This is a genomic window from Achromobacter insolitus (assembly GCF_002209555.1).
Classification (GTDB): domain Bacteria; phylum Pseudomonadota; class Gammaproteobacteria; order Burkholderiales; family Burkholderiaceae_B; genus Achromobacter; species Achromobacter insolitus.
Map to the genome: position 1 here is coordinate 1 of NZ_NJIF01000016.1, position 55538 is coordinate 55538.

A 55538-nucleotide genomic window follows, 5' to 3' on the forward strand; every position below is an offset into this window, starting at 1 on the left:
GACGGCTTCTACGAGCAGAAGCTCGTGTCCGACCAGATCCTGGCCACCACCGGCCAGCGCTTCCTCGACACGTACAGCGACAACGACAGCCAGTACAAGGCCCTGCTTGCCGCTGGCGCGCAGTTCGCCCGCGGCCACGGCATCCAGCTCGGCGTCGCGCTGACCGAGGCGCAACAGCGCCAGCTCACCACCGATCTGGTCTGGCTGGTCGAACAGACCGTCACGCTGCCAGACGGCACGACAGAGTCCGTGCTGGTCCCGCAGGTCTACCTGCTGGTGCGCGAAGGCGACCTGCAGGGCGACGGCACCCTCATGGCCGGACGCAACGTCAAGCTGGAGGCCGAAGGCGACATCGTCAACAGCGGCACCATCGGCACCATCGGCGCGCGCGCAGCCACCGTCATGACCGCGGGCAACATCGTTAACCAGCGCGGCGGCCTGATCCAGGGCGCTACGGTCGACCTCGCCGCGCGCGAGGACCTGACCAACCTGGTATCGCTGATCAAGGGCGACGCCGTCACCCTGAAGGCGGGGAGCGATATCGCGCTGACGTCCACCGCGGCGTCCGAGAACTTTGGCAGCACCTGGGGCTCGCACGTGAGCGGCGTGTCCCGCGTCGACGCCGGTAACCTCAACCTGCATGCCGGGCGCGACATCGCCCTGATCGCGGCGCAAGTCTCGGTCAAGGACGACGCGCGTCTGCAGGCCGGCCGCGACATCGCGTTGGAAACCCTGACTGAAAGCCATGGTGAATCCCTGGTCCTGAACGCCAGGAATCGTCACCGCCTGAGCACCAGCTCTGAGGTCGGCTCGACCATCGCGGCGGGCGGCAACCTCACGCTGGTCGCGGGCCAGGACGTCAACGCGCGCGCGGCCGAAGTCACCGCCGGCAAGCAGCTGGCGGTGGGCGCGGGGCGCGACATCCACCTGGCCGCCGGTGCAGAAACCGGCTCGGCCTACGACGAGGTCCGCTACAAGACCAAGCGCTTCCTCTCGTCCAAGACCACGCACACCATCACCTCCAGCGACTGGGAACAGGCCAAGGCCTCGACCTTCACGGGCGATACGGCCGTGCTGATGGCCGGGCGCGACCTGAACGTGGCGGGGTCGAATGTCGGCGCGCAGAAGGACCTGGTCCTGTCCGCCGAACGCGACGTGAACCTCCTGCCCGGCCAGAACACCGAGGACCGCTACGACTACAAGATGGTCAAGAAGTCCGGCTTCGGCGCAATGGGCGGCTTCAGTTATGGCACCCGCAAGCAGACCGACTGGATCGATGGCGAGAAAGTCTTCAACACCGCCAGCACCGTCGGCAGCGTCGAAGGCGATGCGCTCATCAAGGCCGGCAAAGCGCTGGATATTACCGGCAGCAATGTCCTCGCGCGCCAGGGCGACATCACGCTGATCGGCCAGGAGGTGAACATCGGCGCGGCGCTCGATACCACGCGGGAGAAGGAATTCCATGAGATCAAGCAGACGGGGCTGACGCTTACCGCCAGCAACCCCATCGTGAGTGCCGTGCAGACCGGCATACGCATGGCAGAAGCCGCGGGCAAGACGGACAACACCGTCATGAAGGGCCTGGCCGGGGCAACCGCCGGCGTCGCTGCCGTCAACGCCTACGACGCGGTGCGCGCCTCCGCCAAGGCGGCCGAGGCCGCCGAACTCGCCAAGGCCGGATCGAGCAGCAAGATCGATCAAGTGGGCGGCGTCAGCATCAAGCTCAGCCTGGGTACCAGCAAGAATTCCAGCACCACGGATCGCAGTTCGTCCAGCGCCCATGGTTCGACGATCACCGCGGGCAGGGACCTGACCATTGTTGCCCAAGGCGCGGGCAAGGACTCCGACATCGCCGTCACCGGTTCCACCTTGTCGGCCGGCGACAAGGTGGCGCTCAAGGCCGAAGGCGATGTCATCCTGCAGGCCGCGCGCAACGCCTTCGAGCAGCAGACCGACAGCAAGAGCAGCAGCGCCAGCATCGGCATCGGCTACTCCACGGGCGGCAAGCAGAATGGCTTCACGCTGGAGCTGGGCGCGTCGCTGGGCCGGGGCAAGGCCAACGGCAAGGACGAAAGCTGGACCAACAGCCTCATCACCGCGGGCAACGTGCTGGCCATCCAATCCGGCGGGGACACCACCCTCAAAGGTGCGACGGGCGAGGCGGAACGCATCATCGCATCCGTCGGCGGCAACCTGCTGCTGGAGAGTTTGCAGGACAGCAGCAAGTACGACTCCAAGAACCAGAGCGCAGGCTTCGGGCTGAGTCTATGCATCCCGCCGTACTGCCAGGGCGCCAGCAGCTTCTCGGCCAACGCCAGCGCCGGCAAGATGCAAAGCGACTTCAAGTCCGTCATGGAACAGACGGGCTTGCGGGCAGGCGACGGCGGCTTCCAGATCGACGTCAAGAACGAGACCAAGCTCGCCGGCAGCGTCATCGCCAGCAGCGACCGGGCCGTGGCGCAAGGGCTGAACACGCTCGACACCGGCACGCTGATCACCGAGGACATCAAGAACCGCGCCAAATACAGCGGCGGCCAGGTGTCCATCGGCGGGGGCTTCGGCTTCGGAGGCGGCAAGGGTGCAGACGCAGGCCTGGGCACGACCAAAGGCGGCCAGGTGGCGGGCGGCGCCAGCAAGGAGCATGGCTCGTCCGTCGCCACTGGCAGCGGCGGCTTCGGCATGGGCACGCCCATCGTCGTGGGCGCCAAGGGCAGCAGCAGCTCGACCACACAAAGCGCCATCAGCGGCGGCACGGTCGTAATCCGCGACGAGGAGGCGCAGCAGGATCTGACGGGGATGACGGCGGCGGAAACGATCGTGGCGTTGAACCGGGATACCTCGGACACCTTGAATGCGCTGAAGCCGATTTTTGATAAGGAGAAGATCGAGGCGGGGTTTGAGATTGCGTCGGAGGCGCAACGGCAGGCGGGGCAGTTTTTAGAAAATCGGGCGAAGGAAGCGAAGGCGCTTTCTGATGAGCTGGCCACTGAGTTGAAGAAGCCAGGTGGCGGGGACCCTGCGCGTATCGCCCAGCTGACTGATGATCTGGGTGATGCGGCTAAGTGGGAACCTGGTGGTCAATACCGTTTGATCGCCACTGCGATCCTGGGCGGCGCGACTGGCAACGTTACTGGGGCTGTATCTGACGTCGCGAAAGCCGGCGCGGTCAACTATCTCCAGGGTTTAACCGCGAAACAAATCAAGCTGTACTCGGATGCGCTGGGTGACGGTGCAGACGCGCAAGCCGCGCGTGCTGCGTTGCACACACTGGTGGGCTGCGCAGCAGGATCGGCGCGCGGTGATGGGTGCGGGGCTTCGGCGCTAGGCGCCGGAGCTGCCTCGGTGGTCAACGTCTTGTTGGACGCCACCAGCGACAAGTCCGGCTCGGCCTTGTCGCCTGAAGCCAAGGAGGCGCGTAGCAATCTGGTGTCCTCGTTGTTGGCTGGCGTGGCGGGCGGCCTGGGCGCTGACGCGAGCGCCGTGGTCAACAGCGGCAGGTCGGAGACCGAGAACAACGCGGTCGGGACCTTACTCAAGCGCGGTGGCATGGCGGCGGTAGGCGCATGCTTCCGTTCGCCTGCCTGCGAAGAGAAGGTGATCGGGCCAATTGCGTTCGCAGCGATCACTGCGGTGACAGCGGACCTGATGGCTAAGACGCCCGGTTTGTCGGAGGACCAAGCGCTGTTACTAACGGTCGTTCAGTACATCGCGACCGGCGGCGAACCCCAGAGTATTCCAGGGAAACCAGGAGAGCCGGTGCCACCGGTAGGTGTGCCTCCGGGTGGTGGTGTGGGTACGGCGCCGGACACGCAGTTGCCTGGTAAGTCGGGGGATGTGCCTGAGATTGGTGGGGTGCCGGGGCAGGAGAACAAGGGGCCGTCGGGGGGGACAACCATTGTTACCCCGACGCCCAACGCTGCTGAGGCAACAGTAATATTCCAGCACGGGGCTGGCCAGCGAACTGGCCGACCCTATGTTTCATCAGGCGCAGAAGTAACACCGGAAATTGTTGAGGCAGCCTTACGGGGTGACCCGGCCTTCGGAGTGCAGGGAGCTGTTTCTTTGCCCGCTATCCAGCGCTATGTGGATCGTCTGCTAGCCGGGGAAACGCCGCCGCCTATTAGGATGGATGGGGATTTGATCGTCGATGGAAATCATCGGTACATCGCGGCACGAATATTGGGGCGCTACGTTGAAGTGACTCAATGGACGTCGCCGGGGTCATTGCAGAGTAAACGAAGTTCTATCTCGAATATATCAATCGATCTGGCGGATTGGGGAAACCATTGATTACTCTTAAATATCAAACAGGCGAATCATTTACAGTTCATTTGAATAGCTTGGTTGGAGCGAATTTTCGTGACGTAAACTTTCATCGGATAATTTTCGATGGAATGGATCTGCGAGGTGCTGATTTTTCTCGGGCAAACTTGAGGAACGTTGGTTTTGTTGAGGCGGAAATTTCTGATGTGAAAATGCAAAATGCTTTTCTTGTCAATTCCTACTTCATGGGTGCGAAAATGCACTTCGCCAAATTGACTGGTGCAACATTGGTTGGTGCGGACTTCACGGGAGCGGATTTGACAGGAGCCATATTTTTTAATGCCAACGCACAGTTTTCATGTTTTCAAAAAGCGAAACTAACCGGTGCTGATATGCGGGTTGAGAATGCTGAGCGAGCTCTGTGGGCAGGTTCAATCTATGACGAAAAGACACTATGGCCAATGGGCTTTGATCCTGAAAAATTTGGCGCCATAAGAAATTGAAAGATAAGCAGAAAAAGGTGTCAAAAATATAATTAAGGAAAATGTCCGACTGCCTTTTCCAGAGGCGGCGCAGCAGGATCTGACGGGAATGACGGCGGCGGAAACGATCGCGGCGTTGAACCGGGATACCTCGGACACCTTGAATGCGCTGAAGCCGATTTTTGATAAGGAGAAGATCGAGGCGGGGTTTGAGATTGCGTCGGAGTTCCAACGTCAGACGGGGCAGTTCCTGACGAATCGGGCCAAAGAGCGCGATACCCTCATTGCGCGCTCAAAGGACGCCAGTTTGTCGGCCTCCGAACGCGCTGAGGCTGCGGCTGCCGCAAAAAATTTGGATGATGAGTGGGGGCCGTCGGGTTCATATCGTCGGATCTTGGCAGCTATCTCTGCCGGTGCGAGTGGCAATGTCACCGGGACGGTAAGTTCCTTCGCTCAGTCAGCCGCTGTCAACTATTTGCAAGGCTTGGCTGCTTCGGAGGTAAAGCGGCTTGCCGACTCAATGGGCTCAAGCCCTGGAGCAGATGTTGCGAGAGCGGCGCTCCACAGCATCGTGGGGTGCGCCGGGGCTGTTGCGAGCAGTGGTAGTTGCTCAGCCGGTGCTCTAGGGGCGGGGGCGAGCTCTGTGCTTGCAAAGCTGATAGCAGTGGCAGCAGGCGATGACCTATCCACTGAGGAACGGGAAGCCCGAGGTGATTTGATTGCCAGCATTGTGGCCGGCATTTCGGAGATTGCCTCCGTAAATACTAGTGTTAGCACGATCGCTGCTGTTACGGAACTGACTTCAAGCAGCTAGCCGGCGTTGAGAGTATGCCAGTAGCTAAAATTGTCCCAGGAAAGGGAACGATATACACAGTTAAAACTGAAAGCGGGTCTAAGATAACGCTTAGGGATTTTTCCGCATCGTCCCAACAGACAGGTGCCAACTGGACTATAGATGTTATGGATAAGGCAATTAATGGTGGTCGAATAGTGGAGATTAAGTTTAAGTGATTGATTATATTTTTAAGGCCGTGCTGAAGAGTGCGTTTGGGCTTTCAATGGGTGCCATATGGCAACATATGACGATTGAATTGTCTGGTGTGCCTATCGATCATAAAGAGAGAGTTGATATTTTTTTTCTCTTGTAGAACGGCTGATGTCGAAAGGGCATTTGAAATTGGCACGTGATGGGGTTTACCTCGTAGGTAATGTCCAGGATCAGTTGAATGTTCTTAAGGCTGCGTGGCCAGATAGTCCTGGAGAGGACGATCTGGATGGGTTCGGTCTTTGGTTTTTGACCGAAGCTCCTGCCGGAGTGGTATGGATAGATTCTGAGGGGAAAGAGTACTGGGCATAGTTGTCAAATGGCAATGGGGCTGGATGTTAGGGGCGGAAGATGGATTCCCGATACGGGACTTCCGGTTGAGTGAGCACTTTGTCCCGCAATGCTCCAATGGCACGGGGAGCAGGTCATATTCGACACTCCATTCAGCCAGGAAACCCACTTGGCTCAGAAGAGTATTGTGCGAGCTTGGAACATGACCTGCAGCGGCAGTTGGTTGCCCGACGGCGCGGGCGGCCAATGAAAATTGCAGTCTGACACCTTTATTTGTGATCAATACACCACAAGGGAACTTTACTTTGCGAGACTTTTCCGCTTCATCGAGCCAACCCGCGGCATCCGACTCGGAATCTCCAACACATCATTTCATCCCCGGTAATTCGGTCCGATAAACACTGGACAACCAAATTCCGCATCTCCCCATTGCTACGATTCAAGATTCCCTCATTCCCCGGATCGAATACATAAGGCTCTCAAAAAAATGAAGCCGTCGGCCTGCATGTGCCAGCGATCCGTGCTCAGTGCACAGGGTATTTTTGTCGTTGCGGAGAGTCATGCGGTTTCTTGAAAAAATACCCTATGCACTGAAGCGCTTGCTGTTTCGCATTTCCCCGGCGCTTGCCAAGACGCTTGGGGTGGACTTCCGTCTGCGGGCCTTCAGCCGGATGTTCCTGGAGCAAGAGATATTCGGGTATATCAACCAGCAGTTCCGGCGCGGGGCCGGGACTCCGGCGGCAAGGTGCCTCTTCATTGGGCTGGATAAGCACAACTGGCATTACGACCGGTTGTTGGATCTGGACTTCTATTCAATGGATCTGAATCCGCGCAACGCGATCTACGGCCAAGCGAACCGGCACGTGGTGGGGTCGGCGACCGAATTGTCCGCCTACTATCCTCCCCGTAGTTTCGATGTGGTGGTGGCCAACGGGCTTATCGGTTTCGGGTTGGATACCGAGGAGGCGTTCGATCGATTGATGTTCGAATGCCATCGTGTCCTGACGGACGACGGTTTGCTGGTGCTGGGCTATAACGACAAACCGGATCGCTTGAGCTTCAGGGTTGAGCAGGCTGCGGGCTTTCAAGCCTTCAAGACATATGAGCCCGGCATACCGGGGATGACCGGCGCGCGCCACGTGGTGGCGGACAAGTTCCAGCATTGTTATGTCTTCTTGCGGCCCAGGCGCCTGGGATATGCGGTGGACGCCGTAGGCCTGGCACGCGCTGCTTGAGAAAATGGCTTACCTGGCGCTGTAGAAGCGCCCGGGCATGGCCGCCCTTGGATCGCCATGTACATGTGGGGCAAACCAGCGCTTCCATGCCGCCCCAGGCACTGTTTCTCACCCCTCCAGGCTGCCCAGGTCCGGCGGTCGGTTCTCGATAATGGCTTCCATGCTGAAGAACCCCGTCACCGTGGACAGTTCGAAATCGGTGATCAGCTTCTGGTAGAAGCGGTCGTAGCCGGCCATGCCGCGGCAGACTACCTTGATGAGGTAGTCCCAATCTCCGCCTATGCGGTAGAACTCCGTCACTTCTGGCAGGCGCTCCACATGCTGGCGAAAGCCGTCGGCCCAGGCCTTGGCATGGTGGCTGGTGCGGATCATGACGAACACGGTCAGGTCCAGTCCCAGTTCGACCAGATTGACCTCGGCCCGCGTGCCGCGAATGATGCCGCAGGCGTTCAGGCGCTGCAGCCTGCGCCAGCAGGCGTTCTGCGACAGGCCGACGCGATCGGCCAGCTCACGTTGCGACAGCGCGCCGTCCTTTTGCAGGCAGGAGATAATATTCAGATCAAATTTGTCTATTTTTTCCATTTCAAAGATCAAATGACCCAATTTTGAAGGTTTTTGGCAAAATTTAGGTGAGGTTTTAAATTTCCTTCCATCGTATGATATTCCGCTGTACCTAGGAATATCCCTGACATGATTACGACCACCCAATCCGGCCCCGCCAAGGCCACGCCGTTGCAGCAATTCCAAGAAAGCCTGAAGACGGAAAACGTCGTCGCGGCGTTGGCCGACGGCTTGATCGGCAAGGATGCGGTGGTCGAAGGTCCCTATGGGGTCAAGCCTCTGGTCTACGCGGATTACGTCGCCTCGGGCCGGGCGTTGATGCAGGTGGAGCGCTTCGTGCTGGAGCAGGTCCTGCCGTATTACGCCAACTCGCATACCGAGGCCTCTTACTGCGGTGGTTTCATTACCCGGCTGCGCCGCGAAGCGCGCGCGGCGATCGCGCGGTGCTGCGGGGCCGGCGATGAGCATGCGGTGATATTCGCGGGCTCGGGCGCGACGGCGGGAATCAACCGGCTGGTGCATCTGTTTGGCGTGCGCCAAGCACTTGCCGCAGGCAGAAAGGTCCGCGTGATCATCGGGCCCTATGAACATCATTCGAACATCCTGCCTTGGCGCGAATGCGGCGCGGAAATCGTCGAGTTGCCGGAAAGCCCGGAAGGCGGGCCGGAATTGGCGCAGCTGGACGTGGCGCTGCAAGCCGGCGCCGGGGCGCTGGTCATCTGCGCGTTGTCGGCGGCGTCGAATGTGACCGGCATTGTGGCGGACGTGGAAGGGGTAACCCGCCGGGTCAAGGCCGCGGGCGCGAAGATGCTGTGGGACTATGCGGGCGGGGCGCCATACCTTCCGATCCGGATGTCACCCGCCGCCGATGCGGACATCGACGCCATCGTGTTCTCGCCGCACAAATTCATCGGCGGGCCGGGCGCGTCCGGTGTGCTGATCGTCCGGCGCGATGCGGTGCTGGATGCCAAGCCTACCTGGCCCGGCGGCGGCACGGTCCGTTTCGTCTCGCCCGTGGGCCATGACTATAGCGGCAGCCTGGAAGCGCGCGAGGAAGCAGGCACGCCCAATGTGGTGGGCGATATTCGCGCGGCGCTGGTGTTGCTGGTAAAGGAAGCCCTGGGCGCCGACTTCATGCGCCAGCGCAACGAGCACTTCGTCAAGCGCGCGCTCGCCCGTTGGCAGGGCGTGCCGCAGCTGGAACTGCTGGGGTCGCTGACGGCTACCCGCTTGCCGATCTTCTCGTTCCGGGTGCGCAACGGCCGCGGCGGCTTTGTGCATCAGCAGTTGGTGACGCGCATGCTGAGCGACCGCTTCGGTATCCAGGCGCGTGGCGGCTGCGCCTGCGCGGGACCCTACGTGCATCGCCTGCTGGATATCGACGCTGAAGAATCGCAGCAGATGCGCCAGGCCATCCTGGACGGCCGCGAGATGGAAAAGCCGGGCTTCATCCGGCTGAACTTCAGCGTGCTGCTGCCAGACGAGAAGGCCGACTTCATCCTGGATTCGGTGCAGGCGCTGGCCGCCGACGCGACCGAGTTCGAGCACCGCTACGGCTTCGATCCAAGCCGGGCCATCTTCTTCCCGCACAGCGCCGAGAAGCAGGCGGCCTGAGCCGCGCGCCCGCCGGCTGGCGGGCCATGCCACTTCATTTAATCCTTCATTTGCGGGCCGCAAGTCCTGATCCACGCGGCCTTTTCGTCCGTCAGCCTGTCGGACGCGTCGCTCAGGGTTCGCGCCATTCTTGCAGGAAACTCCACCCCCTTGCGGCGGCAGGCTTCGAAGTCGTCGACCAGCGAGAACCGCGCGTCCAGCAAGTCCAGGCGACCCTGGCACAGCTCGCGATTCAGCTGCAGATCGTTGGCCATTTCGCGCGTGCGTTGCGCGTCTTGGGCGCGATCGATGTTCTCCCACTTGGTCTGGACCTCGGCGACGCAGTCGCCGTCCGCCGCTTGCGCGCTGGCGCTGGCGCCGGTGGCAGAGATCAGCAAAGCGGCGAGGAGGCGGGGGGTAGGGAAGGCCATGCGGGAATACCTTGGTAGTGCGACGGAATGGGCTGCATCATAACTGCTGTCACGCTGGCTCCCCATTGTGCAGGCGCCCTAGGCGGCAGGCCCCGATAATCGCTCGGGGCAGATGCCGTGGTCACGGCAAGCGAATGGCCCCGGCCACTTTCTTTGCGCCTTCCGTCGTCAAATGCCCGATATCCCAGGTAGTGAAGCTCACGGGATCCTCGTTCGTCCTGACCAGACAGCCCTCGTCGTTGCACAGGGTGCCGTACGCGGATACGTAGGTGATGTTCTCTGTTGCGCCTATGTCTCGCAAGGCAGTATCGATGGCCTGAATCATCGGGCTCAATGGAGTCCTCAACCGGTCCGGAATTCCCTGCGAAAGCGATCCGTTTTTCCAGGTCTTGAGCACCAGGCTAGGCAAGTTTTCAGGCCATCGAGGCGCGGGGCCAAGCAGGATCACCTGCGCGCCAACGGCCTTCACGGATCGAATGGTACGAATCAAGGCCTCGCGTTCAGGTGACGGCGCAGCCCAGTCCTTGGCGTACTGATCCCAGACCGCAAACATGACGACAGTGGCGTTCGGGTGTTTTTTAATGAGGGAAAAAGTGAATTCGTTGCTGTCACGGCAGGTGTCGTACTGGTTGTCCAGCAACGGCGGACAGCTGTTACGGGTAGTCTGAGCGATCGAGTACCGGTCGCCGAAGGCCGTCGCGATACCCGGATACAGGCGCGCGGCGTAGGAGTCTCCCCATACGATCAACGACTTGGTGCCGTGCACCCCAAGGTTCTCAAAACACTCAGGGGCGAAGGCGGAGCCACTGTCCTTGGCGGTCAACCAGCATGCGGGATATCTGGCGTCGGCTTCGTATGCATAGCGGTAATTGGCCACTGCTTGCAGCGCATCTGGAAGCCGCGACGGAATGCCTTGGCTCGCGACCGCCTGGAACCCGGTCAGCGCCACCGCGACGAGCGATCCGCCCAGCAATGAAACCGCAATCCGGGGGCGGACCTGGGCGCGCAAGGGTTTCTCGATCCAATGGTAAGTCAAGGCGGCGAGGACCACGCTTGCCAGTGCCAGCGTGACCCTTGCCGCTGTCGGCAAGTTCGGGTCGAGCATCTTGCCAAACGAGAGCAAAGGCCAGTGCCACAAATACAGCGGATAGCTGATTAGTCCGATGTAAACAAAGACGCGATTGGCGAGCACATGTCGGCCCAAGCGACTGGTGTTCGCTGACGCCAGGAGCAAGAGCGTCCCCGTCACGGGGAGCAGCGCCCACCATCCTGGGAACGCTCTGTGGCTGTCCAGCAGCACAACCGGGCTTGCGATAAGAAGCAGCCCGAGGCCTGACGCCAGGTCGCTAAGCAAACCGGGAAGACGATGCCAAAACGCATCGGGACGGAGCATCCAGCAGGCTAGGGCTCCACCCAGCAACAGCTCCCAGAACCGCGTATGCGGAAGAAAAAAAGCTTCGACCGGATGCGCTTGGACGCGCAGGATATTCAGCAGGAACGAAACCGCTGCACAGGCCAGGATGGCCGGGAGAAGAACCCTGCGTTTGAAGGAGAACCACAGAATGAGTGGATAAATCAGGTAGAACTGTTCTTCGATGCCCAAGGACCAAAGATGCATCAGGGGTTTGAGTTCAGAGGCGGTATCGAAATAGCCCTCTTGACGCCAAAGTACGAAATTCTGGAGAAAGGTTGCGCCACCGACTATCTGAGTTCCCAGCTGGCTGAATTCCTGAGGCATAAGCAGGAGCCAGCCCGCGCCGTATGCGGCAACCAGCACCGTCACCAACGCAGGAAGCAGTCGACGAGTGCGGGACAGGTAGAAGTTCGCGATGCTGAAGGTTCCCTGATGGAGATTCCTCAGCAGGATCGATGAGATCAAGAATCCGGAAATGACGAAAAAGACGTCGACTCCGACGAACCCTCCCGGAAAGACTCCCGGCAGAGCGTGATAAATGACAACTGAGATTATCGCGACTGCTCTGAGGCCGTCTATGTCTGGCCGATAGGCTATCCCGTGATTAGGATGTCTCATTTCTGGGGTCCGGTGGTTGCGCCGGAATCATACGACACCTTGTCTGCTATACGGGCACGGGTACAGGCCGGAAAAGAACCGGGTGGGTGGGCCGTGGTCCGAATGGACGATGGCAGGGCTGCGGCACTGGTCGAAAACCCAGTTTACGGTTACTTGAAAGTCGCCTACTGTGCTTCACATATCAACGACTCACAAGCGCGACCCCGCGCGTTCACACAAGACGGTCGGCGATAGAAATTTCTGTTTTATCAACACCTTGCGTTGGAGATGAAAGAGAATGACTGACACGCTCATCAAGGTCGATCTGGCCCAATCCCCCTACGAGAACAAGCAGATCCACAATCGCTGGCATCCGGATATTCCGATGGCCGTGTGGGTCAAGCCAGGGGATGACTTCGTCCTGGAAACCTATGACTGGACCGGCGGCGCGATCAAGAACGACGATAGCGCCGATGACGTCCGCGACGTGGATCTATCCACGGTGCACTTTCTGTCGGGGCCGGTGGGCGTGGAAGGGGCCGAGCCCGGCGACCTGCTCGTCGTGGACCTGCTGGACATCGGCGCCAAGCCGGACAGCCTGTGGGGGTTCAACGGCTTCTTCAGTCGCAATAACGGCGGCGGATTCCTGACCGAACATTTCCCGCATGCGCAGAAATCCATCTGGGATTTCCATGGCATGTTCACCTCGTCGCGCCATATTCCCGGCGTGAATTTCGCGGGGCTTATCCACCCGGGCCTGATCGGCTGCCTGCCCGACAAGAAGCTGCTGGATACCTGGAATCGGCGCGAGCAGGCGCTGATCGACACCAACCCCAACCGCGTGCCGCCGCTGGCCAATCCGCCGGCGCCCAAGACGGCGCACATGGGCGCATTGCAGGGCGCGGACCGCGACAAGGCGGCAGGCGAGGGCGCACGCACGGTGCCACCGCGCGAACACGGCGGCAATTGCGACATCAAGGACCTGTCGCGCGGCGCCCGGGTGTTTTTCCCGGTCTACGTGAAAGGGGGCGGCCTGTCGGTGGGCGACCTGCATTTTTCACAAGGCGATGGCGAAATCACATTCTGCGGCGCCATCGAGATGGCGGGCTGGGTACACATGCGCGTATCGCTGATCAAGGGCGGCATGGAGAAGTACGCGATCAAGAATCCGATCTTCAAGCCCAGCCCGATCACGCCGGCGTACAAGGACTTCCTGATTTTCGAAGGCATTTCGGTGGATGAGTCCGGCAAACAGCACTACCTGGACGTGAATGTCGCGTACCGGCAGGCCTGCCTGAACGCCATCGAGTACCTGAAGAAGTTCGGCTATTCCGGCGCCCAGGCATATTCGCTGCTGGGTTGCGCGCCGGTGCAGGGGCATATCAGCGGGGTGGTGGACATCCCCAATTCCTGCGCCACCCTGTGGCTGCCGACGGAGATCTTCGACTTCGACATCCATCCGTCAGCGTCCGGCCCCGTCAAGCACATCCAGGGCGGCGTGGACATGCCCCTGTCGCGGGACCGCTAGGAGAAGCCGCCATGCCCATGTATGACTATGCCTGCGGAGACTGCGGCGAGTTCGCGGCGCTGGTGCCCCTGGCCCGGTGGCGCGATCCCGCCCCCTGCCCGCAATGCGGCGCGATGTGCGGCCGCATCGTGGGCGGGGCGCCGGCGATCTCGGCGCTGTCCTCCGCCATGAACCGGGCGCGCGCGGCCAATGAGCGCAGCGCCCATGAGCCGCGCAGCTCGCGTGCCGGCCACGGCATGAATTGCGGATGTTGTTCCGGCGGCAAGGCTGCGGGCAAAACCCGCACCACGCCGGACGGGGCGAAATCGTTCGCGGGCGCGAGGCCGTGGATGATCAGTCACTGACGGCACGCCTCGCCTGCGTGCAAAGGCCCTGCATGGCAGGGCCTTTTTTTGGCGAGGGTGAGCGGGCTCAGGCTTCCAGCGGCGCCACCGCGGCGCCCTGGATCTTATGGCGCGCCAAGGCTTCGGCGACGAAGCCCGACTTCTTCATGGCTTCGACGAACGCGGCCAGGTAAGCGCTGGCTTTGTCGCCGCGACTCTTGGGCACGCCCATGGCTTGGCGGATCAGCATGAAATGACCGTCCAGCAGGCGCAGGCCGCCCAGGCGTTGCGCGTCGGCTTGAAGCTGCTGCTTCACGCCCGCGGCGACTTCCATGTTTTCCTGCAGAAAGGTGTCCACAACGGCGGGCGAGGTCGGCGCGCGAAAAATCTCCGCTTGCTTGAGTTCGCGAGTGAGATACAGGTCGTACGCGCTGCCTTTGCCGACCACGACGCGTTGGCCCTGGCGGTCCACCTCGTCCATGCTGGCAATGGGTGAATCCTGGCGCACCAGGTACGCGCCTTCGATGACGACGTAGGGGGCGGTAAAGGCGATCTGCTCGCCGCGCAGCGGGTCAATGGCGAAGAAGCCCACGTCGGCCTCTTCGGCCGCGACGGCGTTGACGGATTCACCGGCCGACTTGAACACCACCAGTTCCAGCTCGACGTCCAGCCGCCGCGCCAATTCCGTGGCCAGGTCGACCGATACGCCGCCGGCCTGGCCGGTGACGGGATCGGCGTTGGCCAGGATGGGATTGCCCAGGTTGATGGATGCGCGCAGCGCGCCGGTGGGCGCGAAGGCGGAAAGCAGCTCGTGATCGGTCTTCATGGTGTCCTTGGCGGTGAAGGCGCGCGGGCGCGGTCGATGCGGCAAGCATAGCCGCAAGCGCGCGCCTTGCGTGATGCCTTATTGCGCGCGGCGCAGGATGTAGTGGGGCGCCAGCGGCCCGGTGGGGCGGGTGCCGTCGCGGTACAGCATGGTCACCTGGTTTTCGCCGACGAAATACCGCTGGCTGTCGCCGGACGCGTCGAGCCGGATGGTGCTGCCGTCGGATTCCCAGCTGAACGAGCCCGTGACGACCTCGGGCTGCGGCTGGCGGTCCAGATATTGGGTCTGTCTTTCGTAGCGGCCGTCCTGCATCAGGGTCAGGCGGGTGCGGATGCCCGGGCAGTCCGCGCAGGGCAGGGTGCCGTCGTAGCTGCCGGCCCAATCCAGTGAGTCGCGGGCGGTGTGGCTGTCGACGGGCACGGCGCCGCTGGATCCAGGCCGGGAGGGCGCGCAGCCAGCGAGCAGGGCTAGCGTCAGGGCGCAGGTCAGGGTGGTTTTCATCATGGCGAGCTCCTGGTTTGGCAAACGGGACACGATACGGATAGTAACGGGGGGGTGCTGAAACGGGATGTAAGGCGCCAGGCCCTGGAGCGGCCGGGCATGCGCTACGCTAGGTGTCTTTCCAGGCGCGCCTGCCTGGGCATTTCCCCTTGAACAGGACGATTCCGATGAAAGGCGAGCACCGTTACAACATCACCGTGGACTGGACGGGCAACACCGGTTCGGGCACATCCAGCTACGCAGCCTATTCCCGCGACCACGTGATCCGTGCGGCCGGCAAGCCCGATGTGCCAGGCTCGTCCGACCCGGCGTTCCGCGGCGATCCTGCCCGCTGGAACCCGGAAGACATGCTGGTGGCCTCGCTGTCGGCCTGCCACAAGCTCTGGTACCTGCACTTCTGCGCGGTCGAAGGCGTGACGGTGGAGGCCTACCGCGACGAGGCGGAAGGCGTCATGGTCGAGGACCGCGACCGCGGCGGCGCTTTTAGCGCCGTTACGTTGCGGCCGGAAGTGACGATCCGCGCTGGCGACGATGCGGCGTTGGCCGCAGAGCTGCATGAGCGCGCGCATCATTTCTGCTTTATCGCCAATTCGGTCAATTTTCCGGTGCGCTGCGAGCCGCGCATCGTGCACGCCGCCTGAGGCCGCCGCCATGCTGACTATCTGGGGGCGGCGCAGTTCGTTCAATGTGCAGAAGGTATTGTGGCTGGCGGGAGAGCTGGGCCTGGAGTACGAGCACGTGCCGGCCGGAGGGCAGTTCGGCCTGCTGGACACAACGGAGTTCCGGGCGATGAACCCGCACGGCAAGGTGCCTGTCCTGCGCGATGGCGAGACCGTGGTGTGGGAGTCCCACGCCATCCTGCGTTATCTGGCCGCGCGCGATGGCGCGGCGCGGTTCTGGGCGGACGATCCGGCCCAGCGGGCGGGCGCCGATGGCTGGATGGATTGGGCGCAGACGGCATTGCAGCCCGCGTTCCTGACGGGCGTGTTCTGGGGGTACTACCGCACGCCCGAGGCCCGGCACGACACGGCAGCCATCGAACGCGCCATCGCAGCCACCCATGCCGGCCTCGCGCAACTGGACCGCGCCCTGGCGGACCGGCCTTATCTGGGCGGAGACGCGCTGGGCCTGGCCGACATTCCGGCGGGCACCACGCTCTACCGATATTTCGAGCTGGATATTCCGCATCCTCCCATGACACATCTGCAAGCCTGGTACGAGCGGCTGCAGGAGCGTCCGGCCTATCGCGAACACGTCATGGTGCCGTTCGGGGAACTGCGCGGGCGGCTGGATTTCTAGCGCCGGACGGGCAGGTTTACAAATTTTCCCGCAAGCGATGTCACATCAGGCCGGGCTGTCTCGTCATAAGGAGTGAGGGCGCCGCATTTCGCGGCGCATGCCCATTTGCCGGAGACCTATCCATGAGCACCGCCCGCCTGAACGCCTATACCGCCTCGCCCAAGGCCATGAAGGCCATGATCGCCTTGAACGACTTCGTCGAGAATTGCGGGCTGGAACATAGCCTGCTTGAACTCGTGAAAATGCGCGCTTCGCAGATCAATGGCTGCGCCTATTGCCTGCACATGCATTCCACGGACGCCCGCAAGCAGGGGGAATCCGAAATGCGTCTGTATCTGCTGGACGCCTGGCGCGAATCCTCGCTGTATAGCGAACGCGAGCGCGCCGCCCTGGCGTGGACGGAAGCACTGACGCGGCTTTCGGAGACTCGCGCGCCGGATGCCGATTATGCCGAAATGGCCAGGCATTTCAGCGAGGAAGAGCAGGTTAACCTGACGGTTGCCATCAACATGATCAACAGCTGGAACCGCATCGCCGTCGGTTTCCGATCGCAGCACCCCAAGCACTGAGGTCCAGCCTCCATGAACGCATCCGCCATCCCTGATGCTGTTGCCGACTTCGAACCCCATCGCAGGCATTTGCAGGGCCTGGCCTATCGCATGCTGGGCTCGTGGGCGGAAGCCGAGGACATCGTGCAGGATGCCTGGCTCCGCTGGCGGGATGCAGATCGCAGCCTGGTCGAAACGCCCCGCGCCTTCCTGTCGCGCACGGTCACGCGCCTGTGCCTGGACTTGCTGAAGTCGGCGCGCGCGCGGCGCGAAGAGTACGTCGGGCCGTGGCTGCCCGAACCCTTGCCCGATGCCGGCAGCTATGAAGCGCCCGGGGCGGGCGAAATCGCGCATGACCTCTCGGTGGCGCTGATGCTGGCGCTGGAGCGGCTGTCGGCGCTGGAGCGCGCCGCCTTCCTGCTGCATGACGTATTCGACATGCCGTTTGCGGAGATTGCGGCCACGCTGGGCCGCAACGAAGCCGCCTGCCGCCAGTTGGCCGCCCGGGCTCGCAACCGCGTGCGGGAGGCGCGCCCGCGGTTCGCGGTGACAGAGCAGGAGGGCGCGCGCATCGCCGATGCCTTCTGGCAGGCCTCGCGAGCGGGGGATGTGGATGCGCTGCGCAGCCTGCTGGCAGCCGACGCGGTGCTGCATGCGGATGGCGGCGGCAAGAAGCTGGCCGTGTTCCGGCCCATTCTGGGCAGCGACAAGATCGCGCGATTCTTTGCCGGCTTGGCGAAGAAGCCAGGCGGCCGGTTCCTGGATGCCGTGGTGACGCAATTGAACGGCATGCCCGGGGTGTTGGCCACCGAGCTGGACGGTCTGCCCCGGTCCACCACGCTGGAGGTGCGCGACGGCAGGATCGCCGCCATCTACATCGTGCGCAACCCTGATAAGCTGCGTCATGTCGCGGCGCTGGTGCCGCAGCCTATCGCGCCCCAGGATGTTTCCGACCTTCACTGACCCGCCGCAGGACCTGCCCGATTTAGGGCTGGATGGCTTGCGGCTGCGCCCATTGCAGGAGGCGGACGCCGTTGGCTGGCACGCTTATCTGCGTGACGATGCCGTTACGCGGCATACCAGTTGGCAACTCGATGGACCGGACACGCTGCTGCGGCTGATCCGGGGTTATGGCCAGCCATCGGAATCGCATAGCATGCGCCTGGCCATCGCCATGGCGGACGGCAGCCTGGCGGGTACCGTGGGCCTGAACGAAATCTCGCTGGCCGCGCGCCGCGCGGAGATTGCCTACGACGTTGCGCCGAGCTATTGGCGGCGCGGCATCGCCACGCGCGCCTGCGCCGCCGTGACCGCATGGGCGCTGAGCACGCTTGGCTTTGCGCGCATCCAGGCTACCGTGCTGGATACGAACCAGGCTTCGGCCGCCGTGCTGGAGCGCTGCGGTTTTCAGCGCGAAGGGCTGTTGCGGCACTATCGCCTGGTGCGCGGCGAACCGCGCAATTTCTGGATGTACGCGCGCGTCGGTCTGGCGCATGACCGGCGCCCCACCGCTATAAGGAAACCATGACGTCCGCTTTGATCGTGATCGACGTGCAGCGTGCGCTGTTTGAAACGTCGCCTCCACCCGCCGATGCGCAAGCCGTGCTGACGCGCATCGACGATCTGTGCCGGCGCGCCCGCGAGGCCGGCGCTCCGGTGATCTACGTGCAGCATGAAAGCCCGGGCAGCGCGCTGGACCACGGCATGCCCGGCTGGCAACTGGATCCGCGGCTGCACCCGGCGGATGAGGATATCCGCGTGCGCAAGACCACGCCGGACTCTTTCCTGCGCACCGAGCTGGCGGAGGCGCTGACGCGAGCCGCAATCACGAACCTGGTCGTGTGCGGTTATGCCAGCGAATTCTGTGTGGATACGACGGTGCGCCGCGCGGCCGCGCTGGGTTATCCCGTCACGTTGGCGGCGGACGCCCACACTACGCAGGACAAGCCGCATGCGCCCGGCGCGCAGATCAGGGCGCATCACAATGCGACCTTGTCGTCCATTTCCAGCTTCGGCGTGAAGATCGCCGCCGTGCCAGCGGCGGAAATCGGCTTCGGCGCCTTGGCGGCGCGGTGATCCCCATGGATCCTGAAATGCTGTCTCTGCTGGTCACGCGCACCATGCCCTTTGGCAAGTACCAGGGACGCCTCATCGCCGACCTGCCCGGCCCCTACCTGGCGTGGTTCGCGCGCAAGGGTTTTCCGCCTGGTGAACTGGGGCGCTTGCTGGCCTTGATGCACGAACTGGATCACAACGGGCTGTCTTCGTTGCTGGCGCCGCTGCGCCAGTCCGCGTCGAAGAAATAGGTCGGCCGGCGGAGAAACGCCGGGAAACAACTGTGGCCGATTGTGTAGCGTCTTGGCACGCCGTGCAGGGGTGGCCAGGGATACGATAGGGCGGCGTGTCCAGGGCGCCGCAGTCCGCGCATCTGGAAGTCAGTCCATCCAAGAGAGGTTGTCATGAAGAAACTCCGTATTTCCGCATTCCTGCTTGCCGCCCTGTGCGCGGCCGGCGCCGCGCAAGCGCAGAACGCCGCGCCCGCCACGCAGGAATACCAGTATCCCAGCGTGCGCTCCAAGGACGGCAGCCTTTCGCCGCCTTCCACGCTGCGCATGACGGTCACGCCACAGCCGGGTTCGGGTCCCGCCGTCATTCGCGATACGCCCGAAAGCCAGGCCGAGTACGTGCGTTGCCGTGAAGTCTCGGACCGCGCGGCCGTCTCGAACGCGCAGATGCAGGCCGGCGTGGCGCAATGCTTGAAGGAACTGGAACAGCGCCGCCAGCAATAGGGCGCGCCGCCCGCGACCGCGGGCGGCTTTCCGTTCTGGTCAAACGGTAATAATATTCAATCTCATCAACAGCGCTGCCCGTCGCCACGGAGCCGCTACCTTGACCACCATCCAGCCCGAACCCGATTGGACCTTATCGGCCGCCACGCCTGCCATGTCGCTGGCGGGCGGCACGTTGCGCTTTGGCCGCGATGAGCGGGTGCAGGAGCGGCTGGAGCCGGGCTTGAAGCTGGTGCTCGTGCTGGATGGGGATCTGCGCTATAGCGTGCGCGGCGCTGCGCCCACTCGCGTCAGCGGGCCCGTGCTGCACCTGAGCGTGTGCCAGGACGCCATGGGTATGGAACACGAATTCGGCGCCCACCAGGCCTTGCGCTTCGTGTCTTTGCGCACCGGCCTGGATCATCTGCGTGACGCGTTTTCCATGGACCCGGCCCAGCTGGCGGGTTTGCTGGGGGCGCCGCGGACCCAGGCCGCATACGCCGAGGCCAATAGGCGGGCGGATCGCAGGCTGGAGGCGTTGGGCCAACAGATGCTGGCCTGCCCGGTGCAGGGCGCGCTCAAACGCATGTACCTGTCCGGCAAAGCCTTGGAACTGGCCGCGCTGGCGTTGGGCGCGCTGCAGCCCGCGCAGCCGGTCGCGCCCGCGCGCGGCCTGACGCGCGCCGATATCGAACGCCTGCATCTGGCGCGCGACCTGGTTGCGGCGAACCTGCAGGATCCGCCGTCCCTGCCCGAGCTGGCGCGGCGAGCCGGCGTAAACGTCAACAAGCTCACTAACGGGTTTCGCAAGCTGTTCGGCCAGAGCGTGTATGCCTTTGTGCGCGAACGCCGCATGGAGCAGGCACACGTCCTGCTGGCCGAAGGCGCCTATACGGTGTCCGAGGCGGCCTACGCCTGCGGCTATACCGATTCCCACTTCACCAAGGCTTTCGTGCGCCGCTACCGCGTGCTTCCCAGCAGCGTCACGCCACGCCGCTGACCCATCGAAACTTCCGCAATCGCCAGCAAGACTTCCGCAATCGCCAGCACGCATCCGCTGTCATTCCTAGAATTACTTGAGAATTATTCTCAATAAAGTTCTAAGAGGACAGGCAGTGCGAAAACAGGTGAAAACGGGGGCGGGCGCATCGCGCAGGAGCGCGGCATGCGCATTCCATTGGCCGCTGTGGCTGTTTGTGGCGGCGGGGCCGGTGCTGGCGCAAGAGACCGCGTCGTTGCCGGCGGTGACCGTCAGCGGCGAAGGCATGGCGGAAACGGCGGCAAGCGTGAGCAAGCTGCCGTTGACGCTGCGCGAGATTCCACAGTCGGTGACGGTGATCGGACAGGAGCGCATGCGCGAGCAGAATCTGCAAAGCCTGGACGAGGTAATGCAGCATGCCACCGGCATAACGGTGCAGCCGTATCAGCTACTGACCACCGCCTACTATGCGCGCGGGTTCAAGGTGGATTCGTTCGAGCAGGATGGGGTGCCGGTGCTCATGGGCAACATGGCCGCGTCGCCGCAGGATATGGCGGTGTACGAGCGCGTGGAGATCCTGCGCGGCGCCAACGGCCTGATGCACGGCGCGGGCAATCCCGCTGCCACGGTGAACCTGGTGCGCAAGCGGCCCCTGCGGGAACTGTCGTTCAACGGCTCGCTCAGCGCCGGCAGTTGGGACCGCTATCGGGCCGAAGCCGACCTGGGCGGACCGTTGAACGATAGCGGCAGCGCGCGGGGCCGCATCGTCAGCGCCGTCGAGGACCGTGGCTATTTCTACGATGTCGCGGACCAGAAATCGGCATTGTTCTATGGCATAGGCGAGGTGGACCTAGGTCCGGACACCGTGTTGTCCGCCGGCCTGCAGTACCAACGCATCCGTTCCACCACCAACATGGCCGGGGTTCCGCGCTACAAGGACGGCGGCGACATCGGCCTGAAGCGCTCGACCTACCTGGATGTGGCCTGGGACCGTTTCAACTGGGACACGACGCGCGTGTTCGCGGACCTGGAACATCGCTTCGGCCACGGCTGGAGCGCCAAGGTCAGCGCCAATTACCTGACGGCGGACAGCAACCTGAAATACGCCGGCGCCTACGGCGCGATCGACCGCCAGACCGGACTGGGGTCTTCGCTGATGGGCGCTGCCTACAAGTTCGACAACACCCAGGCCAGCGTGGACGCCTATGTCGGCGGCCCCGTGGAGCTGTTCGGCCGGCGCCATGAACTGTTGCTGGGCGGCAATGCCCAGCGCACCACGTCCGAACAGCGCAGCGCGAACCTCACGCCTTATCCGAACGTACCGGTGAACGTCTTTGACTGGGATCCGCACAGCGTGCCCGAGCCGGGCGTGGGTCCGTACACCTCGCCGGGCGAAACCCGGCTGAAACAACAGGGCATATACGGCATGGGCCGCTTCTCCCTGGCCGATCCATTGACACTGGTGCTGGGCGGGCGCATGAGCTGGTGGAACCAGAGCGCGCCCGGGGCACGGCAGCGCATCGATCCCGAATTCACGCCGTATGGCGGATTGATCGTGGACCTGGACCGCCAGTGGTCGCTGTATGGCAGCTATGCGCAGGTGTTCCAGCCCCAGGGCGAACTGACGCGCGACGGCAAGCCATTGGATCCCATCACCGGCACCAACTACGAGGCTGGCGTCAAGGGCGAACTCGCGGACGGCGCGCTGAACGTGTCATTGGCGGTGTTCCAGATCCAGCAGAAGAATCGCGCGCAGGAAGATCCGGCCTGGCCCTGCGTGGGCCGCAATTGCTACTACATCTCGGGCGGGGAAGTCCGCAGCCGCGGTATCGAGGCCGAAGCCTCCGGCAGCATCACCCCTTACTGGACGGTGGCGGCAGGCTACACCTTCAACACCAGCAAGTACCTGACGGATTCGGAGTCCGGCGGCCAGCCCTTTGCGCGCTTTACGCCCAAACACATCTTCAGGCTGTGGACGAACTATGCCTTGCCCGGGCTGGAACGGCGGCTGAGCGTCGGGGGCGGCTTGCAGGTGCAGTCAGGCTATTCCACGGTGTCCGGCCCCATCACGATGCGCCAGGGCGGCTACGCGCTGGTTGATGTGCGCATGGCCTACCGCGTGGACAAGCACGTGACCGCCGCGCTCAACGTCAACAACCTGTTCGACCGCGGCTATTACCAGAGCTTGTCAGGCACCGCCTGGAACAACCGCTACGGCGAGCCTCGCAACGTCATGCTGACTCTGCGCGCTGAATATTGAGTATTTCCGGCGGGCGCCATCGGCAGGCGTCCGCCGGCAACGAGAAGGAGAGATCAATGAGTGCACTCGATACGGAAACGGTGTTCGACTGGCTGGACCACTTCGTGGCGCTGCGGCGCGACGGTGCCATGCGCGATGTGGGCAGGTTGCGCAGGCTGGAGCCGGAGGACGGCTGGTTGCTCGGCATCAAGGCCGTGGCTACGGATGCCGATGTGCATGGCGACATATGGGAGCGTCATCCCGCCGGCGACGAAATGCTTTGCGTGCTGGAAGGCCGTGTGGTGGTCACCTTGATGGATGAGGAAGGCGCCGAGACCGACATGCTGCTGGATACCCGGCGCAGCGCCATCGTGCCGCGCGGCGTGTGGCATCGGCTGCACGTGGCCTGTCCCGGCAAGATCCTGTTCGTGACGCCGGGGCAGGGCAGCGAACATCGTCCCGCGGACGCGCCGCGGGCGAAGCCATCCCGCAACCCTATGTAGAAGGAAGTCTGACGTGAACCGTATTGCAGAAGGACGCCTGTTCGTGATGATAGGCGCCTTGTATTTCTCTCAGGGCATACCGCTGGGCGTGGCCATGGAAGCCTTGCCTGCGCTGCTGCGCCGAGACGGCGCGGACCTGCAGGCGCTGGCCTGGCTGCCGCTGGTCGGCCTGCCGTGGGTATTGAAATTCCTGTGGGCCCCCGTGGTGGACAACCGTTGGACCCGCGCCATGGGGCGGCGGCGCAGCTGGATCGTGCCGATGCAGTCCATCGTGCTGGCCTGCCTGGTGGGGCTGGCGTTCCTGGGCATCGATGCCGTGGCGGCGCCCTGGGTGGTGGTCCTGATGGCGCTGGCTTCCCTTGCCAGCGCCACGCAGGACATCGCCACGGATGGACTGACGGCGGAACGCTTCCAGGGGCAAGCCCTGGCGCGCGCCAATGCCGTTCAGGTGGGCGGCACGATGGTGGGTTTCTTCTTCGGCGGGCCGGGCTGCCTGATGCTGGCAGGGCATATGGGGCAGACCGGCGCGCTGTTGACGCTGGCTGCCGTGGTCGCGGTCAGCTTGCTGTTGGCAGCGACCTGGCGTGAAACGGCGTTGGCCGCGCCATTGACCAGGCAACGCGCCACGCTGGCTGCATTCGTGCGCCGCCCCGGCGGTTGGGCCCTGGCGGCGGCCGCGTTCCTGTCCGCCATGACGGCAGTGGCGGGCTACGGCTTGTCCAAGTTGTTCCTGGTGGACGAAGGCTGGGCCGTCGAGACGGTGGGGCGCATCGGCATGGCGGGCGGCGTGGTGACGGTATTGCTGGGTTGCGGCGGCGGCGCATGGCTGATCGGCCGGCTGGGCGCGCGGGCCGTCCTGGCGCTGGGCTTGGCCGCCTCCGGCGTGGCGGCGCTGGCCTGGATGGCGCAAGCCCAGGGCTGGATGGCGGCGCAGGCCGGCACGGCCTTGGGCGCGCAGGCGCTGGGCGCATTCGGCGCGGGGGCGGCTTCCGTGGCCCTGATGACGCTGGCCATGCGTTTCGCCAGCCGCGGCGAACAGGCCGGCACCGACATGACCGCCGTGCAGAGCGCGCGCGACCTGGGAGAGATCCTGACCTCGTCGCTTATGACCGGCCTGGCGGCCCAGGTCGGCTACTCAGGCGGCTTCGCCAGCGGCTTGCTGGTGGCGGCGGTGACGCTGGCGTTCACGGCCCGGACCCTGGGGCGGGCGAATTGACATGGCGATTCCGGCGGTTGCGGCTACACTTGTGCGCCGTTTTGCTTTCAGCCCCAGAATTCCCCATGATTTCCTCCGCATGCGGCGTCGATTTCGGCACGTCCAATTCCACCGTGGGCTGGAGCCGCCCCGATCAGCGCGCGCTCCTCGCCCTGGAAGACGGCAAGACCACCTTGCCTTCGGCCATTTTCTTCCATGACGAAGACGCCGAGGTCAGCTACGGCCGCGCCGCCATTTCCGATTACCTGGCGGGTTACGACGGGCGCTTGATGCGCTCCATGAAGAGCCTGCTGGGCAGCTCGCTGATCGACGGCTCGACCGAAGTGCAAGGCCGTTCGATTCCGTTCCGCGTCTTGCTGACGCGCTTCATCGCCGAACTCAAGCGCCGCGCCGAGACGGCTGCCGGGCGTGGCTTCACTCGCGCCGTGCTGGGCCGGCCAGTGTTCTTCGTGGACGACAACCCGGCCGCCGACCAGACGGCCCAGGACACCCTGGGCGAGATTGCGCGCAGCGTCGGTTTTACCGATATCGAATTCCAGTTCGAACCGCTGGCTGCCGCATTCGACTACGAATCGCAGATCGACCGCGAAGAACTGGTACTGGTCATCGACATCGGCGGCGGCACGTCCGACTTTTCTTTGATCCGCCTGGGGCCCGGCCGTGCCGCCAAGGCCGACCGCCGGGAAGACATCCTGGCCTATGGCGGTGTGCACATCGGTGGGGTGGACTTCGACAAGCAGCTCAGCCTGGCCCACGTGATGCCAATGCTGGGGCTGGGCAGCCAACTGCGCAGCGGCAAGGATGTGCCGTCCACGCAATATGGCAATCTGGCCTGCTGGCACACCATCAACCAGGCCTATAGCCGCAAGGCCGCCGAGCACTTCGCCTACATCCGCGCCGAAGCCGGGGACCGCGAGAAGATCGATTTGCTGCTCAACCTGGTCAAGCAGCGCGCCGGCCACTGGGTGGCGGTGCAGGTCGAAGAGGCCAAGATCGCACTGTCGGACGCGCCTGCCACGCGCATCGACCTGTCGCGCATCGCGCCGGAACTGGGCGTGGACGTGACGCGGGCGTCTTTCGATGCCTGCGTCGGGCGCCTGATCGAGAAGGTCGAAACCACGGTAGGCGCGCTGCTGCGCGATGCCGGCGTGTCGACTTCGGACGTGGACACCGTGTTCTTCACCGGCGGCTCCAGCCGCGTTCCACGCCTGCGCGAATCGGTGTCGGCGCTGGTGCCCGAGGCGCGCAGCGTGGAAGGCGATCTGTTCGGCAGCATCGGCGCCGGCCTGGCGCTGGACGCGCGCCGCAAGTTCGGCTGAGCTGTTCATGTGGCGATGGTAAGCTCCGTGTTGCCCGCGCACGCGCTCTGCTACGCGCGGCTAGCCAGGTTCTGGAATCCCACATGACCCGCAAGCCCGATTCCCATCTCGAAGAAAAACTCGTCGCCAGCGAGGCTCCTTACAACGGCGCCTTTCTCAAGATCCGCCGCGACACGGTCAGCCTGCCCAACGGCAATACGGCCACGCGCGAATACGTGGTGCATCCCGGCGCGGTGGTGGTGATCCCGTTGCTGGACGACGGCCGGGTGCTGCTGGAGCGGCAGTACCGCTATCCGATAGGGCGCGTCATGACGGAGTTCCCCGCCGGCAAGCTGGATCCGGGCGAGGATCCGCTGGCCTGCGGCAAGCGTGAACTGCTTGAGGAAACCGGCTACACCGCCAGCCAGTGGGCCCGGGCCGGTGCCTTGCACCTGGCCATTGCCTATTCCACGGAAATCATCCATATCTACTTTGCGCGCGGCTTGCGCGCCGGGCCGCGCCAGCTGGACCAGGACGAATTCCTGGACGTGATCAGCGCGGATCCCGCCGAGTTGGTCGAAGCCTGCGCCAAGGGCGACGTCACGGACGCCAAGACGCTGACCTGCGTGCTGTGGATGCAGAATGTGCTGTCCGGCGCCTGGAAGCTGGATTGGCAGGACAACGCGGCCTGAGGGCGCGTCCCGCTGGATCTGCTTCGCCATGTCCACATTTCCCGTCCTGGTGCAGCCTGCCGGTCTGCGTTTCGACGCGCCAACCGATACCTCGGTGCTGCTGGCGGCGCAGGCGGCTGGCATCAAGCTGCCCAGCTCGTGCCGCAACGGCACTTGCCGCGCCTGCATGTGCCTCTTGCTTGAAGGGGAGATCTCGTACCGTATCGAATGGCCGGGACTATCGCGCGACGAGAAAGAGGAGGGCTGGATCCTGCCGTGCGTGGCACGGGCGGAGTCGGCCCTGGAAATCCAGGCGCCGCTGGCTGCGCCGATAGAGGCCGCGGCCGCGCCGCCGCGCCCGCTTACCGGGGCGCGGCGCTAGCGCCGGCAAGCATTGCGGCGGCTGCCGTGGCGGCCGCCATTCCCAGCGCCATGCCGGCGGCCATGCCGCTGAAGGGCGCCGCGCCGGCGGCCAAGGCCGCTGCGACACCCCATTGCGCTCCCACCAGCATGCCCAGACCCATCGCCAGCGCGCAGGCCAGGCGCGCGCCTAGGGCGGGCGCGCCCGGCAGCGGCAACAGCGCGGCGATCAACATGGCTGCGCTGCTGGCGGGCATCAGGGCGGCATGGCGCCATGCCTGTTCCAGCAAACCGCCGGGCGCCGCGCACTGGCTGGCGAGCAGCGCCGACGGCGTGCGCAGCGTGTCCATCCACAAGCCCGCTGCCATGGCCGCCGTGCAGCCCAGCCACAGGATCGCGGCGTCGGCGGCCATGTGGACGGCGCGCGAGCGCCCGCGTTTAACCGCAGGCGTGGCAGGCGCGGGCCGGGGCGTCGTCGTAGCGGTCATGGTGGCGCACCCAGTCGCCCAGATTGAAGTGCGGGCCCTTCTCGTTGCGGCCCAGCGGCGCGAAGTCCAGATAGTTGTAGGCGCCGGCCAGTCTTTCCACGCCGCGCGCGAAACTTGAATAGGTATGGAAGATTTCGCCGTCGGGGTCGCGGAAAAATGCGCTGGCGCCGGAGTTTTCTTCCATGCTGCCGTCGGCCTTGGGCGTCGTGGCCTGCAGGTCGAAATTGAAATCGCTGCCTTCGGATGAATACCAGGGGAAGCTCCAGCCCATGCGCCGCTTGAAGGCGTCCAGCTTGGCCAAGGGCGCGCGCGATACGGCGACTACCGTCACGTCATGCTGGCGCAGGTGCATGGCTGCGCTGTCCATGTGGTCGGCCAGGAAGGAGCAGCCCACGCAGCCTTCTTCCCAGTCCGGGCCGAACATGAAGTGGTAGACGATGAGCTGGCTTCTGCCCTGGAACAGCTCCGCAAGTTCCAGGGAGCCGCCCGCGCCTTGGAAGCGGTATGGCTTGTCCACCTTGACCCACGGCAGAGCCAGGCGCTCGCGAGCCAGGGCATCGTGGGCCCGGGTCAGCTCTTTTTCTCGGCGCAGCAGCGCCTCGCGCGCGATTTCCCATTGCGCGCGGGATACGACGGGGTGATCGGTTTGCATTGTGTGCCTCCTCGGGGCGGGCCGGTGGGCCCGGATAGGGCGAACGGCGCGGATTCAGGCCGGATTCGCCAGATGGGACGCCAGCCGGTCCAGCGCGCCGGACCATCCATGCTGATGGCTGTCGCGGGTGGCCTGGTCGACGAACGGGGTCTGCAGAAAGGCGAGTTCGGTGCCGCCGTCGGCAGAGGTGAATTCAAGCGTGATCATGGAGACTTCCGCGGGGGTGTCGCGCCAGGCCCAGGTGAAGACCAGCCGGCGCAGCGGCTCGACTTCGCGGTAGTGGCCGCTGGCATGATGTTCCAACCCGTCTTCGGTGGAGAACCCTACCTGGTAGGTGCCGCCCACGCGTACGTCGGTTTCCGCCCGCAGCACCCGCCGGGTTTCGGCGGGACCAAACCAGCGCATCAGCGCCTGCGGGTCCGTCCAGGCGCGCCAGACGCGTTCGACGGGGGCGTCGAAGCGCCGCCTGAGCCGGAGTTCAATGGGGGCTGATTCTTCTCGGGTGCTTCGGTTTTCCATGGGTGGACCTCTTCCTCGTGGTACAGGTATCGCGCCAGCGAATCCAGCTGACCGTTCCAGAACTTCTCGTAGCGGGCCAGCCAGTCGGATGCCGCCCGCATCGGTTCGGGCGAGAGCGTGCAATTCACGACGCGGCCGTCCTTGGCGCGGGCGATCAAGCCGGCGTCCTCCAGCACGCGCAGGTGCTTCATGAATGCGGGTAGGGACATGGCGTGCGGCCGGGCCAGCTCGCCGACCGTGGCCGCGCCTTGTTCCAGGTCGGCCAGCACTTGGCGTCGCGTGCCGTCGGCCAGCGCCGCGAAGATGCCGTCGAGCCTGTCGTCTTTAAACTTAACCATAAGGTTAAGTATTAAGCCGAAGCAGCATGGTTGTCAAGCAACAAAGTTGTCGCGATCAGGCGTGCTGGTGCATGGCCGAGCGATGCTTGGTATCGCGCATGGTGGCGTACACCAGCAGCGACAGGAAGATGATGCCCGCGAGGTAGTAGTAGAACCACTCCTCATGCCCTTGCTGCTTGAAGAAGAGCGCAATGGCCGGCGCCGTGCCCCCGAAGATGGACACCGTCACGGCATAGGGCACGGCTACGCCGGTGGCGCGGATGTTGGTCGGGAACAACTCCGCCTTCACCACTGCGTTGATGGACGTATAGCCGGCCGTGAACACCCAGGCGCCGCAGATCAGCAGGAAGGCCATGAAGGGCGAGCGTGTGTGCGACAGCGTCATCAGGATGGGTACGGTGAGTGCCGCGCCGGCCACGCCGAAGAACACCAGGAGCGGCTTGCGTCCGATCCTGTCCGACAGCGCGCCGTAGACCGGCTGCAGAATCAGCGCGAAGATCAGCGACCCGGCGATGATGTAGGTGGTGACGATGTCGGAAAAGCCCGAGGTCTGCCGCACAAACGTCTGCATGTAGGTCGTGAAGGTGTAGAACGCCGCGGTGCCGCCCGCCGTCAGGCCCACCACGATGGCCACTTCACGCGGGTACTTCAGCAGGCCGCGCAGCGAGCTCGTCTGCGACTTGGGGGCTTTCTGGGCTTCCTTGTAGGAATCCGTTTCGGGCATGTCGCGCCGCATCAGGGCAGTGATCACGGCCAGCATGGCGCCGATCACGAAGGGAATGCGCCAGCCCCATTCCACCAGTTGCTCGTGGGTCAGGAAAACGTTTTGCAGCAATAGCAGCACCAGGATGGCGCTGAGCTGGCCGCCGATCAGGGTGACGTACTGGAAACTGGAATAGAAGCCGCGATGGTCCGGATCCGCGATTTCGGTCAGGTAAGTGGCACTGGCGCCGTACTCCCCGCCCAGGCTCAGGCCTTCGATCACGCGCGCCAGCGCCAGCAGGGCTGGCGCGGCCAGGCCTATGGTGGCATAGGTGGGCGTGACCGCGATGATCAGCGAACCCACGCACATCATGCCCACCGACACCATCAGCGACAGACGCCGCCCGTGACGGTCCGCCAGATGGCCAAACAGCCAGCCGCCCAGCGGGCGCACGATGAAGCCGGCCGCAAACAGCGTGGCCGCATTCAACTGCTGGACGACCGGATCGTGGGAGGGAAAGAAGGCGGGGGCGAAATACAGAGCGAACGCGGTATAGGCGTAGAAGTCATACCACTCCACCAGATTGCCCATGGAGCCGATGAAGATCGCCTTGATGCGGCGCTTTGCGTCGGGCATGTCGAGATACGCTTGCGTCATATCCTTCCTTCGAGTGCGTTTGTCGGGGGACGCCGGACACGCGATCGCGGACGGGCCGCGAACTGGAACACGCATGGCGATATGTTGCGCCTGCGCGGGCCGAAATGCACGCGCTATGGCACTGATTTTCTTCAGCTTTTTGTCAGGATTCTGCGCCGGGCGGCGCGCGCCGGCTTACTTGCCGCGGGGCTTGATGACGTCGCAGGCAGCGGCGCCGTCGGGGGCCTGGGCCTCGGCGCCCAGCAATGCCTGCACGCCGCAGGCCGAGCTGAACATGCCCTTGCTGTTGTGGCCGACGCCGGCGACCTCGAAAGCGCGCCGATGCAGCGGCACGGGCCTGGCGCCGCGCGCCGCCAGCACGTGCTCGTATTGCGCGTAGCCGGTGCCGCGGGCCAGCCGTGTCGCGCCCTGGGCTTCCGCCCCGCAGGTCTTGTCCAGCAGGCGGTCTTCCGGATTGTTGTCGGCGCCGCCCAGCAGATAGGTGACATCGCGCGCCGCATAGCGCACGAAGAGCTTGGACTCGTCGGTTTCGCGGGAGTACGCAGGAAGCTTGTCCGGGCCGTACTTGTACTGGTTGTACGTGGGGCAGATGCCGCGCTCGTAAGGCGCATAACCCTTGCCGTCGGCGCGGGGGCGTTCGTTGCTCAGGTAGAGATAGGACGAGGGGTTGGCGACTACGTAGCGCAGGGCCAGCCCGTCGCGCCGCAGCGCGCCGTCGATATTGTTCAGCACGGCATAGCGCTGTACCAGTTGGCCGCCGGCCGAGTGGCCGGCCAGCACGATGCCGGCCAGCGACGAGAGGCGCTTGCGGTCATCCAGGCTGCGCAGCAGGTCGTCCAGCACCTGGAACGAAGCGACCGGCGCGGGGCGTCCCGCGGCCTGCACGCTATCTTCGCCGTCTTCCCAGCTTGCCTTGCGCCAAGCCGCCATGCCGCCAAAACCGGAGTCGATCGAGCCGGAAAAGCGCGGGGCCAGGATCAGGGTATCGCGCGCCCGCTCGGGGTTGTGCGCCAGCAGTGCGGCGACGGATTCATAGTAGCGGTCGGCGTCGCGCTTGACGCCGTGGATGACGACCACGACCTGCTTGATGCCGCGCAGGTCGTCCTTTGCCAGGTCGCGATTGGCGTAGACCGGCATCTTGTAGCGGTGGCCAGGCTTGCCCAGCTCCACGGCCTGCCAGCGCAACGGCGCCGCGCGCTTGGGGGCGGGCGCGGTTTCGCTGTAATCGTAGGGATCAGGCAGGGGCGTCTGGCTGTGTGCCCCGAGCGGCGCCAGCGCCGCCACGGCGCACAGCGCGGCCAGACCGCGCAAGGGGCCTGGCCGCGCCAGAGGCAATGGGAGGATGGGCGCGCGGCGCATGGCGCGGCGGGCGTTCAGCAGCCCTCTTGGCCCAATAATTGCTTGAGCGCGGGCAGGTCCAGGATGCGGACCTCGCGCTGGTTGATCTTGATGAGGCCGTCGCGCGCAAAGCGCGAAAACAGCCGGCTGACCGTTTCCAGGGTCAGGCCGAGGTAGTTGCCGATTTCCTCGCGGCTCATGCGCAGCACGAATTCCGTGGAGGAATAGCCCAACGACGCGTAGCGTTGCGACAGGTTCAGCAGGAACGCGGCCAGGCGCTGTTCGGAACGCATGGAGCCCAGCGAGGCCAGCATCTGGTGCGAGCGGTTGATCTCGCGGCTCATCAGCCGGCGGAACTGCTGCTGCAGGGAAGGCAGGTGGGTAGCGATGCGGTCGATATCGGCCAGGCGGATGACGCAGACCTCGGAGTCTTCCAGCGCGACGGCGGTCGACACGTGCTTGCCGTCCAGCATGCCGTCCATGCCGACGATTTCGCCGGGCAGGTGAAAGCCGGTGACCTGGATCTGGCCGGTGGCGTCTTCCAACTGCGTCTTGAGGCTGCCGAATCGCACGCTGTAGACGGCGTCGAGCGGGTGGTTCAGGGAATAGAGCGGCTTGCCTTTTTCAAGGCGCACGCGTTCCCTCACCAGTTCGTCCAGCTTTTCCACCTCGGCGGCTGCCATGCCCACGGGCACGCACACATGTCCCAGCATGCATGTGGAGCAATGGGCGGCATCAGGGGCAACGGGGACCCGTTTTTGCATACGATGACCTCTATAGTGCCCATTGCGCGGACGCATGCCGGAATGGGTATAAAGCTTGAAGACAACCGTTATTGTAGTCCGTTGTTACTACGGGTGTCTTACCGGCCTTCCGGGCGGGGGTGGGCGAGCCGGTAACCGACCCAGTCGTCGGCCGCGATATCGACCGCCTTGCCGCGCAGGGCCGGGTCTATCGGATAGTACTGGCAGCGCAGTTCATGGGCCCCCGAGGGGGTTTCCAGGCGCGCGGCGACCTCGCACCGCACAAAGCAACAGGGCTTGCCGGGCGTGTACTCCTCGATCTCGTCCATCAGCGCCACCAGGGCTGGCTCCACCTGGAAGACATCGCCCCGCACGCGCCGGCCGTCGTTCACCGGAATCAGCCCCGGCCAGTCGCCGAAGTCCACCAGCCTGCCCGGAACGCTGGCCGGCCCCACGTAGCGCGCTGCCGGCAGGCCGCGCCGCGCGGCGGCTTGAGCCAGATCATTGATTTCGCCCGCGCGTAGCGTGCCGTAGATAAAAACGTATATGCTCATAAGTCAGATTGTTGCTGCACGTCGAGAAACCATGGCGCGGGCAGGGTGTTGAAATTCTCGCATCTGGCCGCATATTCAGGATATCGAGCCAGCCGGCACGTATCGGTCAGGCTCCCCAACAAGCCAAACGACCATTATGCGATTCGACAAACTGACAACCAAGTTCCAGCAAGCCCTGGCCGACGCTCAAAGTCTGGCCGCCCGCAACGATCACCCCTATATTGAGCCGATTCACGTGCTTTCCGCCTTGCTGTCGGATTCCGACAGCGGCGCGGGCAGCCTGCTGGCGCGCGCCGGCGTGGCCGTCAATCGGCTGCAACCGGCCATCGAGACCGCCCTGAAGGCCTTGCCTCAGGTGCAGGGGGACGACAACGTCCAGGTAGGCCGCGACCTGCAGGCGGTGCTGACGCGCACCGACAAGGAAGCGGCGCGCCGCGGTGACACCTATATCGCCAGCGAACTGTTCCTGCTGGCCCTGGCCGACGACAAGGGCGAGGCCGGCCGCATCCTGCGCGACGCGGGCCTGCAGAAAAAGGCCCTGGAAGCCGCGATCGACGCCGTGCGCGGCGGCGAAAGCGTTTCTGGCGCCGAAGGCGAGTCCAACCGCGAAGCCTTGTCCAAATACACCATGGACCTGACCGAGCGCGCCCGCCAGGGCAAGCTCGATCCGGTGATCGGCCGCGACGACGAAATCCGCCGCACGATCCAGATCCTGCAGCGCCGCACCAAAAACAACCCCGTGCTCATCGGCGAACCCGGCGTGGGCAAGACCGCCATCGTCGAAGGACTGGCTCAGCGCATCGTCAACGATGAAGTGCCCGAAACCCTGCGCGGCAAGCGCGTCTTGTCGCTGGACCTGGCGGCCTTGCTGGCCGGCGCCAAGTTCCGCGGCGAATTCGAAGAGCGCCTGAAGGCCGTGCTGAAAGAACTGGCGCAGGACGACGGCAGCAACATCGTCTTCATCGACGAGCTGCACACCATGGTGGGCGCGGGCAAGGCCGAAGGCGCGATGGATGCGGGCAATATGCTCAAGCCGGCGCTGGCGCGCGGCGAGCTGCATTGCATCGGCGCGACCACGCTGGACGAATACCGCAAGTACATCGAGAAGGACGCGGCGCTGGAGCGGCGCTTCCAGAAGGTGCTGGTCGACGAGCCTGACGTGGAATCCACCATCGCCATCCTGCGCGGCTTGCAGGAGCGCTATGAAATCCACCACGGCGTGGAGATCACCGACCCCGCCATCGTGGCCGCGGCCGAGCTCTCGCACCGCTACATCACCGACCGCTTCCTGCCGGACAAGGCCATCGACCTGATCGACGAAGCAGGCGCGCGCATCCGCATGGAGATCGATTCCAAGCCGGAAGTGATGGATAAGCTCGACCGCCGCATCATCCAGCTCAAGATCGAGCGCGAGGCCGTCAAGAAGGAAACCGACGACGCTTCCAAGCGCCGCCTGGGCGCGATCGAGGACGAGCTCGAAAAGCTGCAGCGCGAATACAACGACTTCGAGGAAATCTGGAAGGCCGAGAAGGCGGCCGTGCAAGGCACGCAGGCCATCAAGGAAGAGATCGACAGCGTGCGCGCCGAAATGGCCGAGCTGCAGCGCAAGGGCCAGTTCGACAAGCTGGCGGAATTGCAATACGGCAAGCTGCCCGACCTGGAAGCGCGCCTGAAGGCGGCCGAAGTGGGCGCCGCGGAAGCGGCCGAGGAAGCCGAGGGCGGCGAAGGGCGCCCGCGCCTGTTGCGCACTCGCGTAGGCGCCGAGGAAATCGCCGAGGTCGTGTCGCGCGCCACCGGCATTCCGGTGTCCAAGATGATGCAGGGCGAACGCGAGAAGCTGCTGCACATGGAGGAATACCTGCACAAGCGCGTGGTGGGCCAGGACGAGGCCGTGCGCCTGGTGTCCGATGCCATCCGGCGTTCGCGCGCCGGCCTTGCCGATCCCTCGCGTCCCTACGGTTCGTTCCTGTTCCTGGGCCCCACCGGTGTGGGCAAGACCGAGCTGACGCGCGCGCTGGCCGAGTTCCTGTTCGACTCCGAAGAGCACATGATCCGCATCGACATGAGCGAATTCATGGAGAAGCATTCGGTGGCGCGGCTGATCGGCGCGCCGCCAGGATATGTGGGCTACGAGGAGGGTGGCTACCTGACCGAGGCCGTGCGCCGCAAGCCATACAGCGTGGTGCTGCTGGATGAAGTCGAGAAAGCCCATCCGGACGTCTTCAACGTGCTGTTGCAGGTGCTGGACGATGGCCGCCTGACCGATGGCCAGGGCCGCACGGTGGATTTCCGCAACACGGTGATCGTCATGACGTCCAACCTGGGCTCGCACCATATCCAGAGCTTGGCGGGCAAGCCGTACGAAGTGGTCAAGGAAGTGGTGTGGGACGAGCTCAAGCAGACCCTGCGTCCCGAGTTCCTGAACCGCATCGATGAAGTGGTGGTGTTCCACGGGCTGGAAGCGCAGCACATCGAGTCTATCGCCCGCATCCAGCTGCGTCGCCTTGGCGAACGCCTGGAAAAGCAGGAGATGCGCCTGGAAGTGAGCGAACCCGCTCTTGCGGAATTGGCCCGCTCGGGCTTCGATCCTGTGTTCGGCGCGCGCCCCTTGAAGCGCGCGATCCAGCAGCAGATCGAGAACCCGGTGGCCAAGCTGATCCTGGAAGGCCGCTTCGGTCCGCGCGACGTGGTGCCGGTGGATTGGCAGGACGGGCAGTTCGTCTTCACGCGAACCTTGCAGTAAACCGGTCCGGCGCGGCGAGCGCCGAGCCGCATGAAAGCAACCCCGGGAAGCTGGCCTGATCGGCAGTTTCCCGGGGTTTTTTTACATGAGCCGATCCTGTTGCCGCGGGGACGGATATCGCGCGGCGTTTTGCTGCGGCGTGTCCTCTTACGGGGCGTCGGCGTAGTCCTGGCGCTGGGCCGCCATCTGCCGGCCCAGCGTTTGCACCGCCCGCAGCACCACGGCCAGGCCGCGCCGGGTGTCCTCGTCGCGCAACAGGCCGATGAGTCCCCCCAGGCTGGGGGGGCGCGCTTCCTGTTGCGTGCGGGCATGGGCGTCGCGCAGCGTGTTGGCGGCGATCCACGCGGCGCTGCTCGCCTGTTCCGACAGCAGCGCCAGCTTTTCCACCATGGACTGGTCAAGCAGGTCTACCAGATCCGATGCCAGCGACAGCAGGTCGGCGATGTTGTCGAGCCTACCCGCTTCGGCCAGCAGGCCCAGTCTGTCGGCCAGCGCGCGCGCGCCCGGCCCTCCGCCCAGGAAGGGAGCGGGCGTGTCCGTCGCTTGCCTGTTGCTTGCCTCGTGCGGCGCGTTCATAGCATTCCCCTTGCGACGGCCCAGTACAGGCCGCGGTTGAAGCCGTGGCGCAGCAGGCCTCCGAGCTTGGTGGGTGGCGTGGGCAGCACGTCGTGCGTGTAGTCGTACCAGAGCGGCATGCCGGCGTTCAGCCCCATCTGGGCCACTGCCTGCACCCGGCCGTCGTAGGCGCTGCACGGATGGCCCAGCCGGATTTCGCCGGCGATGTTGTTTGCGATGACCGGCGCCTGGTTGTGGCAGGAACCGCCCGCCTTGCTGACGGGCAGGTCGACCGTGTCGCCGATGACGTAGACGTTGCGCAGCCCATAGACCTGCAAGGTTTCGTGGTCGGTGGGCAGCCAGCCTTCGTCGTTCTCCGCTTGCGACACGCCGGACTCGAGCACCACGTCCACGGCGCGTATCGGCGGCGTGGCCATGAGGATGTCGAAGGGTTGTTCGCCGCCTTCCTCCGAATAGGCGATGCGCCGCTGCGGATCGACCCGCGACAGGGTGAAGCCCCGTTGGAACCGTATGCCCTTCTGCTCGAAGATGGCGGGCAGCACTTCGCAGGTTGGCCGCTGCAGGAACAGGCAGTTGCGCAGCAACTGCGAGGTGGTCGGGTAGGTGTAGACGATCTCCACCTTGTCGCGCACGCCTCGCCGCCGCAGGTAGTCGTCCAACATCAGCGTGGTTTCGATGGGAGCGATGCCGCACTGGTGCGGGACGTTGGGCGTTCTGGGGAACGTGACGCTGATGAATACCCGCCCGCGCTCGATGCGCGACAGGCGGTCGGCCAGTTGCCTTGCGGCCGCGTACTGGTAGAAATGGTCCCCGGCCTCCTTCAGCCCCTCGATGCGCTCGGGCGATGGCACGCAGCCCGTGGCGATGACCAGATAGTCGTAGCCGTAGCGCTTGCCGCTCTGCGTGGAGACCTCCTGGCTGTCGAAATGGAACCGCGTGACCTTGTCGACGCGGAACTCGATTTCCGGCCTCAGCAGGGAACGTTCCGGCCGCTTCAGTTCTTCCCGGAAGAAAAGATTGAAGGCCACGTACATGAACGCCGGCTTGTAGTAGTGATCCGGCGTATCCGAGAGCAGCGTGATGGAGACTTCACCGCGGCTGATTTCGGGGTACAGCTTTCCGGCAAGCTGATTGGCGAGCATGGTGCCGCCTACGCCGCCGCCTACGACAACAATACGCTTGTTCATAAACCACCTCTTATGGAGAGATTCTGGGGGCAAGTGCAGTGCAGTGCGTCTGTGGGTGTAGCAACAGTTGCGGGCGGCGTCAACCAACCTGGCGATGACGGCGGCCGGCGTGCGCGCGGCGATGTGAGGCATGACCAGACCGTGCTGGTCCAGGAAGGCGGCTACCCGTCGGACGACCCGGGTCCCGACCTGGCCGGCGCGTTGCCTGGTTTCGAATCCGCCGCGTAGACGCGGCCTGCGTGCTGGCGCAGCGGCACCGCGTCTAGCGCCGCGCCCTGGCAAGGGCCTTCGATGCACAGTCCATCCTCGAAGCGGAACAAGGCCGAATGATGGGCGCACATCAGCACCTGGGCCTCGTAGGTCAGGACGGCGCCATGGGCCGCGTCCAGCGTGACGGAGAAGTGCGGGCAGCGGTTCAGGTATGCCCAGACGGCCTCACCCCGCCGCAGCAGGATGACCGGCTGCGCGGCGAAGTTCACTGTCAACGAACCGCCATCAGGGATGTCATCGAGCCAGCACAGCGCCGCCCCGTCGGCCGCGTCAGGCGCGGGGCAGCACGAAGTCATAACGTCCCTCGTGGAAGTCCGAATCGAATCCGAAGCGCCTGCCCGGTGTGGAGTCCGCGCCCAGCGGATCGTATTGCAGCACCAGCGATGGCTTTACGCCGAACACCGCGTCCGAGGCAAGGTAGGGATCCCCGGCGTTGAACAGATGGGTGACCAGCCTATGGTGCCCCGGCGCGTCGATCATGAAGTGCAGATGCGCGGGCCGGAAGATATGCCTGCCGGTTGCCGCCATCATGAGGCCGACGGGACCGTCGCCCGGTATGGGATAGGACACGGGCAGGATGGTGCGGATTGCGAAGTAGCCGTCCTCGCCGCTGCGGTAGCGGCCGCGCAGGTTGCCGTGGGGCTGGTCCACGTCCTGGCCCGAGTACATGCCATTGGAGGCCGTCTGCCACACGTCGAGGACGGCGCCGGCCAGCGGCCGGCCATCGGTATCGCGGACGTAGCCATGCACCAGCGCGGGCTCGCCGGGCGTGAGCGCCATGTTTTCGCCGGGCGCGCGGTCGGGCATGCCGGCCATGTAGAAAGGGCCGAATACCGTGCTTTCGGTGGCCTGTCCCGGTTGGCGGTGGTTGATGGCATCCACCAGCATCGACACGCCCAGCGTGTCGGAGAGCAGGATGAACTCCTGCCGCACCGCGCCATCGCAGATCTGGCCGGTCTCGGTCAGGAACCGGATCGCCGCCATCCATTCGGCCTCGGTGGGCTCGACGTCGGCGACGAAGGCATGCAGATGCCGTACCAGGGACTGCATCAGATGGCGCAGCCTGGGATCCGGCGTCTGGGCAAAAGCGGCTGCGACCGCATCGGTCAAGGCGGTTTCGGCGTTCGGCATGGCGGTGTTCATCGGCGGCTCCTCAGCGCTTGAAGTGCGGCGGCACGGCGGCGTCCACGTTGACCCACACGGACCTGGCTTCAGTGTAGTCATGCATGGCTTCAAAGCCCATCTCCCGGCCATAACCCGACTGGCCCACGCCGCCGAACGGGCTGCCGGGATTGACGCGCTTGTAGCAGTTGATCCAGCACATGCCCGCATGGATGGCGCCGGCCAGCTTATGGGCGCGCGCCAGGTCGCGCGTCCACAGGCCGCTGCCCAGGCCGTAGTCGGTCGCGTTGGCAATGGCCAGCGCCTCTTCGTCGCTGCCAAAGCGCAGCACCGTGACGAATGGGCCGAATACCTCTTCCTGCGCGACGCGGTCCTGGGGCCTGGCCTCGACGATGGTGGGCGCGACGTAGTAGCCGGCCGAAAGTTCGCCGCCGGGCGCCTTGCCGCCGGCGAGCAGGCGCGCGCCCTGTTCGGCGGCGATGCCCACATAGGACAGGACCTTGTCGCGGTGCTGGGCTGATGTCAGCGGACCCATTTCGGTATCGGGGGAGCGCGGGTCGCCCAGGCGGATGGAGTTCGCCAGGGCGGTGAAGCGTTCGAGGAATGCATCGGCAATCTTTTCGTGCAGCATCAGCCGCGACCCTGCGATGCATGCCTGGCCCTGGTTGTGGAAGATGGCCCAGGCCGCGCCGTTGATGGCAGCGTCGAGATTGGCATCGTCGAACACGATGTTGGCGCCTTTGCCGCCGAGTTCCAGCTGCACGCGCTTGAGGTTGCCCTTGGACGCTTCCACGATGCGGCGTCCGGTTGCGGTCGATCCGGTGAAGGCGATCTTGCCCACGTCCGGGTGTTCGGCCAGCCGCTGGCCCGCCGTGTGGCCATAGCCGGGGACCACGTTGACCACGCCATCCGGAAATCCAGCGGCGGCCATCAGTTCGGCGATGCGCAGGGTCGACAGCGGCGTGAGTTCCGAGGGCTTGAGCACCACGGTGTTGCCGGCAGCCAGCGCGGGCCCAAGTTTCCAGCTGGTGAACATGAGCGGGAAATTCCACGGCACGATCTGACCCACCACGCCGATGGGCGCGCGCTGCACGTAGTTCAGGAAACCCGATTCAACAGGAATGACGCTGCCCTGCAGTTTGTCGGCCATGCCCCCGAAATAGCGGAAGCAGCCGGCGGTGCGCGGCACGTCCAGGCCGCGCGTGTCGCGTATTGGATGGCCCGTGTCCAGCGTTTCAAGCTGCGCCAGTTCCTCGGCATTGGCTTCTATCAGGTCGGCCAGCTTGAGCAGCAGACGTCCGCGATCGGCGGCTGCCATGCGAGCCCAGGCGGGAAAGGCGCGCTGCGCCGCCTGCACTGCGCGGTCCACGTCTTCCGCTTCTGCAGCGGCGATGGCGGTGATGAGAGATCCGTCGTGCGGATTCAGCACGTCTATCGTGCCGCCCGCGGCCGCGTCCACGAAGCGGCCGTCGATAAAGAGTTTGTTCTGCATGGCTGAGAAGTCGTAATGATGGGGAAGGGGGAGTTCAGAACGCGACGGGGTAGGGCGCGAGCTCGCCGCTTTCGTAGCGCTGAGGCAGGTCGGGGGTGGCGTTCTCCCAGACCAGCAACATGGAGCGCTTGGTCGAATAGCCCTGATGCCGGATGTCGGCCGGCATGGCGCAGATGTCGCCGGCGCGCATGGTGATGCGGGCGCGAGGCGCGCCGGTGTCTTTGTCGCCGATGTCCCAGACGATCTCATCGGACAGCTGCAGGAACCACTCCACGCGATCGTTGCCATGGAACACCGGCAGGATGAACTCCTCGGTGGTGGGGCAGAACAGGCTGGCGCCGCAGACGGAAGTAACGGATGGGTTCCAGGTCACGTCCGAGCGCGACAGGTACTTGAACAGGCTGAATGCATGGAGCTTGCCCTCGAAGCCGGGTTCGGCATGGACCTGCGGTTCGTCCTGAGTCACGTCCGCGAAGGCCCGGTTGACCGGAAGGTCGTCACGCAGTGGAGAGTCTTCCGGCAGGCCCGGCATGCGCCGGGTGGCGATGCGCGAGCGTTCGATCGCGGCGATGTTGTCGCCGTGCTTGCGGCCGAAGGCGGAGCCCGTTTCCTCCGGCGCGGCAAACGGATCGAAGCCTTCGTTGGTCCAGTCATGCAACATCGCCTTGAAAGTGGCCATGATGAGCGGGGTGTCGAAAGTCTCCGTGTAGTCCACGCCTGCCGCCTTCATGACGCCATTGAAGGAGCCTGCGTAGACATCCACCTTGCCGTAGTGGTTGCGCGTGCCGAATACGTGGTCGAAGTTGACCCAACCGTAGAAAAAACCCCAGGCCACGTCGCGCATCAGCGCGCGCAGGAAGGCGTCTGCCGCGATCGCATGGGTGCGCGTCTGGCCCTTGGAGGGCCAGTGCACCTTGACGAAGTACTCGTCGCGGGTGAAGGTGAACGCGCCCAGATCGAAGCGCTTGTAGCCGGTGGCGGCGTCTGCCGCGCTGGCGGCGACTTTGCCGGCGGCGAATGAGGCGGTGGGCGCGGGGGTATCCAGCATGGCCATATCGTGACTCCAGAAAGTAAGGGTGGCGGGTGGCGCGGGGATTACTGCAGGCAGATGTCCGCCCATTTCTCGACAGACAGTTGGCCGGCGCGGGTCTGGATCAGCAGCACGCCCGGATAGGGCGCCGTGAAGCGATAGGCGCAGCCGGCGGGCAGCAGGCATTGGTGTCCGCGGCTCAGCAGGACGCGGCCCATGGGCTTGCCCGCGGGCGCCTGGCCCGCAAGCACGGTGCCGTCCGCGGCTGCGGGCGGCTGGTCCAGGGCCAGGAAATCGACCTGGGCCTGGCCGTCCATCAGGATGGCGAATTCGTCATGGCTGCAGACGTACCAGGGCGATACGCCTTCGGCGCGCAGGGTTTCAATGACGTACTCCAGATTCTTTCCGACCACTGTTTTTTCGTAGGGCGCGGCATTCGAAGCCACCTCGAAAATGTTGGAAAAGACATAGTGGCGCGGCGAGCCCTGCGTGATCTCGATGGAGCCCTTGCGGTAGTCCTTCAGCGAGCCGAAGACGGTGGTGGGTGCAGCGGTATTCATGAAGCCTCCTGTGTCGGGGGAGTCCGGCTGCGCGGTGTGCGGGGCGCGGCCGGGGGGATCGGGGTGGGCGTGTCAGTCCACCTTGAGGTTGATCTTGCGGATGACACCCGTCCATTTGGCGGCGTCTTCGCGCAGGCGGCGCGCGGTGGCGTCGGGCGGCTCGGGCAGGGGATCCAGGTCGTTGGCCTGCAGTTTCTGCTTCACTTCAGGCAACGCCAGCGCGCGCGCCACCTCTTCATTCATGCGCTTTACGATGACGGCTGGCGTGTCCTTGGGAGCGAACAGCATTTCGCGAAAGGTGGCGTCGTAGCCGGCCACGCCCGCCTGTTGCATGGTCGGGACGTCCGGCGCCTGGACCGAGCGCGCGGCGCCTGACACCGCCAGTCCGTACAGCTTGCCGGCCGCGACATAGGGCGCGACCACGGGAGACGCCAGATAGCCGCAGGGCACCTGTCCCGCCAGCACATCCTGGGTGGCGGGCGACGGGCCCTTATAGGGGACGTGCAGGATGTCCAGGCCTGCGCCGGACAGGTAAAGCTCCATCGCCAGATGGCCGGGCACGCCCTGGCCGCCGGAGGCGTAGCTGAGCGCGCCGGGCGTTTTCCGGGCCTGCGCATCCAACTGGGCCAGGGTGCGCAGACCGGAGCCGGCCGAGCACACCAGCATCTGGTTGAAGTTCGCGAGCGCCACAACGGGCGTCAGATCGTCCGCCTTGAAATTGAGCTTGCGGTAGATGGCGGGATTGATGGTGACGACCGTGTCCGGCGCCTCCAGGAAGGTGTAGCCGTCGGCGGGAGACCGGGCCACCGCCTCCGCGCCGATATTGCCGCCGGCGCCGGGGCGGTTCTCGATGATGACCGGCTGCTTGAGCGACTGCCCCACCGCGTCGGCCACGATGCGCGCCGCGGTATCGCCGGGCGATCCCGCGGGAAAGGCGACCACGATGCGGATGGCGCGGGTGGGCCAATCCTCCTTCGGCTGGGCGTGCGACGCCGTGCTGGCGGCCATACAGACTGCCAGCGCAAGTAAGTGCGGTTTCATGCTGTCTCCTGAGGTTTATTTTTCAGGCGTCCTGGTCCGGACGCGCTGCGCTACCACCTGCCGATGTGGATGCCGGCCGATTCCTCCTTGCGTGTCCATCCCGTCATGGCGGCGTGGCTGACGGTGGGGTGGATCTTGCGATTGCGCAGCCAATCGAACAGCATGGCCTGGTAGCGTTCGCGCACAGGCGCGTGCGCGGGGTCCGCGCCCAGGTCGTCGTATTCGTCCGGATCCGCGCGCAAATCGAATAGCTGCGGACGCAGACCTTCGAAATGGACGTACTTCCAGTCGTGGTCACGCACCATAATGGTGTGGCAGCCGTCGGCGGGACGGCCCAGCGGTTCGCGCACGAAGTCGCGGAACGCATAGTTGTTTTCCGAGTACACCGCGCGGCGCCAGTCAGCGGGTTCCTCGCCGCGCAGCAGCGGCAGCAGCGAACGTCCTTCCAGGATGTGATCGGGGATTTCCGCGCCCAAGGCATCCAGGATGGTGGGTACCAGGTCGATGGCTTCCACCAGGCGCGATTCCACCGCGCCGCGGCGCGCGCCGCCGGGCAGGCGCACGATCAGCGGTACTTTGGCCACGCAGTCGTGGAACAGCTCTTTTTCGCCGAGGTAATGATCGCCGAGATAGTCGCCATGGTCGCTGCAGAAGATGATCATGGTGTCCTGGTCGCGGCCGCTGCGCCGCAGGTAGTCGAACAGTACGCCCAACTGGTCGTCGACCTGCTTGATCAGGCCCATGTAGGTGGGGATCACCGTCTCGCGCACCTGGTCGCAGGAGAAGTTCCTGCTGACTTCGGCCTGGCGAAAACCCTGCAGCACGGGATGGGCGTTCTCCAGTTCACGGGGCGCGCGCTTGGCCGCCTGCATGTCGTCGATTGAATACATCGCGTGATACGGCGCGGGCGCGACATAGGGCCAATGCGGCTTGATGTAGGAAAGGTGCAGCACCCAGGGCTGTTCGCCGCTTTGCTCGATGAATTCGATCGCGCGCCGCGTCATATAAGGTGTTTCAGAGTCCGTTTCCGCGACGCGCGCCGGCAGGCCGGCGTAGCGCATGTTCCAGCCGGACAGGATCTCGCCATTGGCGCCCAGCGCCGAGTTGGCGTGGTCATGCCAGGGGTTGGCGCCGTCATAGCCTTGCTGGCGCAAGTACTGCGTGTATCGGTGCGCCTCGTCGCAAAAGCCCGGCGGCCAGATGCCGTCGTCGCGGTCGTAAGGTTCGAACCCGCCTTCCGCCGCCAACAGGCCGGCCGCGCTTGCCGGGTCTATCCCCAGGCGCTGCATGCCGTGCCTGTCGGCCTCCACGTGCGTCTTGCCCGCCACCGCCACGCGGACTCCCTGCGGGCGCAGGTAGTCTCCCAGCGTCATTTCGCTGACGGGCATGGGCACGAAGTTCCACACGGCGCCGTGGCTGGTGACGTAACGGCCGGTGTAATAGGACATGCGCGACGGACCGCAAACCGGGCCTTGCACGAAGGCATGGTCAAAGCGTACGCCTTCGGCAGCGAGGCGGTCGATGTTGGGGGTGCGCAGGCGCGGGTGTCCATAGCAGGACAGATAGTCCCAGCGCAGTTGGTCGCACATGATCCAGAGCACATTGCGTGCAGCCTGTCCGCTCATTCCCGCCTCTCTTCCTGTTGCGCCAGCCACAACGGCTTTCGATAGACGTCACGATATTTCGCCGGGCCTGGGCGGCTCAAGCAGGTTTTGCTAGAGTTTCACTGAGTGAAATTCTCAGACGTTGCAATTTGGGGGGGGCAATGAGCCGCTGGACGCCGAAGGTGAAGACGATAGATGCGCTGGAGCGCGGCCTCATCGTGCTGGACGAGGTGCGCGCCACGCAGGGCGCGAGCTTGCAGGAACTGCATGCGCGCACGGGCTATGCCAAGGCCACGCTGCTGCGCATCCTGGCGACGCTGCAATTGCGGGGATTGATATGGCGGCGCATCGCGGATGACTATTTCTGCCCTGCCAGCTCGCTCAACGAACCCAGCCGGCGCGCGCGCGTGCTGGACCTGCTGGGGCAATGCGCGGCCCCCGAACTGGATCGCCTGCAGGCGGAGGTGCTGTGGCCGTCGGACCTGACGGTGCGCCGCGGCAGCGCGATGATCGTGCGCGAGACCAATCGCAGCCAGTCGTATTTCACGATACGCAGAGACAACATCGGTTTCCAGATCAATATGCTGCGCTCGGCGGTGGGACGCGCTTATCTGGCGTTCTGCGCCGAAAAGGAACGCGAGTCGATCCTTGCGGCATTGCGCCGCAGCCGCCGGGAGGGCGACGCGCTGGCGCATGATGGCGCGGCAGTGGCCAAGCTTCTCGAGCAAACCCGCCGCCAGGGCTACGCGCTGCGCGAACAGCGCTTCGGCGGCGACTACGACAAGCCGCGCAAGGACCAGAACGACAGGCTGGATGCCATTGCCGTGCCCATCATGGCCGCGCCAGGGCGGCTCTACGGCTGCGTGAACATTGTGTGGATCCAGGGCGTGCGCTCCACCGGCCAGATGGTGGAGCAATGCTTGGAGCCGCTATGCCGCACGGCGCGGGCCATTTCCGCCGCCATGGTGCGACGCGCCTGACGCGCCAGCCCCCGAAGACACGCGCCAATCCGGCCTCTGCCCCGAGCGCGTCGGTCTTTCGCATCGCGGAGCTATCCCTATCATTTTGTATTTTTTATGTATTGAAATTATAGAAAACCTAGGGTTTATACCGATAATATGGGCGAAATTTTCATTCTATAAAGCATCATTGTTTTTTTATTGTATTTATAGAAATGAAAATTGCTCTGATGGGCTGCGGCGAAGTCGGCTCCTGCTATGCGCAGGCATGGACTGCCGCCGGGCATGCGGTGGTGGGGATCTGCGAGTTGCGGCAGGACGAAGAAATGACCGGGCGCGCCCGGAGTCTTGGCGCCGGACTGCACGCTGAGCCGGGTGCATGGCTCGCAGAAGCGGACGTCGTCGTGTCGGCGGTGTATGGCCACGCCGCGCTCGAGATCGCGCGGCGGAGCTTTCCGCATATGCGCCCGGATGCGGTCTATGCCGACTTCACCACCGCCAGCGCGCCCGATATGCAGGCCGCTGCGGCGGCCGCTGCCGACCGGCATATCGACTTTACCGACGTCGCGATCATGGGCGCCATTGCGCTGCTGGCCGAACGTACGCCCTTGCTTTGCGCCGGAAGCGGCACGGACATGGTGCTGCGGTTGGCGGAGAGCGGCGGGGCGCCGGCACGCGCCATACAAGGAGCGGCGGGCGACGCCGTGCGTCTGAAACTGCTGCGCAGCATCATGACGAAGGGCATGGAAAGCCTGGCCGTGGAATGCCTGGTCGCGGCCGAGTCCATGGGATTGAGAGCCTCGCTTTACGAGGTGCTCGCGGACATCGACCAGACGCCGCTTACCGCCTTCATGGATTCATTCGTCCGGTCCCACGTACTGCATGCGCAGCGCCGGCAGGCGGAAGTCCGGGAAGCCCGCGAGCAACTGCTGCAGGCGGGGCTGGAGCCCCTGGTTCTCGACGGCGTCGAACGGCTTTTCGGGCGGACCAGCAGGGGCATCCTGAATGCGCGAGCGGACGGCGATTTCAACTTGCCCGACTCCGTCGAGGCGCGCCTGGCCTGGCTCACAACGCTGGCGCGCGAGCGCTGAGCGCGTCGCGTTGCCCATCCAATAAGAATCAACTGTGTGAGGAAGACAATGAAAGTCCTGAAGAATTTTCTGGCGGCCACGCTCCTGCTGGGTTGCGTCGCCGCGAACGCGGCAGATATGGGCAAGGCGCCCATCACGCTCATTTCCCCATTCCCGCCCGGAGGCGGCACCGATACGCTGACCCGCATGATCGGCAGCGCGATCGGCCAGGAGCAGGGGTGGAACATGGTGGTGGAGAACAAGCCAGGCGCCGGCGGCAACCTGGCGCTGGACGCCACCGCCCGCGCGCGCCCGGATGGACATACGCTGGTGATGGCGCAGACCGACAACATCGTGCTGAACCCCTGGCTCTACAACAAGCTCAGCTACGACACGTTCAAGGATTTCAGGCCGATCGGGCCCGTGGCCACGTCGCCGAGCGTTTTCGTGGTTCTTCCGGAGTCCCCGTTCAAGACGATCGCTGATGTGGTCAAGGCCGCGCAAGCCCGTCCCGGTGTGGTTTCGCTGGGCATTCCCGGCATCGGCGGCACTGGCGACCTGACCGGCTATCTCTGGCGCAAGGCGGCGAACATCGAATTGATGCACGTGCCTTACCGGGGCTGGGGCCAAGCGTTCCCGGATCTCGCCAGCGGCCGCATCGATATGTATGTGGGCTCCGTTGCCTCGCTGTTGCCGCAGATCCGCGGCGGCAAGGTCCGCGCGTTGGCCGTGGTTGCCAAGGAACGCGCGCCGGCCTTGCCCGACGTGCCCACGTTCGTGGAAAGCGGATTCAAGACGATCGACCAGTCGATCTGGTGGGGGCTGATGGCTCCCGCCAACACGCCTGACGACGTGGTCGCCACGTTGAGCAAGGCGTTGCAGCAGGTTCAATCCCAACCCGAATTGGTGAAAAAGCTGGAAGACGCCGGCTATAGCGTGCTCAAGGGCTCCCCAGAAGACCTGGCCCGCCAGCATCGGGCAGATCACGAGACCTTCGGCAAGGTCGTGCAGGACGCAGGCATTCCCAAGCAGTAATGGCAACGCATCGCAAATTCCCCCACAGGAGCAGAAATGATCGGTTTTGAGATCCACGCCCGCAAGCGCGCGGTGAGCAAGCAAACCGTGGAGAAGTTCAACGGCGTTCCGGTGGCCAACATCAGCGACTGCATGTCGCGGATGACGGCCGGCGGCGCGCGCTTGCTGCCCATGCACGATGGCAGCCCGCTTGCCGGGCCCGCCCTGACCGTGCGCACCCGCCCCGGCGACAATCTGCTGGTCCACAAGGCGCTTGACCTCGCGCAGCCCGGCGACGTGATCGTGGTGGATGCCGGCGGCGATCTGACCAACGCCATCATCGGCGAAATCATGACCAGCTATGCGCAGACCCGCGGTATCGCCGGTATTGTGATCAATGGCGCGATCCGCGATAGCGGCGCAATCCGTCGCGGCGCGTTTCCCGTCTATGCGGCTGGCGTGACGCACCGCGGGCCCTATAAGGACGGGCCAGGAGAGATCAACTGCGTCATAGCCCTGAATGGCATGACGATCGAGCCGGGCGACCTGATCGTGGGCGACGAGGACGGCCTGTTGTCGATTCCGTTCGAGCAGACGGAAGCGGTCTACCTGGCGGCGTTGTCCAAGCACGAAGTTGAAACGAAGATGCTGGCGGATATTGCGGCGGGAACGCTGGATACATCTTGGGTGGATGCCCGGCTCAAGCAACTGGGCTGCGCCGAGGCTCGGCCGTGATCCCGGCGAGGCAGCCCGGCGGCATGCGCGTCGTCCGACTGGATCTCTGGATCGATCCCGCGTTCGACGCGTGCATTGAGCGCGAGCCGACGTTAAGCCTCGAGGTACTGCCCGTGCGCGACGAGGCGATCACGGCGGCGGGACTCGCCGGCGCGCATGCCTACCATGTCAGCGCGGCCAAGGACGAAGTCCCCGCGCGCTGGCAAGTTTCGGAAAGCCTGCTGGCACGGTGTCCGGAACTGCTTTGTGTGTCCTCGGGCGGCGCGGGCTACGACACCGTGGACGTTGCTGCCTGCACGCGGGCCGGAGTGGCAGTGGTGAACCAGGCCGGCGCCAATGCCGCATCAGTGGCGGAAATGACGTTCGCATTGCTGCTGTCGCTGGTCAAGCGCCTGCGTGAATCCCAGGCCGCGCTGGTGGCGGGATCCGCCGCCACGCGCGAGGCCCTGATGGGACGCGAGATCGAGGGACGAGCGCTGGGCATCGTGGGCATCGGCGAAATCGGCCGCAGAGTAGCGCGCGTCGCCGCCGGCTTCGGCTTGCGGGTGATTGCATACGACCCGCTGCTGCCGCCCGAGGAAATCCGCGCCCGCGGTGCCGAACCTGTGAGCTTCCCGCAGTTGCTCGAGCAGGCCGAAGTGGTAAGCCTGCACTGTCCGCTGAATGATGACACGCGGGGCATGATCGGCGCCGAAGCCTTTGCCATGATGCGCCCCGGCGCACTGTTTATTTCGACCGCGCGCGGCGGAATCCATGATGAGCAGGCCTTGCTTTCCGCCTTGCAGGAGGGGCGGCTGGCGGGAGCGGGGCTGGATGTCTGGAGCCAGGAGCCTCCCCAGCCCGGGCATGGGCTGTTGCTGCGTTCCGATGTCGTGGCCACCTACCACACGGGGGGCGTCACGCACGAAGGCAGGCGCAAGGTCGCGCATGGGTCTGCCAGCCAGATCATGGAAATGTTGGCCGGACGCCGTCCCCCGCGGCTACTGAATCCGGAGGTCTGGCCCACGTTCCTGGAGCGGCTCGGTCGACGCGAGCGTTGACGCGGCCATGCGCGATTGCCGGGATAGGCTTCCGGTATAGTTCGAGAACCCGGATCTGGAGTCACGCGCCATCATGTCGAGCGCCCGCGATTACGTTTATGCAGAGTTGCGCCGCCGCCTGATGGCGGGCTCTTTCATGCCCGGCGAACGGTTGCGTGAAGAGCACATCGCGGCCGAGCTATCCGTCAGCCGGACGCCGGTGCGCAGCGCGATCGAACGCCTGGTGACGGACGGCTTGGTCAAGCACGAGGGCCGGCGCGGAGCCGTCGTGCTGGGTTGGCAAGACCGGGACATCGACGAAGCGTTCGAGCTGCGCATGCTGCTCGAACCGTATTCCGCCAAGGCGGCTGCCGAACGGGCTAGTCCCGAACAGATACTCGAACTCGAGCGCATCAACCAATGCATGCTAGATGCCATCAACGCCGATGCCGCCGACAGCGTCGCGCAGGTGCAGCACTTCAACAACCAGTTCCATCACGCGTTGCTGGAAGCCGCGCAATCGGCCCGGGTGCGGTCCATGGTGGAAAACCTGTTGGACATGCCCATCATCATCGGTTCGTTCTATTTCTACACCAAGGACGACATGCTGCGCAGCGTGGAGCATCATCGCCAGATCATCGCGGCGCTACGCGCGCGCGATGCGGAATGCGCCCAGATTGCGATGCGCTTTCACCTTGCCGCCACGCATCTGCTTTTCCGCAGCCATCGCAAGTCGGGCCCGTAACCGCCGACCTTACTGCCGCACGCGTTTTTCTGGCTGTTTTTCCCCGGATCCGGCCTCGGCCAGCGCCTGCGTGATGATGGCTTGGGCCGTCCAGCGCACCACGTCCGTGAGTTCGGGCAGGTCCAGCTTCCAGATGTCCTTCAGCACCAGGAACACTTCGGTGCCGTACACCAGTGACAAGGCCTGGGCCACGCGGTCCTGCTGCGCGGGCGTCAGTTGGCCCGCCATTGGCGCGATGGCGCGTTTCAGGATATCCACGCGGTGGCCCCGTACCAGCCGGGGCTCCGTGCCCGCGCGACCGGCGCTGGCTTCGGCATGTTGCTGCAGCGACACCATGATGGCCGCGCGTAGCGGCGCTTCGTGCGCTTCCAGCCGGGGATAGGCGAAGCGCAGCAGTTCGTCGACGCGGTCGGCGGCGTCCGGCGCGGCAGAGTCCCACGCCAGGATAGGGCCCAGGCTTTCGTCAACCACGGCGGCGATCAGCGCGCTCTGGCTGGGGAAGTAACGGTAGGCCGTCGCGCGCGAAACCTGAGCATGCTCAGCCAGTTCGGCCACCGAGGGCGTGACGCCCTGGGCCATCAGCTGCTGCGCCGCATCCAGCAGGGTTTTGCGCATGCGCGCGCGCGGTCCGTGAGGAGGCTCGCCGCTTGCGGCGGCCTGCGGGCTGGCGGGCGCGATCAGCCGCGCCGAACCGGCGGCGGAAGGGGCGGGAGTTTGACGTGAGACAGGTGTCTCAGTATGATTCTTTCGTCTCATTTCTAGATTCTACAGGCCTTGCGGCCCCACACATCGAGGCGCGCACTGAGTGTAGCCGCCCGCGGAGGAGTCATGACGCATTCGAACCGGCGGGTCTACGTGGCCGCCACCTATGACACGAAGGGCCAAGAGGCCGACTACGTGATGGATCTGCTGCGGCGCGACGGGCTGGAGCCGGTGTCGGTGGACGTGTCCACTTCCGGCGCCGCCAGCGCAGCCCAGGTGCAGGCGAGCGAGGTGGCCGCGAACCACCCGCAGGGCGCCGGCGCGGTTTTTACCGGCGACCGGGGAACGGCCATCGCGGCGATGGCACTGGCGTTCGAGCGCTATGCGGCCGCGAATGCAGGCATGGGGGCGCTGCTGGGCCTGGGCGGCTCGGGCGGCACTGCCCTGATCACGCCCGCCATGCGCGCGCTGCCGATCGGCATCCCCAAGTTGATGGTCTCGACTATGGCCTCGGGCAATGTCGCGCCGTATGTCGGCCCCTCGGACATCGCCATGATGTATTCCGTGACCGACGTTGCCGGCCTGAACCGTATTTCGCGCCGGGTGCTGGCCAACGCGGCCGGCGCGATTGGCGGGGCCTTCAAGCAGGCCGCCAATGCCGTAGCGGACGACGGCCGGCCTGCCGTGGGTATCACGATGTTCGGTGTTACCACCGCCTGCGTGCAGCAGGTGACGCCGCTGCTGGAGTCCCGCTACGACTGCTTGGTTTTCCACGCCACGGGCACGGGCGGGCAGTCGATGGAAAAGCTGCTGGACAGCCATTTGCTGGGCGGCGTGCTGGACCTGACCACGACGGAAGTCTGTGACTTCCTGTTTGGCGGCGTGCTGGCCTGCACCGAAGACCGATTCGGCGCCGTGGCCCGTACGGGCCTGCCTTACGTGGGTTCTTGCGGCGCATTGGATATGGTGAATTTCGGCGCCATGGACACCGTCCCCGAACGCTATCGCGGCCGCCAGTTCTATCCGCACAATCCGCAGGTGACGCTGATGCGCACCACCGTGGAGGAAAACACCCGCCAGGGCGAATGGATCGCCGCCAGGCTGAACCAATGCCAGGGCCCGGTGCGCTTTTTGATTCCGGAAGGCGGCGTATCCGCGCTGGACGCGCCGGGCCAGGCCTTTTGGGACCCGCGGGCCGATGCCGCACTGTTCGCGGCGCTGGAGGCGAATCTGGTGCAGACGGCCGACCGCCGCCTGGTGCGCGTGCCTTGCCACATCAACGATCCGCAGTTCGCCCGGGCCGCGGTCGATCAATTTCTTGAAATCGCTACACACTGAGGACAGCCGCCATGCCGCGCTTTGACCGCAACGAACTCCTGGACAAGTTTCGCGCCATGGTGCGCGCGCGCACGCCCATCGTCGGCGGCGGCGCGGGCACCGGCCTGTCGGCCAAGTGCGAGGAGGCGGGCGGCATCGACCTGATCGTGATCTACAACTCCGGCCGCTACCGCATGGCGGGCCGCGGCTCGCTGGCCGGCCTGCTGGCCTATGGCAATGCCAACGAGATCGTGGTGGACATGGGGCGTGAAGTGCTGCCGGTGGTGAAGAACACGCCCGTGCTTGCCGGCGTCAACGGCACCGACCCGTTCTGCGATTTCGACGTCTTCCTGGACGATCTCAAGCGCCAAGGCTTTGCCGGCGTGCAGAACTTCCCCACCGTGGGCCTCATCGACGGCACCTTCCGCGCCAACCTGGAAGAGACCGGCATGGGCTATGCGCTGGAAGTGGACATGATCCGCCTGGCGCACAAGAAGGGGATGCTGACCACGCCCTACGTCTTCAACGAGGACGATGCCGTGGCCATGACTCGCGCCGGCGCCGACATCATCGTAGCCCACATGGGCCTGACCACGGGCGGCTCCATCGGCGCGGAAACCGCGCAGACGCTGGACGATTGCGTGGCGGCCATCGACCGCATCGCCGCGGCCGCGCTGGCCGTGCGGCCGGATATCATCGTGTTGTGCCATGGCGGCCCTATCGCCACGCCCGAGGACGCGGCCCACGTTTTGCGCGCGTGCAAACACTGCCATGGCTTCTACGGCGCCAGCTCGATGGAGCGGCTGCCTACCGAGCAGGCGCTGACCGCGGCAACCCGCGAGTTCAAGAGCTTGACGTTCTGATTCCACAAACGGAGGTTCCGTCCGCGGAGTCTCCGTTTGCGCAGTTTCCGCCGTTTTCCCAATGCCTGGGCCACGCGCCCGCAGGAGTCCAAATGCCGCACACCGTACACGTCAGCGCCATCATCCATGCGCCGCTTCAGAAGGTCTGGGCCAGCTTCCGCGATTTCAACGGCCTGGCCGCCTGGCATCCCGGCATTGCCGAAAGCCGCCTGGAAGAGGGCGGGCGCCATGACGCCGTGGGCAGCGTGCGGTACTTGACGCTGCAGCCATCGGGTTTCGTGCGCGAACAACTGCTGATGCTGGACGATCCAGGCACGGCCTTGCGCTATTCCATCATCGAGACCGATCTGCCCATGCGCGATTACATTGCCGGCGTGTCGCTGCATTCCGTCACCGAGGGTGGCCAGACGCTGGTGGAATGGTGGGCGGATTTCCGCGTCGAAGGCGCGGAATTGCGCGACGTGGCGAACGCCGTGGGCCAGAACGTATTCGCCGCGGGGCTCGCGGCTTTGAACGAGAAGCTGCGCGAGGCCTGATCGCGCAGGGCACGCCCTACGCTTTCTGGCGTTTGGGCGGGATGCGCTTGCAGCCGGCCGGCAGCTCCGCCATGCGCAGGTAGTCGTGGATTGCGTGGATCAAGGCCTGCGCGGCCGGGCTCAGCGGGTATTCCTTGTGCCGGATAATGCAGACCGTGCGCACGACCGTGGGCCGGGCCAGCAACGCATAGGCCAGTCCGGGCTCCAGCACCCGTTGCGCCGCCAGTGCCGGGAGCAAGGCTACGCCCAGGCCGGCCTTGACCAGCGCCGCCTGTGAGGTGGTGCTGGAGGCTTCGTAGAAAGGCGCAGCCGCCTCTATCGGCAGATCCGCGCGGGCGCGCAACAGCGCCATGATGCCGGTCTCGTCCACCACGCCCACCAGCTTGCGGCCGGCCAGCTCCGACCAGCGCATCGTGCCGTCGCGCGCGGGGCGCAGGCTGGCGTCATCTTCCCGGTAGAGCACGCCGAAGCGGTCTTCGAGCAAACCGTCGAATTGCAGGCCGGGCGCATCGGCCCAGCGGCTGGTCAGCCCGAAATCCACTTCGCGCGCGGCGACTTTGCGCTGGATGCGGCCGGAGTTGTCGTCGCTGAGGTAAAGGCGCACGGCAGGATAGCGCGCGCAGTAGGCCGTGGCGGCGGGCGCGATGATCTGCGTGATGGCTGACGGGGCCGCCGCCACGCCCACGCGGCCGCGCTCCAGGGCGCCATAGCGCTGCACATCATCTATCACGCCATCGAAATCCGCCAGCAACCGCAATACGCGAGGCAGGAATTCCTCGCCCGCCGCCGTCAGCAGCACGCGGCGGCTGGTACGTGCGAACAGCTGCGTGGCCAGCGCATCCTCCAGCTGCCGCACCAGGCTGGTCACCGACGACTGCGTCTGGAACAGGCGCTTGGCCGCATGCGTGAAGCTGGATTCCTGCGCTACCGCGACAAAGGCGGTCAGGTGCTTCAAGGTAACGTGCTTGGGCAAACGATTCATTTCAAAACACGATAGATAGATCAATAAAAACAATTTTCCCAGATTGATCGCGCGGACGATACTAGATGGTTTCGACGTCCTCCGGCCATGCGCATCGGAGATACCACCAAGGCAGGAACACCATGCGGCAGGAAGCTCTGGATCTGATCATCGAAGGCGGCTGGGTCATTGACGGCCTGGGTGGCCCCCGGCGGCGTGCCGACGTAGGCGTGGCGGGCGAGCGCATCGCCGCCATCGGTGACCTGGCCGGCGCCTCTGCCGCCCGCCGCGTGGATGCGCGTGGCAAGATCGTGGCGCCCGGTTTCATCGACGTGCACGGGCACGACGATCTGATGTTCGTGGAGCGTCCTGGCCTGGAATGGAAAACCACCCAGGGCATCACCTCGGTCGTGGTGGGCAATTGCGGCGTGAGCGGCGCGCCCGCGCCCCTGCCTGGCAATACGGCGGCGGCGCTGGCCCTGCTGGGAGAGACGCCCCTGTTTGCCGACATGCAGGCTTATTTCGGCGAATTGCGCGCGCAGCGGCCGATGATCAACGTGGCGGCCCTCGTGGGACACGCCAATTTGCGCCTGGCCGCCATGCGCGATCCGGCGGCCCAGCCGACCGCCGAGGAACAGGACGCCATGCAGCGCATGCTGGACGATGCCCTGGCCGCGGGCGCGGTGGGCTTCAGCACGGGCCTCGCCTACCAGCCGGGCGGCGCAGCCCGTCCAGCGGAACTGGAAGGACTGGCGCGGGTGGCGGCGGCTCGCGGCGCGATGCACACCAGCCACATCCGCAATGAAGGCGACGAGGTCGAGGCCGCCGTCGACGAGGTCCTCTCGGTGGGCCGCAATACGGGCTGCGCCACGGTGCTGTCGCATCACAAATGCATGATGCCGCAGAACTGGGGCAAGAGCCGCGCCACGCTCGCGAACATCGACCGCGCGCGCGGCGAGGGCGTCGAGGTGGCGCTGGACATTTACCCGTATCCGGGCAGCTCCACCATCCTGATCCCCGAACGCGCCG

58 protein-coding genes (1 of these 58 running past the window's edge) are annotated in these 55538 nt (G+C 64.8%); 34 read left to right on the top strand and 24 right to left on the bottom strand.

What is annotated here, in order from left to right:
* From CEY08_RS28850 to CEY08_RS28870, 5 genes are all read left to right on the top strand, one after another.
* On the top strand, positions 1 to 4290 hold a 4290-nt coding region (locus CEY08_RS28850), incomplete at its 5' end, for a hemagglutinin repeat-containing protein (protein ID WP_170946345.1).
* Positions 4287 to 4766, top strand: coding sequence for a pentapeptide repeat-containing protein (locus CEY08_RS28855; RefSeq protein WP_076814481.1), 480 nt, complete (start codon positions 4287 to 4289; stop codon positions 4764 to 4766). The genes CEY08_RS28850 and CEY08_RS28855, both read left to right, overlap by 4 nt.
* Before the next feature lie 88 nt (positions 4767 to 4854).
* The gene (locus tag CEY08_RS28860; protein WP_076814479.1) at positions 4855 to 5559 is read left to right on the top strand and encodes a hypothetical protein; all 705 of its coding nucleotides are present in this window, start codon (positions 4855 to 4857) and stop codon (positions 5557 to 5559) included.
* A gap of 342 nt (positions 5560 to 5901) precedes the next feature.
* Positions 5902 to 6102 carry a DUF596 domain-containing protein gene (locus CEY08_RS30360; RefSeq protein ID WP_084738570.1) on the top strand — a complete coding sequence of 67 codons (201 nt, stop codon included), beginning with the start codon at positions 5902 to 5904 and terminating at the stop codon, positions 6100 to 6102.
* Positions 6103 to 6641: 539 nt separating this feature from the next.
* On the top strand, positions 6642 to 7316 hold the full coding sequence (locus CEY08_RS28870) for a class I SAM-dependent methyltransferase (protein ID WP_076814477.1): 675 nt from the start codon (positions 6642 to 6644) through the stop codon (positions 7314 to 7316).
* A 108-nt stretch (positions 7317 to 7424) separates the two neighbouring features.
* On the opposite strand, the gene CEY08_RS28875 is transcribed toward CEY08_RS28870, so the two are convergent.
* The gene (locus CEY08_RS28875; RefSeq protein WP_042794259.1) at positions 7425 to 7898 is read right to left on the bottom strand and encodes an Lrp/AsnC family transcriptional regulator; all 474 of its coding nucleotides are present in this window, start codon (positions 7896 to 7898) and stop codon (positions 7425 to 7427) included.
* A 108-nt stretch (positions 7899 to 8006) separates the two neighbouring features.
* Between CEY08_RS28875 and CEY08_RS28880 the strand changes: the two genes are divergently transcribed.
* Positions 8007 to 9491 (top strand): aminotransferase class V-fold PLP-dependent enzyme, encoded by a 1485-nt coding sequence (locus tag CEY08_RS28880; RefSeq protein WP_076814474.1) that lies wholly within the window; start codon positions 8007 to 8009, stop codon positions 9489 to 9491.
* A gap of 38 nt (positions 9492 to 9529) precedes the next feature.
* Here the strand turns inward: CEY08_RS28880 and CEY08_RS28885 are convergent, their stop codons facing one another.
* Positions 9530 to 9901 (bottom strand): hypothetical protein, encoded by a 372-nt coding sequence (locus CEY08_RS28885; RefSeq protein ID WP_042794258.1) that lies wholly within the window; start codon positions 9899 to 9901, stop codon positions 9530 to 9532.
* Positions 9902 to 10022: 121 nt separating this feature from the next.
* Positions 10023 to 11933 (bottom strand): acyltransferase family protein, encoded by a 1911-nt coding sequence (locus tag CEY08_RS28890; protein WP_076814472.1) that lies wholly within the window; start codon positions 11931 to 11933, stop codon positions 10023 to 10025.
* 277 nt (positions 11934 to 12210) lie between these two features.
* On the opposite strand from CEY08_RS28890, the gene fmdA reads away from it, so the two are divergent.
* Positions 12211 to 13440, top strand: coding sequence for a formamidase (gene fmdA / locus CEY08_RS28895; protein WP_042794257.1), 1230 nt, complete (start codon positions 12211 to 12213; stop codon positions 13438 to 13440).
* Between the two features lie 11 nt (positions 13441 to 13451).
* Positions 13452 to 13784, top strand: a complete 333-nt coding sequence (locus tag CEY08_RS28900) for a zinc ribbon domain-containing protein (RefSeq protein WP_063640403.1) — start codon at positions 13452 to 13454, stop codon at positions 13782 to 13784.
* Positions 13785 to 13851: 67 nt separating this feature from the next.
* Here the strand turns inward: CEY08_RS28900 and CEY08_RS28905 are convergent, their stop codons facing one another.
* Complete coding sequence (locus tag CEY08_RS28905) at positions 13852 to 14589, bottom strand: ABC transporter substrate-binding protein (protein ID WP_063961735.1); 738 nt, start codon at positions 14587 to 14589, stop codon at positions 13852 to 13854.
* Between the two features lie 78 nt (positions 14590 to 14667).
* Positions 14668 to 15093 (bottom strand): copper resistance protein NlpE, encoded by a 426-nt coding sequence (locus CEY08_RS28910; protein ID WP_042794255.1) that lies wholly within the window; start codon positions 15091 to 15093, stop codon positions 14668 to 14670.
* 164 nt (positions 15094 to 15257) lie between these two features.
* Between CEY08_RS28910 and CEY08_RS28915 the strand changes: the two genes are divergently transcribed.
* From CEY08_RS28915 to CEY08_RS28985, 15 genes are all read left to right on the top strand, one after another.
* Complete coding sequence (locus tag CEY08_RS28915) at positions 15258 to 15731, top strand: OsmC family protein (protein ID WP_042794254.1); 474 nt, start codon at positions 15258 to 15260, stop codon at positions 15729 to 15731.
* Between the two features lie 10 nt (positions 15732 to 15741).
* A complete protein-coding gene (locus tag CEY08_RS28920; RefSeq protein ID WP_076814470.1) occupies positions 15742 to 16389 on the top strand; it encodes a glutathione S-transferase family protein in 648 nt (215 codons plus the stop codon).
* A gap of 122 nt (positions 16390 to 16511) precedes the next feature.
* Positions 16512 to 16958: a carboxymuconolactone decarboxylase family protein gene (locus CEY08_RS28925; RefSeq protein ID WP_063961729.1), complete on the top strand. Its 447-nt coding sequence runs from the start codon at positions 16512 to 16514 to the stop codon at positions 16956 to 16958.
* Between the two features lie 12 nt (positions 16959 to 16970).
* Complete coding sequence (locus CEY08_RS28930; protein ID WP_042794253.1) at positions 16971 to 17900, top strand: sigma-70 family RNA polymerase sigma factor; 930 nt, start codon at positions 16971 to 16973, stop codon at positions 17898 to 17900.
* Positions 17881 to 18465, top strand: a complete 585-nt coding sequence (locus CEY08_RS28935) for a GNAT family N-acetyltransferase (protein WP_063640400.1) — start codon at positions 17881 to 17883, stop codon at positions 18463 to 18465. The genes CEY08_RS28930 and CEY08_RS28935 overlap by 20 nt, the downstream gene beginning before the upstream one ends.
* Positions 18462 to 19013 carry a cysteine hydrolase family protein gene (locus CEY08_RS28940; RefSeq protein ID WP_042794252.1) on the top strand — a complete coding sequence of 184 codons (552 nt, stop codon included), beginning with the start codon at positions 18462 to 18464 and terminating at the stop codon, positions 19011 to 19013. Before CEY08_RS28935 ends, CEY08_RS28940 begins: the two co-directional genes overlap by 4 nt.
* A gap of 5 nt (positions 19014 to 19018) precedes the next feature.
* Positions 19019 to 19243, top strand: coding sequence for a DUF3820 family protein (locus CEY08_RS28945; RefSeq protein WP_042794251.1), 225 nt, complete (start codon positions 19019 to 19021; stop codon positions 19241 to 19243).
* A 153-nt stretch (positions 19244 to 19396) separates the two neighbouring features.
* Entirely contained in the window at positions 19397 to 19726 is a 330-nt protein-coding gene (locus tag CEY08_RS28950) for a hypothetical protein (protein WP_042794250.1), read from the top strand.
* 100 nt (positions 19727 to 19826) lie between these two features.
* Positions 19827 to 20705, top strand: coding sequence for a helix-turn-helix transcriptional regulator (locus CEY08_RS28955; RefSeq protein WP_232033832.1), 879 nt, complete (start codon positions 19827 to 19829; stop codon positions 20703 to 20705).
* Between the two features lie 115 nt (positions 20706 to 20820).
* Positions 20821 to 22944: a TonB-dependent siderophore receptor gene (locus CEY08_RS28960; protein WP_408609580.1), complete on the top strand. Its 2124-nt coding sequence runs from the start codon at positions 20821 to 20823 to the stop codon at positions 22942 to 22944.
* 56 nt (positions 22945 to 23000) lie between these two features.
* The gene (locus tag CEY08_RS28965; protein WP_042794249.1) at positions 23001 to 23426 is read left to right on the top strand and encodes a cupin domain-containing protein; all 426 of its coding nucleotides are present in this window, start codon (positions 23001 to 23003) and stop codon (positions 23424 to 23426) included.
* A 46-nt stretch (positions 23427 to 23472) separates the two neighbouring features.
* Positions 23473 to 24642, top strand: coding sequence for a RhtX/FptX family siderophore transporter (locus CEY08_RS28970; RefSeq protein ID WP_275300924.1), 1170 nt, complete (start codon positions 23473 to 23475; stop codon positions 24640 to 24642).
* Positions 24643 to 24707: 65 nt separating this feature from the next.
* Positions 24708 to 25961, top strand: a complete 1254-nt coding sequence (locus CEY08_RS28975) for an Hsp70 family protein (RefSeq protein ID WP_042794248.1) — start codon at positions 24708 to 24710, stop codon at positions 25959 to 25961.
* Between the two features lie 83 nt (positions 25962 to 26044).
* Positions 26045 to 26632 carry an NUDIX domain-containing protein gene (locus CEY08_RS28980; RefSeq protein ID WP_063640397.1) on the top strand — a complete coding sequence of 196 codons (588 nt, stop codon included), beginning with the start codon at positions 26045 to 26047 and terminating at the stop codon, positions 26630 to 26632.
* Between the two features lie 28 nt (positions 26633 to 26660).
* Positions 26661 to 26993 (top strand): 2Fe-2S iron-sulfur cluster-binding protein, encoded by a 333-nt coding sequence (locus tag CEY08_RS28985; RefSeq protein ID WP_042794247.1) that lies wholly within the window; start codon positions 26661 to 26663, stop codon positions 26991 to 26993.
* Here the strand turns inward: CEY08_RS28985 and CEY08_RS28990 are convergent.
* From CEY08_RS28990 to CEY08_RS29025, 8 genes are all read right to left on the bottom strand, one after another.
* Entirely contained in the window at positions 26974 to 27459 is a 486-nt protein-coding gene (locus CEY08_RS28990) for a hypothetical protein (protein WP_232033833.1), read from the bottom strand. The two genes, CEY08_RS28985 and CEY08_RS28990, sit on opposite strands and share 20 nt — an antisense overlap.
* Positions 27410 to 28111, bottom strand: a complete 702-nt coding sequence (locus CEY08_RS28995; RefSeq protein ID WP_063640396.1) for a DUF899 domain-containing protein — start codon at positions 28109 to 28111, stop codon at positions 27410 to 27412. Before CEY08_RS28995 ends, CEY08_RS28990 begins: the two co-directional genes overlap by 50 nt.
* Before the next feature lie 54 nt (positions 28112 to 28165).
* A complete protein-coding gene (locus CEY08_RS29000; protein WP_076814466.1) occupies positions 28166 to 28630 on the bottom strand; it encodes an SRPBCC family protein in 465 nt (154 codons plus the stop codon).
* Positions 28516 to 28968: an ArsR/SmtB family transcription factor gene (locus CEY08_RS29005; RefSeq protein ID WP_076814464.1), complete on the bottom strand. Its 453-nt coding sequence runs from the start codon at positions 28966 to 28968 to the stop codon at positions 28516 to 28518. The genes CEY08_RS29000 and CEY08_RS29005 overlap by 115 nt, the downstream gene beginning before the upstream one ends.
* 55 nt (positions 28969 to 29023) lie before the next feature.
* Positions 29024 to 30328 (bottom strand): MFS transporter, encoded by a 1305-nt coding sequence (locus CEY08_RS29010; protein ID WP_076814462.1) that lies wholly within the window; start codon positions 30326 to 30328, stop codon positions 29024 to 29026.
* Between the two features lie 174 nt (positions 30329 to 30502).
* Positions 30503 to 31687, bottom strand: a complete 1185-nt coding sequence (locus CEY08_RS29015; RefSeq protein WP_076814460.1) for an alpha/beta fold hydrolase — start codon at positions 31685 to 31687, stop codon at positions 30503 to 30505.
* 14 nt (positions 31688 to 31701) lie between these two features.
* On the bottom strand, positions 31702 to 32430 hold the full coding sequence (locus CEY08_RS29020; protein WP_042794244.1) for a helix-turn-helix domain-containing protein: 729 nt from the start codon (positions 32428 to 32430) through the stop codon (positions 31702 to 31704).
* Between the two features lie 98 nt (positions 32431 to 32528).
* Complete coding sequence (locus tag CEY08_RS29025; protein ID WP_076814457.1) at positions 32529 to 32963, bottom strand: gamma-glutamylcyclotransferase family protein; 435 nt, start codon at positions 32961 to 32963, stop codon at positions 32529 to 32531.
* 136 nt (positions 32964 to 33099) lie between these two features.
* On the opposite strand from CEY08_RS29025, the gene clpB reads away from it, so the two are divergent.
* Positions 33100 to 35706, top strand: a complete 2607-nt coding sequence (clpB, locus tag CEY08_RS29030) for an ATP-dependent chaperone ClpB (protein WP_042794243.1) — start codon at positions 33100 to 33102, stop codon at positions 35704 to 35706.
* Positions 35707 to 35853: 147 nt separating this feature from the next.
* On the opposite strand, the gene CEY08_RS29035 is transcribed toward clpB, so the two are convergent.
* From CEY08_RS29035 to CEY08_RS29075, 9 genes are all read right to left on the bottom strand, one after another.
* Entirely contained in the window at positions 35854 to 36282 is a 429-nt protein-coding gene (locus CEY08_RS29035) for a DUF1641 domain-containing protein (RefSeq protein WP_076814455.1), read from the bottom strand.
* Entirely contained in the window at positions 36279 to 37469 is a 1191-nt protein-coding gene (locus CEY08_RS29040) for an NAD(P)/FAD-dependent oxidoreductase (protein WP_076814453.1), read from the bottom strand. Before CEY08_RS29040 ends, CEY08_RS29035 begins: the two co-directional genes overlap by 4 nt.
* Positions 37470 to 37630: 161 nt before the next feature.
* Positions 37631 to 38035: a Rieske (2Fe-2S) protein gene (locus tag CEY08_RS29045; protein ID WP_063640389.1), complete on the bottom strand. Its 405-nt coding sequence runs from the start codon at positions 38033 to 38035 to the stop codon at positions 37631 to 37633.
* The gene (locus CEY08_RS29050; protein WP_088607864.1) at positions 38010 to 38882 is read right to left on the bottom strand and encodes an intradiol ring-cleavage dioxygenase; all 873 of its coding nucleotides are present in this window, start codon (positions 38880 to 38882) and stop codon (positions 38010 to 38012) included. The genes CEY08_RS29045 and CEY08_RS29050 overlap by 26 nt, the downstream gene beginning before the upstream one ends.
* 10 nt (positions 38883 to 38892) lie before the next feature.
* Positions 38893 to 40353, bottom strand: a complete 1461-nt coding sequence (locus tag CEY08_RS29055; RefSeq protein WP_076814451.1) for an aldehyde dehydrogenase family protein — start codon at positions 40351 to 40353, stop codon at positions 38893 to 38895.
* Between the two features lie 34 nt (positions 40354 to 40387).
* Positions 40388 to 41407, bottom strand: coding sequence for a hypothetical protein (locus CEY08_RS29060; RefSeq protein ID WP_063640386.1), 1020 nt, complete (start codon positions 41405 to 41407; stop codon positions 40388 to 40390).
* A gap of 41 nt (positions 41408 to 41448) precedes the next feature.
* Complete coding sequence (locus tag CEY08_RS29065) at positions 41449 to 41943, bottom strand: cupin domain-containing protein (RefSeq protein ID WP_063640385.1); 495 nt, start codon at positions 41941 to 41943, stop codon at positions 41449 to 41451.
* 72 nt (positions 41944 to 42015) lie between these two features.
* Positions 42016 to 42984, bottom strand: coding sequence for a Bug family tripartite tricarboxylate transporter substrate binding protein (locus CEY08_RS29070; RefSeq protein WP_042794239.1), 969 nt, complete (start codon positions 42982 to 42984; stop codon positions 42016 to 42018).
* Positions 42985 to 43034: 50 nt separating this feature from the next.
* Complete coding sequence (locus CEY08_RS29075; protein ID WP_076814448.1) at positions 43035 to 44609, bottom strand: alkaline phosphatase family protein; 1575 nt, start codon at positions 44607 to 44609, stop codon at positions 43035 to 43037.
* Positions 44610 to 44749: 140 nt separating this feature from the next.
* Here CEY08_RS29075 and CEY08_RS29080 point away from each other — a divergent pair, with 140 nt between their 5' ends.
* The 6 genes from CEY08_RS29080 to CEY08_RS29105 all read left to right on the top strand — a co-directional run bounded on the left by CEY08_RS29080 (position 44750) and on the right by CEY08_RS29105 (position 50130).
* Complete coding sequence (locus CEY08_RS29080; RefSeq protein WP_063640383.1) at positions 44750 to 45568, top strand: IclR family transcriptional regulator domain-containing protein; 819 nt, start codon at positions 44750 to 44752, stop codon at positions 45566 to 45568.
* A 194-nt stretch (positions 45569 to 45762) separates the two neighbouring features.
* Positions 45763 to 46638, top strand: coding sequence for an NAD(P)-dependent oxidoreductase (locus tag CEY08_RS29085; RefSeq protein ID WP_076814446.1), 876 nt, complete (start codon positions 45763 to 45765; stop codon positions 46636 to 46638).
* Positions 46639 to 46686: 48 nt separating this feature from the next.
* Positions 46687 to 47652, top strand: a complete 966-nt coding sequence (locus tag CEY08_RS29090; RefSeq protein ID WP_076814444.1) for a Bug family tripartite tricarboxylate transporter substrate binding protein — start codon at positions 46687 to 46689, stop codon at positions 47650 to 47652.
* Positions 47653 to 47688: 36 nt separating this feature from the next.
* Complete coding sequence (locus CEY08_RS29095) at positions 47689 to 48366, top strand: RraA family protein (RefSeq protein ID WP_063961967.1); 678 nt, start codon at positions 47689 to 47691, stop codon at positions 48364 to 48366.
* A 23-nt stretch (positions 48367 to 48389) separates the two neighbouring features.
* Positions 48390 to 49406 carry a hydroxyacid dehydrogenase gene (locus CEY08_RS29100; RefSeq protein ID WP_088607865.1) on the top strand — a complete coding sequence of 339 codons (1017 nt, stop codon included), beginning with the start codon at positions 48390 to 48392 and terminating at the stop codon, positions 49404 to 49406.
* Positions 49407 to 49479: 73 nt separating this feature from the next.
* Positions 49480 to 50130 (top strand): GntR family transcriptional regulator, encoded by a 651-nt coding sequence (locus CEY08_RS29105; RefSeq protein ID WP_076814441.1) that lies wholly within the window; start codon positions 49480 to 49482, stop codon positions 50128 to 50130.
* A gap of 9 nt (positions 50131 to 50139) precedes the next feature.
* On the opposite strand, the gene CEY08_RS29110 is transcribed toward CEY08_RS29105, so the two are convergent.
* Entirely contained in the window at positions 50140 to 50811 is a 672-nt protein-coding gene (locus tag CEY08_RS29110; RefSeq protein ID WP_042797185.1) for a TetR/AcrR family transcriptional regulator, read from the bottom strand.
* A gap of 147 nt (positions 50812 to 50958) precedes the next feature.
* On the opposite strand from CEY08_RS29110, the gene CEY08_RS29115 reads away from it, so the two are divergent.
* The 3 genes from CEY08_RS29115 to CEY08_RS29125 all read left to right on the top strand — a co-directional run bounded on the left by CEY08_RS29115 (position 50959) and on the right by CEY08_RS29125 (position 53548).
* The gene (locus tag CEY08_RS29115; protein ID WP_076814439.1) at positions 50959 to 52170 is read left to right on the top strand and encodes a Tm-1-like ATP-binding domain-containing protein; all 1212 of its coding nucleotides are present in this window, start codon (positions 50959 to 50961) and stop codon (positions 52168 to 52170) included.
* Between the two features lie 11 nt (positions 52171 to 52181).
* Complete coding sequence (locus CEY08_RS29120) at positions 52182 to 53012, top strand: phosphoenolpyruvate hydrolase family protein (protein WP_063961965.1); 831 nt, start codon at positions 52182 to 52184, stop codon at positions 53010 to 53012.
* 92 nt (positions 53013 to 53104) lie between these two features.
* On the top strand, positions 53105 to 53548 hold the full coding sequence (locus CEY08_RS29125; RefSeq protein ID WP_076814436.1) for an SRPBCC family protein: 444 nt from the start codon (positions 53105 to 53107) through the stop codon (positions 53546 to 53548).
* Between the two features lie 16 nt (positions 53549 to 53564).
* Here CEY08_RS29125 and CEY08_RS29130 read toward each other — a convergent pair whose 3' ends face one another.
* On the bottom strand, positions 53565 to 54530 hold the full coding sequence (locus tag CEY08_RS29130) for a LysR family transcriptional regulator (protein WP_063640376.1): 966 nt from the start codon (positions 54528 to 54530) through the stop codon (positions 53565 to 53567).
* A gap of 122 nt (positions 54531 to 54652) precedes the next feature.
* Between CEY08_RS29130 and CEY08_RS29135 the strand changes: the two genes are divergently transcribed.
* On the top strand, positions 54653 to 55538 hold the 5' portion of the coding sequence (locus CEY08_RS29135) for an N-acyl-D-amino-acid deacylase family protein (RefSeq protein ID WP_076814434.1). The gene runs 584 nt beyond the window's last position; only the first 886 of its 1470 coding nucleotides appear in the window; the start codon lies at positions 54653 to 54655; its stop codon lies off the right edge, out of view.

Bases quoted from the DNA above. Each gene is read 5' to 3' on its own strand.
- CEY08_RS28860 (WP_076814479.1), top strand. From the start codon at position 4,855: ATGACGGCGGCGGAAACGATCGCGGCGTTGAACCGGGATACCTCGGAC.
- CEY08_RS30360 (WP_084738570.1), top strand. From the start codon at position 5,902: ATGTCGAAAGGGCATTTGAAATTGGCACGTGATGGGGTTTACCTCGTA.
- CEY08_RS28870 (WP_076814477.1), top strand. From the start codon at position 6,642: ATGCGGTTTCTTGAAAAAATACCCTATGCACTGAAGCGCTTGCTGTTT.
- CEY08_RS28875 (WP_042794259.1), bottom strand. From the start codon at position 7,898: ATGGAAAAAATAGACAAATTTGATCTGAATATTATCTCCTGCCTGCAA.
- CEY08_RS28880 (WP_076814474.1), top strand. From the start codon at position 8,007: ATGATTACGACCACCCAATCCGGCCCCGCCAAGGCCACGCCGTTGCAG.
- CEY08_RS28885 (WP_042794258.1), bottom strand. From the start codon at position 9,901: ATGGCCTTCCCTACCCCCCGCCTCCTCGCCGCTTTGCTGATCTCTGCC.
- CEY08_RS28890 (WP_076814472.1), bottom strand. From the start codon at position 11,933: ATGAGACATCCTAATCACGGGATAGCCTATCGGCCAGACATAGACGGC.
- fmdA (WP_042794257.1), top strand. From the start codon at position 12,211: ATGACTGACACGCTCATCAAGGTCGATCTGGCCCAATCCCCCTACGAG.
- CEY08_RS28900 (WP_063640403.1), top strand. From the start codon at position 13,452: ATGCCCATGTATGACTATGCCTGCGGAGACTGCGGCGAGTTCGCGGCG.
- CEY08_RS28905 (WP_063961735.1), bottom strand. From the start codon at position 14,589: ATGAAGACCGATCACGAGCTGCTTTCCGCCTTCGCGCCCACCGGCGCG.
- CEY08_RS28910 (WP_042794255.1), bottom strand. From the start codon at position 15,093: ATGATGAAAACCACCCTGACCTGCGCCCTGACGCTAGCCCTGCTCGCT.
- CEY08_RS28915 (WP_042794254.1), top strand. From the start codon at position 15,258: ATGAAAGGCGAGCACCGTTACAACATCACCGTGGACTGGACGGGCAAC.
- CEY08_RS28920 (WP_076814470.1), top strand. From the start codon at position 15,742: ATGCTGACTATCTGGGGGCGGCGCAGTTCGTTCAATGTGCAGAAGGTA.
- CEY08_RS28925 (WP_063961729.1), top strand. From the start codon at position 16,512: ATGAGCACCGCCCGCCTGAACGCCTATACCGCCTCGCCCAAGGCCATG.
- CEY08_RS28930 (WP_042794253.1), top strand. From the start codon at position 16,971: ATGAACGCATCCGCCATCCCTGATGCTGTTGCCGACTTCGAACCCCAT.
- CEY08_RS28935 (WP_063640400.1), top strand. From the start codon at position 17,881: ATGTTTCCGACCTTCACTGACCCGCCGCAGGACCTGCCCGATTTAGGG.
- CEY08_RS28940 (WP_042794252.1), top strand. From the start codon at position 18,462: ATGACGTCCGCTTTGATCGTGATCGACGTGCAGCGTGCGCTGTTTGAA.
- CEY08_RS28945 (WP_042794251.1), top strand. From the start codon at position 19,019: ATGGATCCTGAAATGCTGTCTCTGCTGGTCACGCGCACCATGCCCTTT.
- CEY08_RS28950 (WP_042794250.1), top strand. From the start codon at position 19,397: ATGAAGAAACTCCGTATTTCCGCATTCCTGCTTGCCGCCCTGTGCGCG.
- CEY08_RS28965 (WP_042794249.1), top strand. From the start codon at position 23,001: ATGAGTGCACTCGATACGGAAACGGTGTTCGACTGGCTGGACCACTTC.
- CEY08_RS28970 (WP_275300924.1), top strand. From the start codon at position 23,473: ATGATAGGCGCCTTGTATTTCTCTCAGGGCATACCGCTGGGCGTGGCC.
- CEY08_RS28975 (WP_042794248.1), top strand. From the start codon at position 24,708: ATGATTTCCTCCGCATGCGGCGTCGATTTCGGCACGTCCAATTCCACC.
- CEY08_RS28980 (WP_063640397.1), top strand. From the start codon at position 26,045: ATGACCCGCAAGCCCGATTCCCATCTCGAAGAAAAACTCGTCGCCAGC.
- CEY08_RS28985 (WP_042794247.1), top strand. From the start codon at position 26,661: ATGTCCACATTTCCCGTCCTGGTGCAGCCTGCCGGTCTGCGTTTCGAC.
- CEY08_RS28990 (WP_232033833.1), bottom strand. From the start codon at position 27,459: ATGACCGCTACGACGACGCCCCGGCCCGCGCCTGCCACGCCTGCGGTT.
- CEY08_RS28995 (WP_063640396.1), bottom strand. From the start codon at position 28,111: ATGCAAACCGATCACCCCGTCGTATCCCGCGCGCAATGGGAAATCGCG.
- CEY08_RS29000 (WP_076814466.1), bottom strand. From the start codon at position 28,630: ATGGAAAACCGAAGCACCCGAGAAGAATCAGCCCCCATTGAACTCCGG.
- CEY08_RS29005 (WP_076814464.1), bottom strand. From the start codon at position 28,968: ATGGTTAAGTTTAAAGACGACAGGCTCGACGGCATCTTCGCGGCGCTG.
- CEY08_RS29010 (WP_076814462.1), bottom strand. From the start codon at position 30,328: ATGACGCAAGCGTATCTCGACATGCCCGACGCAAAGCGCCGCATCAAG.
- CEY08_RS29015 (WP_076814460.1), bottom strand. From the start codon at position 31,687: ATGCGCCGCGCGCCCATCCTCCCATTGCCTCTGGCGCGGCCAGGCCCC.
- CEY08_RS29020 (WP_042794244.1), bottom strand. From the start codon at position 32,430: ATGCAAAAACGGGTCCCCGTTGCCCCTGATGCCGCCCATTGCTCCACA.
- CEY08_RS29025 (WP_076814457.1), bottom strand. From the start codon at position 32,963: ATGAGCATATACGTTTTTATCTACGGCACGCTACGCGCGGGCGAAATC.
- clpB (WP_042794243.1), top strand. From the start codon at position 33,100: ATGCGATTCGACAAACTGACAACCAAGTTCCAGCAAGCCCTGGCCGAC.
- CEY08_RS29035 (WP_076814455.1), bottom strand. From the start codon at position 36,282: ATGAACGCGCCGCACGAGGCAAGCAACAGGCAAGCGACGGACACGCCC.
- CEY08_RS29040 (WP_076814453.1), bottom strand. From the start codon at position 37,469: ATGAACAAGCGTATTGTTGTCGTAGGCGGCGGCGTAGGCGGCACCATG.
- CEY08_RS29045 (WP_063640389.1), bottom strand. From the start codon at position 38,035: ATGACTTCGTGCTGCCCCGCGCCTGACGCGGCCGACGGGGCGGCGCTG.
- CEY08_RS29050 (WP_088607864.1), bottom strand. From the start codon at position 38,882: ATGAACACCGCCATGCCGAACGCCGAAACCGCCTTGACCGATGCGGTC.
- CEY08_RS29055 (WP_076814451.1), bottom strand. From the start codon at position 40,353: ATGCAGAACAAACTCTTTATCGACGGCCGCTTCGTGGACGCGGCCGCG.
- CEY08_RS29060 (WP_063640386.1), bottom strand. From the start codon at position 41,407: ATGGCCATGCTGGATACCCCCGCGCCCACCGCCTCATTCGCCGCCGGC.
- CEY08_RS29065 (WP_063640385.1), bottom strand. From the start codon at position 41,943: ATGAATACCGCTGCACCCACCACCGTCTTCGGCTCGCTGAAGGACTAC.
- CEY08_RS29070 (WP_042794239.1), bottom strand. From the start codon at position 42,984: ATGAAACCGCACTTACTTGCGCTGGCAGTCTGTATGGCCGCCAGCACG.
- CEY08_RS29075 (WP_076814448.1), bottom strand. From the start codon at position 44,609: ATGAGCGGACAGGCTGCACGCAATGTGCTCTGGATCATGTGCGACCAA.
- CEY08_RS29080 (WP_063640383.1), top strand. From the start codon at position 44,750: ATGAGCCGCTGGACGCCGAAGGTGAAGACGATAGATGCGCTGGAGCGC.
- CEY08_RS29085 (WP_076814446.1), top strand. From the start codon at position 45,763: ATGAAAATTGCTCTGATGGGCTGCGGCGAAGTCGGCTCCTGCTATGCG.
- CEY08_RS29090 (WP_076814444.1), top strand. From the start codon at position 46,687: ATGAAAGTCCTGAAGAATTTTCTGGCGGCCACGCTCCTGCTGGGTTGC.
- CEY08_RS29095 (WP_063961967.1), top strand. From the start codon at position 47,689: ATGATCGGTTTTGAGATCCACGCCCGCAAGCGCGCGGTGAGCAAGCAA.
- CEY08_RS29100 (WP_088607865.1), top strand. From the start codon at position 48,390: ATGCGCGTCGTCCGACTGGATCTCTGGATCGATCCCGCGTTCGACGCG.
- CEY08_RS29105 (WP_076814441.1), top strand. From the start codon at position 49,480: ATGTCGAGCGCCCGCGATTACGTTTATGCAGAGTTGCGCCGCCGCCTG.
- CEY08_RS29115 (WP_076814439.1), top strand. From the start codon at position 50,959: ATGACGCATTCGAACCGGCGGGTCTACGTGGCCGCCACCTATGACACG.
- CEY08_RS29120 (WP_063961965.1), top strand. From the start codon at position 52,182: ATGCCGCGCTTTGACCGCAACGAACTCCTGGACAAGTTTCGCGCCATG.
- CEY08_RS29125 (WP_076814436.1), top strand. From the start codon at position 53,105: ATGCCGCACACCGTACACGTCAGCGCCATCATCCATGCGCCGCTTCAG.
- CEY08_RS29130 (WP_063640376.1), bottom strand. From the start codon at position 54,530: ATGAATCGTTTGCCCAAGCACGTTACCTTGAAGCACCTGACCGCCTTT.